Consider the following 56,291-nt stretch of genomic DNA (forward strand, 5'->3'; position numbering starts at 1 on the left):
GGAACTGCGCGGCCTGGTGATCGTCGGCGCGCTGCTCTCGATCACGCCCCTGGTGGTCGCCTTCCTCTTCCTCCAACGCTACTGGCGCAGCGGTATCGGCGCCGGAGCAGTCAAGTGATCCGCCTCAATCCCGTCCATCACAAAGGAAATGCTATGCGCGCATCCCTCCGGTCGGCCGGCGTGCTGCTGACCTCCGCCTTGCTGCTGGCCGCCTGCTCCTCCGGCGGCGGCGACGACTCCGGCACGGACACCGCCGCGGCGTCGTGCAAGCCGTCGTCGGGCCCGGTCACCCTCACCTACACCTCGTGGATCCCGAACCTCGAGGAGGTCGTCAAGGTGTGGAACGCCAAGAACCCCGACATCCAGGTGAAGGTGCAGACCGGCCCGAACGGCAACGGCGGCACCTACCAGAACTTCTTCAACCAGCTCAAGGCCGGCAACGCCCCCGACCTCGGGCACATCGAGTACGACGCGCTGCCCAGCTTCCGGGTCCAGGACGGCCTGGCCGACCTCGGCGGCTGTGACATCGTGGCCCGGGCCAAGGACCAGTTCGTGGACTGGACCTGGAACCAGGTGACCTTCGGCGAGCAGGGCAAGGTGTTCGGCATCCCGCAGGACTCCGGCCCGATGGCGATGTTCTACCGCGCCGACCTGTTCGACAAGGCCGGCATCGCGCCGCCGACCACGTGGGACGAGTACGCCGCGGCCGCCGAGAAGGTCAAGGCCGCCGGCGGCTACATCACCAACTTCTCGCAGAGCGACATCAACCAGTTCGCCGGGCTCGCCTGGCAGGCCGGCGGCCGCTGGTTCGCCAACGACGGCAACCAGTGGACGGTCTCGCTGGACGACCCGAACACCAAGAAGGTCGCCGACTACTGGCAGGGTCTGATCGACAAGAAGCTGGTCTCGGCGGTGCCGCCGTGGACCCCCGAGTGGGACAACGCCTACAACACCGACAAGGCCTGGACCTGGGTCTCCGCGGTCTGGGGCGCCAACTCCATCGCCACCGGCGCGCCGAAGACGGCGGGCAAGTGGAAGGTCGCCCCGATGCCGCAGTGGGCCGCCGGGGACAAGAAGGCCGGCAACTGGGGCGGCTCGTCCACCGCGGTCTTCAAGGGCTCCAAGCACCCGTACGAGGCGGCGCAGTTCGCGTTGTGGCTGAACACCTCCGAGGAGGCGCTGACCCTGCTCAACGAGAAGGCGCAGCTGTACCCGGCCACCAAGGCGGGCGCCTCGCTGCCGGCGTTGAAGAAGGGCGTCACGTTCTACGGCGACCAGCCGATCTACGACGTCTTCGCCGAGGCCTCCGGCCAGGTCACCCCGGACTTCACCTGGGGGCCGACGATGACCGCCACCTACGCCAACGCCTCCGACGGGTTCAAGGCCGCCGTCTCCGGCAAGGGCACCCTGAACGACGCGCTCACCGCCGCCCAGGCGTCCACGATCCAGACCCTCAAGTCGCAGGCGATCCCCGTCAAGGAGTGACCGGGCGATCAGCCGTCCGTCGGCCGCGGGCTGGACGCCCGCGGCCGGCCGCCTGCTTCCCGTCAGTACTTGAAGTGGCTGACCAGGGACTGCAGGTGGTGGGCCATGCCGCTGAGCTCGACGACCGCCTGCCGGGACTGCCCGATGCCCTCGGTGCTGACCTGGGTGGCGTCGGCCAGCCCGGTGATGTTCGCGGCGATGTCACCCGCCCCCGCGGCCGCGGCCGCGACACTGCGGCTCATCTCCTCGGTGGTCGCGGTCTGCTCCTCGACCGCGCTGGCGATCGTGGCCTGGTAGTCGTTGATCTCCGCGATGACCGAGCTGATCTCGCCGATCGCGGTCACCGCGCCGGTGGTGTCCGTCTGAATGGCCTGGACCCGGCGGGAGATGTCCTCGGTCGCCCGGGCGGTCTCCTGGGCGAGGTCCTTGACCTCGGAGGCGACCACGGCGAAGCCCTTGCCCATCTCACCGGCCCGGGCGGCCTCGATGGTGGCGTTCAGCGCGAGCAGGTTGGTCTGCTCGGCGATCGCGGTGATGACCTTGATGACGTTGCCGATCTCGGCCGAGGACTCGCCGAGCTTGCCGACCTGGGCGGTGGTGGCCTCGGCGACGGAGACGGCCTTGCCGGCCACCGCGGCCGCGGCCGTGGCGTTCTGCGCGATCTCGCGGATCGACTGGCCCATCTCCTGGGTGCCCTTGGCCACGCTCGACACGTTCTCGGAGACACCGGCCGCGGCCCGGGACACCGTGTGCGCCTGGCCGGCCGACAGCTCGGCCGAGTCGGCGATGGTGGTCGAGGTGGCGGACATCTCCTCGGCGGCCGCGGCGACCGAGTCGGCCGAACCGGCGACCGACGAGACCACCCGGCGCATGTTGGCCTGGGCCTGGTCCAGGGCCTGGGCCATCTGCCCGACCTCGTCCTTGCCGGTGACGTCCGCGCCGACGGTGAGGTCACCGTCGGCCATCGCCCGCAGCGCGGTCCGGACCCGCTGCAACGGCTGGGTGATCGACCGCACCACCACGTACGCGAGCAGGCAGACGACGAGGGCGGCCAGCGCCACGGCGATCCACAGGATGCGCTCGGCCCGTTCCCGGCTCGCGGCGGCGGACCGCTGCGAACGGTCGACGGTGTCGAGGAACAGCGCGCGCTCGTTGGCCAGCACGGCGCTGATCAGGTAGTTGTCCACGCCGATCTGCTCCCAGGACAGCCGGGCGGCGCCCTGGTCGACCCCGGCGCCGGCCACGAAGCGGGTCAGCGTGGCGGTGTAGTCGGCGGCGACCGTCTTGATGCGTTCCACGGCGGCGGCCAGCCCACCCGGCAGCGACACCGCCTCCAGCTTGGCCACGAGCGCGTTGGTGGCGTCGACCTGCTCCTTGAGCAGCGCGGCCTGGGCCTTGGCGTCCGCGCGGATGACCGACTGCAGGCCGTTGACCTTGAGCTCGCTGGCCGCCCGGTCGAGTTGCAGCACCAGGGCGCTGGCCGTGGTCAGCGTCTCCAGCCGGTCGGCGGTCCGCTCGGCGTTGCGGTTGTTGACCACCGTCACCGCGAGGCAGCCGGCCAGGGCCACCAGGCTCGCGGCGACCAGCACGGTGAGCTTGACCCGTACGGAAAGATCCAGGAACCACCGGGTGGCGGGGACGCTGGTCATCGACGACTCTCCTCGCGGGTGTTGCGGCATCAGGCGGTGACCTCGGCGGCGGTGTAGTAGCCGCTGTCGACCAGGACGCGCCGGTAGTTGGACTTGTCGACATTCACCGGCTGCAGCAGGAAGGTGGGAATGACCTTGACCCCGTTGTTGTACTGCTCGGTGTCGTTGACCTCGGGGCGCCCGCCGGTCAGCAGCGAGTTGGTCATCTGCACCGTCACCTTGGCCAGCTCCCGGGTGTCCTTGTAGACGGTCTCGGTCTGCTTGCCGGCGGCGATCAGCTTCACGGAGTCGAGCTCGGCGTCCTGCCCGGTGATGACGGGCACCTTCTTCGCGCCGCCGTAGCCCGCGGCCCCGAGCGCGTCGAGAATGCCCCGGCTGAGCCCGTCGTACGGCGAGAGCACGGCATCGACCCGCGCGGACCGGTAGTGCGCGGCGAGCAGCCGGGCCATCCGCTGCTTGGCGACCGCACCGTCCCAGCGCAGGGTGGCGACCTTGGCGAACGCGGTCTCGCCGCTGCGCACCACCAGCCGGCCCGAGTCGATCTGCGGCCGCAGCACACTCATGGCACCGTTGAAGAAGAACGTGGCGTTGTTGTCGTCCGCGGAGCCGGCGAACAGCTCGACGTTGAACGGCCCCTTGCCCTTGAGCCCGTCCAGGATCGCGGTGCCCTGCAGCACCCCGACCTTGAAGTTGTCGAAGGTCGCGTAGTAGCTGAGGTCGGCGCTGTCCCGGATCAGCCGGTCGTAGGCGATCACCGGGATCTTCGCGGCCGCGGCCCGCCCCAGCACACCCTTGAGTGCGGTGCCGTCGATGGCGCCGATGACCAGTGCCTTGGCGCCGCCCGCGACCATCGCCTCCAGCTGGGCGACCTGGGCCTTGACGTCGTCGTCGGCGTACTGCACATCGGGCCGGTAGCCGAGCAGCGTGAACTGGCGGGCGAGGTTGTCCCCGTCGGCGATCCACCGCTCACTCTTCTTGGTCGGCATGGCGATACCGACACTGCCCCGGTCCGGCGCGGCGGCGACGTCCTCGCCGTCGTCCCCAGCGCACCCGGAAACCGCCAGCATCAGCAGCACGGCGACGAACGCCCGTCTCCCCAGCATCAACCGGCCCTCTCGGTACGACGAATCTCCGCCCGACGCGAAACACGAGAAGCCTATGCCCGGCAATGCACCGATAAGTGGCGTTTTCCGAATACGCCGACGTGGCACCCATCGACACGGGTCGACACGTGGGGGCCTTGAACACCGAAGCGGGGGACAACGATCCCCTTCTGGAACCAGGGGCGGCGCTGGACCGGCTGGCGGCCCGGAAGGACCGGATCGACCGGCTGGCCACCGGCACCAGGGCGATGAGCGTGCAGCTCGACCGGCTCCGGGTCAGCGCCACCGACGACACCGGAACGGTCGAGGTGACCGTCGACGCCCAGGGCGCCCTGGTGGACTTGCGCCTGAGCCGGGGGATCCAGAAGCTGGAGCCGGAACGGGTCGCCGAAGCGATCATGACCACGATCCGCGAGGCCGAGGGCCGGATCGCCGGCCGGGCCCAGGAGACAGTCGCGGAAACCATCGGCACGGAATCGCCGGCCGCCCGGGCGATCGCCGCCCAGATCGGCGAACGGCTGAGCACGCCGTGACGGACGAGCTCACCGTCGACGCGGCCCAGCTCCGCCGGCACATCGCCCACCTCGAAGCGGTGCGCGCCCGGCTCGACGCGGTCAGGTCGGCCGGCGTCGCCATCGCCCAGGACGGCGCGGCCTACGGTCTGCTCTGCGCCTGGCTGCCGCCTGTGCTGCACGGGCGCCACCAGCGGCAGGACGGCCTGGTCGCGTACGTGGCGGAGAACCTCGCACTGGCCGCCGACGCGCTCGCCGCGATCGCTGCGGCCTACGAGGACACCGACGCGGGCGCCGCCGAGACGGTCCGCAAGGCCGGCGAACGGCCGGGACGATGAGCGACCATTCACTGGTCGCGGACGTGTCCTCGACCCGTCAGCCGTGGACCGGGATGTCGCTGGCGGACAACTTCGAAGGCCTGGTCGCCGCGATCCGCAGCGAGGGCTGGGTCGACGACCTGCTCGCCGGCGCGGCGTTCGGGACCGAGGTGGTGGCCACCGCGATCGACCCGTTCGGCGCGCTGCTCGCCAACGGCCTGGGCTGGGCGATGGAATACTTCGAGCCGCTGCGGCACCTGCTCGACCAGCTCGCCGGCATGCCCGAGGTGGTCGCCGCGCACGCCGCCACCTGGGACAACATCGCGGCCGAGCTGAGCGACACGGCGGCGGAGCTGAGCTCGTACCTCGAAGCCGACCTGCCCGACTGGAACGGCCGGGCCGCCACCGCGTACGCGGGCATGATGAGCCACAACGTGGCCGCCGCCGGCGGCCTGAGCTCGGTGGCCGCCGCGATGGCGGCGGCGACCGCGGCAGCGGGCAACCTGGTCCGCTTCACCCGCGACATCGTCCGCGACCTGATCGCCGACCTGGTGGCCCGGGTCATCGTGTGGGCGGCCGAAGCGATCTTCGTGGTGACCGTCCCGGTGATCGCCGCCCAGATCACCGCCGCGGTGGTCAAATGGGCCGGCCGCATCCTGAGCTACACGACGGCGCTGGTGACCAGCCTGACCAACCTGACCCGCCTGGTGCAGGGGTAGGCGGCGGGGCGTGGCGCGCGGCGGAAGGGGTGGGGACGGCGGTGACGGTCCGCCGCCCGGTGGTCGGCCGGGGCGTCCGCATGGGGGCGGAAGCGAGAGCATCGCCGCAGCCCAGGAGACGGTCTCGGCGGAGGCGCGGCTGGGCCGCCCGAGCGGCGGCGCCGGTGGCACCCGAACCGGCGATGATCCGGCCACGCCGGCATCGGCAAGCTCGGACACGCGGGCCGCGCAGTCCTTCGTCGACAACATCACCGGGGATCCGAGATCGGTGTCCGGGCGCTCCGCGCAGGACATCGCCGACCAGTTCAACACCGCCGGATACCCCGCGACCGTCGAGCAGAGCCACAAGAAGGGCACGTCCGGCCACGCCGTGCACGTACGCATCCAGGATCATCCCGAGATCACCAACATCCAGGTGCACCCGGGCGGCGGCCGGCACACGCCCGAAGGCTCGCCATACTGGAAGATCTCGACGAGTACGGCCGGCAAGACGTGGGTCATCCCCAGCGACTTCCGGGGCGCTGACGAGCTGGGCGGGAACGTGATTCGCTATGACGAATGACCTGATCAAGGTCGACCGGGTGCGCTCGGCGGCCGAGGCGGCGGCTCTCGAAGCGCTCGGTGCGGACCTTGTCGGCGTGTCCCTGACCGCGGATCCCCGGTTCTACGACGACCGCACGGTGACCGTCGAACAGGCCGCCGCCATCGGCCGCGCGTTGCAACGGGCCACCCTCGTCACGGCGATGGAGCTCGGCAAAGACCCCGACCGCGTCCTGCGCACCGTCGCCGAGACCCGCGCCGGCATGGTGCAGCCGATCATTGGAGCGATCCCCCCGCCCGAGGTCCGCGGCGCGCTGGCCGACGCCGGTGTCGGCATCGTGTACGGCGGCATCGAGATCGCCCACGACGACGACCCCGGCTGGGTCTTCAGTGCCTACGCCGGCGAGCCGGACCTCAACGCGGTCCTGTTCCACGCGGACGTGGTGCCTGAGTACCGCGACTCGTGGATGTTCCTGCGCGACCGGGCCCCGGAGTACGAGGAGGAGTTCCAGATCGCCGACCTCGACGAGCTGGGCCGCGAGCGACCGGTCGTCGTCGGGCTGGACTTCACCCCGGCCAACGTGCGGGAGATCGTCGCCGCGCTTCCCTCGGTGCGGGGGATCGCCTTGACCCTGGCCGAGCAGGGCCGGCGGAGCGACGCCCGGTTCCACCGCTATCACGACGCCATACGCGTCCTCAGCGCCTACCGGCCAGCTTCCGGTCCTCGGCTCACGGAATGAGTGCCGCGGATCAGGGACTGCGGCTGGTCCGTCAGGCCGCTGGCGGCCGGGTCCGAGAGCAGCAGCGCCCCGATCGTACTGATCGTGGCCGCTCGTCCCGTTGCTGCCTCGAACGCCCTCCCAAAAGCCACAATTGCCACCCGCCCCGCGTTTTCCGGACCGGCTTGACCCCTTAAACGGATTGTCTCGGCCATATCCGTGCCATCCAGGCCTAGCGGCAGAAGGTGTTCTTGTCGATGATGGCTACGTGACAGGCCGCCATCGACGACGTTTGCGACTCCGCGCGGGTACAGCCGTGCTCACCATCCTGGCTGTGGTGGCGGTGGTGGCCGGCGCGCGGATCGCCGTGGGCCAGTTCGGCGGCGGGGAGTGCAGCGGTCAGGTGCGGTTGTCCGTGTCCGCCGCGCCGGAGATCGCCGTCGCTGTGCAGCAGTCCGCGGCGAGCTGGGTCGCCGGCAAGGCTGACGTCGAGGGGACCTGTGTGGTCGTCGACGTCCGTGCCGCCGATCCGGCCGACGTCGCCGCCGTGCTCGGCGCCCAGCAGAAGGTCTCGCTCACCGGCGCCGGGGCGCCGCGGGCCGGGGTCACCCCGCCGGACGTCTGGATCGCCGACTCGCGCACGTGGTTGCAGCGGCTGCGCGCGGCCGCGCCGCGGTTCGCCTTCACCGAGGAGGGCTCGCTCGCGATGAGCCCGGTCGTCATGGCGATGCCGGAGCCGGTCGCCCAGGGCCTCGGCTGGCCGGACAAGAAGCTCAGCTACGCCGACCTGGTGGCGCAGATCACGACCAGCACCAACTTCCGGGCCGGCACGGTCGACCCGGCCCGTGACGCCGCCGCGCTGTCCGGCCTGCTCGTGCTGAGCAGCACCGCGACGACGCTGGACCAGCGCCGGCCGGGCACCTCCAACGGCCTGCTCCGCGCGCTGGCGACCGACACCTCGGTGCTGCGCGACGACCTGATGGCCCAGCTGCCCCAGGGCGACGACGAAGGATCGCTGGCCGGCGGGCTGGGGCTGGCCGCCATGTCCGAGAGTGACGTCGTCACGTACAACGCCGGTAAGCCGCCGGTGAGCCTGGCCGCGCTGTATCTCGATCCGGCCGCGGCGCCGCTGGACTATCCGTTCACGGTCCTGCCGGAGCTGGACCGGTCCCAGGCCGAGGCCGCGCACCAGCTCTACGAGACCTTGAGCAAGAGTTCCGGCTTCCGCGACGGGCTCGCCGCCGCCGGTCTGCGCCTGCCCGACGGCGGCACCCCGGGCGGTTTCGTCAGCCCCGACGGCGCGCCCAAGCGGATCGGCCCCTCCCCGGCGGCCGGCAGCGGCGAGGCGGCGGCGTCGACCACGGACGGTGCGGCCATCGACCGGGCGCTGGCCGGCTGGTCGGCCGTGGTGGCGCCGGCCCGGATCCTGGCCATCGTGGACGCCTCGGACAGCATGCGTACCCCGGTGCCCACCGCCCGCAACGCCAGCCGGATGCAGGTGACCCTGGCGGCCGCCCGCAGCGGCCTGGGCCTGTTCAGCGACGACTGGCAGGTCGGGCTCTGGTTGTTCGCCGCCGGGGTGGGTGCCGGCAACCACCGTGAGCTGGAGCCGATCGGGCCGCTGACCGACAACCGCGACGACGTCGCCGCGGCGCTCGGTGGCATCAAGCCCGCCGGCGGCGACGCCGGGCTCTACCGCACGATCCTCGACGGCTACCGCGAGGTGCAGAAGGGCTGGCAGGCGGGCCGGGTCAACTCGGTGCTGGTGATGACCGACGGCGCCGACGCGGGGCAGAAGGCCGGCGACATCAAGCTGGAGCAGCTGCTCACCCAGCTGGACGAGGCGAAGAGCACGGACAAGCCGGTCCAGGTCATCGTGGTCGGGGTCGGCGACGCGGTGGACGAGGCGCCGCTGGAGCGGATCACCCAGGTGACCGGCGGCGGGGTCTTCGTGGCCGAGGACCCGGCCCAGATCGGCGCGGTCTTCCTCCAGGCGCTCTCCCTGCGCACCGCCTCCACCCGCTGAGCCGACGACCCGCCGGGTCGACATTGCACGGACGCACCGGCCGGCCCGGTGCGGACGGGCGCTGCCGGACATCCGTACGCCGGCGGGGTTCACCCGGCGCGCGCGGGCCGTTAGGTTGGCCGGATGCGACGAACGAGATCGATCTTTGTCGGTGCCCTGCTCGCTCCCGTGGCCGCGCTGAGCCTCGTGCTGAGCACCGGTGGCGCCGCGACCGCGATCGCCAACGGCGAGCCCGTGCCGGACGGCAAGTACCGGTTCTCGGTCAAGCTGACCATGACCGGCATCCCCACCGCGACCGGTGGCCGCCGCAACAGCGCCTGCTCCGGTGCCCTCATCGCGCCGCAGTGGGTGATCACCGCCGGGCACTGCTTCCGGGACGCCAACAACGTGCGGGTCAACTACCCGGTCGCCGACCTGACCACCGCGACGGTGGGCCGCACGGATCTGACCGGCACCGGCGGGCATGAGCTGAAGGTCGTCGCGGTGATCCAGTCGCCGACCGCGGACGTCTCGCTGGCCCGGCTGGAGGAGCCGGTCCGCGACGTGCGGCCGCTGCGCGTCGGGCACCGGGCCCCGGAGATCGGCGCCGTCGTCCGGGTCACCGGCTACGGCTCCACCACGAGCACGAGCCCGGCGCCGGTGACCCGGCTCCGGACCGGGCAGATGACGGTGGTCTCGCTGAGCGATTCCGTGACCGGCCTGCAGGGGTACGCGCCCCAGCCCGACACCACGCCGTGCCCGTACGACTCCGGCGCCCCGTTCTTCGTGGAGCGCGGCAAGGCCCGCCCGGTGCTGGTCTCGGTGGTCAGCAACGGCCCGAGCTGCCCGCACACCTCGGTGGAGAACAGCGCCCGCACCGACAACATCGCCGGTTGGATCCGCGAGAGCATCCGTTCGGGCGGCGCCTCCTGACGATGTCCCGCGCGCCGGGGTGGATCGGGCGCCGGTGCCGCGGGGTTCTGCGATACCGTTTGGCGGTCGGCCGCCGCGTCGCCCGGGTCGGTGGCGACCCACGCGGCAGCCGTCAGCTCAGGGAGTCACGATGTCCGAGTCGAGTGCCGGTGCCGCAGCGAACGCCGGCGAGCCCGCCGAGCAGGAGCCCGAGGTGGAGGTCTTCGCCAACCGGGCCGAGCGCCGGGCCAAGGGCAAGAAGGGTTCCGGCGGCGGGGGCGAGGTCTTCAGCAAGGGTCAGCAGCCGGTCGGCCGCGGCTCGGTGCAGAGCCCCCGCCAGTACGGCAACCGTCGCAGCGGCTGATCCGGACTGTCACGCCACGGCGGTGACCGTGGCGTCCGCACCACCGCGCCAGAGCAGTCCGGCCTCGGTGAAGCCCGCCGTCCGCAGCGCCGTCAGGTGCCAGCCGGCCGGCGGGGTCCATTCCGAACTGCCGTGCGCCGCGGGATAGATCTTCTGCCGTTCGGCGTGCAGCGGCGCCAGCCGCGGGTCGGCGGCCACGCGCGCCCACCAGTCCCGCCACGACAGTGCCGCACCGGTCGCGTAGCGGGCCTCGCGTCGGCTGTCCGCCCTGGTGAGCAGCTGCTTCGTCAGCGCCGGCAGTCCCTCGTCGGGCATGTGGTCGGCGTTGGCGAAGATGCCGCCGGCCCGCAGCACGTCGTGCACCTCCGTGTAGAGCACGGTGAGCCGATCCGGCACGAGCCAGTGCAGCGCCGTCGCCGTGAGCACAGCGTCGTATTGCCGGTGCGGCAGTGCCTCGGTCCAGGACGGCTGATGGAGATCCGCGGCGATGATTCGCGCGCGGCCGTCGAGTGACGCCTCGGCCAGGGCCAGCAGCACCGGGTCCTGATCCACCACCGTGACCCGCGCCTGCGGGAAGCGCGCGAGGGTGCGCAAGGCGATCGTGCCCGTGCCGCCGGCCAGGTCGAGGACCTCGGGCCGGCCGTGCGGGGTGACCGCCTCCACGGCGTCGAGCATCGCCGTGATCCGGTGTTCCCGGTCCGGCAGGTACGCCTCCTGTTGCCGGTCCCAGCTCTCCTGCCACGCTTCCGCCACCCCGGCGAGGTAATGAGTCATGCCCGTCACGCTACTTACCGACGGACCCTCGGTCCAGACTTGTTGCCAAGAATGTGCAACAGTGCCGACGGCGGTAGCCGGGTCACCGCGACCCCGGCCAGGCACAGCGCGCCGCCGAGGAACGCCAGCGGGGCGGGTACCTCGCCGAGGACCAGCCAGGACAGCAGCACCGCGATGCCCGGGACCAGATAGGACGACGAGCTCAGCCCGCCCGCGCTCATCCGGTTGAGTGCGTACGCCCAGGTCGCGAAGGCGATCGCGGTGGGGAACAGGCCGAGATAGACGACGCCGAGCGTGGCGCTGCGCGGTGCGTCCCCGAGCTGGGCCAGCAGGTCTCCGGCGAAGGGCAGGCAGGCCACGGTGCCCGCCAGGCAGCCGAGCCAGGTCGCGGTGAACGGGTCCACGTCGCGCAGGGCCTGCTTCTGCAGCAGGACGCCGACCGCGTACAGGGCGGCGGCGCCGAGGGCCAGCAGGACGCCGATCGCGTCGTGCTGCCCGGTCGAGGTGGCGACGGCGATCGTGACCACGCCGGAGAAGGCGATCACCAGGCCGGTGACCAGGCCGCGGGGGAAGCCCTCCTTGAGGTAGACGCCGGCCAGCACCGCGATCAGGATCGGGCCGACGTTGACCACCAGGGCCGTCGTGCCGGCGTCGAGGTGGTGTTCCGCCGCGTTCAGCACCACCGCGTACAGGCCGAACCACAGCACGCCGTACCCGATGACCAGCAGCAGCGGACGCCCGCGGGGGAGACGCCGGGGCCGCATCGCGGCCACCAGGCTGAGCGCCGCCGAGCCGGCGGCGAGCCGGCCCAGCGCCATCGCGCCCGGGGTGTAATGGCCGCCGACGGAACGGATGACGATGAAGGCCGAGGCCCACAGGAGCATCGTGACGGCGGTGGCGAGCAGGGGCAGGCTGGGAGGGCGCATCACCCCAATCTGGCCGGGCCACCCGATTAAGCACAAGCAAGTGTTTCTACCGCACCGTTAAGCCCTGCTGTACGGTGACCACCATGCTGGACCTGCACCGACTGCGCATCTTCCGGGCCGTGGTGGCGAGCGGCTCGGTCAACGCCGCCGCGGCCAATCTCGGCTACACCCCGTCGGCGGTGAGTCAGCACGTCACCGCCCTGCAGCGGGAGACCGGCCTGGTCCTGCTGGCCCGCAGCGGCCGGGGGATCGAGCCCACCTCGGTCGGGCTCGCGCTGGCCGAGCAGATCGACGGGGCGCTGAGCCGGCTCGGCGACGTCGAGGCCTTCGTGGCCGATCTGCGCGACGGGCGCACCGGCTCGCTGTCCATGGCGTACTTCCCGTCGGTCGGTGCCGCCTGGCTGCCCGCCGTCGCCCGTACGCTGCTGCGGCGCTTCCCGGACATCCGGCTCGATCTGGAACTGCGCGACGACTTCGCCGCCGGTGCCGCCAAGCGCGTCGACATCCAGCTGCTGGTGGCCCCGCCGGACTTCACGGGCAGCCGGGACACCCGCGTGCACCACCTGCTGGACGACCCGTACGTGGTGGTCGTGCCGCCGGGTCACCCGCTGGCCGGGGCCGGCGCGGTGGAGCTGGCCCGGCTGTCCGGGGAGCGCTGGATCGACAACGATTTCGCCCGGGGCTGGTGCCGGGAGAACCTCATCGACGCCTGCCGGTCGGCCGGTTTCACCCCGCCGTTCCGGGTGGAGGCGCACGACTATCCGACCGCGCTGGCCTTCGTGGCGGCCGGCATCGGCGTCACGGTGCTACCGCGGCTCGGCGCCGCCGATCTGCCGGCCGGCCTGGTCGCGGTGCCGGTCACCGCCCCGGCGGTACGGCGCTCGATCCACGCTGTGGTGCAGACGTCGGTCGAGGCGACCCCGCCGGCGCAGTGCGTACTCGAGGAGTTACGCCGCTGCGCCCGCGCGGCGGCGGACTGACCTCATCTGCCGGAAACAGCCGGGACATCTTGACGCCACAGTTTGTTACCGTTCACACTGCGGCACGACATCGATCGATGTCATTGTCTGATCAGGGAGGTCCCATGCCCGAGATCCGCCGTCGCACATTGCGGCGCAGCCTGCTGGTGGGCGTGCTCGCGGGCGCTCTGGTGGCGCTGACGGGTGTCGCCAGCGCCGAAGCGGCCGACTATCCGAACCCGGGCGTCGTCACCGGCGACATCGGGGTGCACGACCCGTCGATCGTCAAGACGCCCGCAGGCGGCTATCTCGCCGCGTACACCGGGGACAACATCCAGCTGAAGACCTCTCCGGACCGGACCGCCTTCCGCAACGCGGGCGCTGTCTTCCCGAACGGGGCGAGCTGGACGACCACGTACACCGGGGGCAGCCGCAACCTCTGGGCGCCCGACATCTCGTACCGCAACGGCCGGTACTACCTGTACTACTCGGCCTCCACCTTCGGCTCGAACCGTTCGGCCATCTTCCTGGCGACCAGCACCACCGGCGCATCCGGGTCGTGGACGAACCAGGGTCTGGTGATCGAGTCGAACAGCGGTAACGACTACAACGCGATCGACCCCAACCTCACGGTGGACACCCAGGGCCGGTGGTGGCTGAACTTCGGCTCGTTCTGGTCCGGGATCAAGCAGGTCGCCCTGAACGCCTCGACAGGCAAGCGGTCGGACAGCACGATAAGGGCTCTGGCCGGCCGCGGCGGCGGTGCGATCGAGGCGCCGACCCTGGTGCGGCACGGTTCCTATTACTACCTCTGGGTGTCGTTCGACTTCTGCTGCCGGGGCGCGTCCAGCACGTACCGGATCATGGTCGGCCGGTCCGCCAGCGTCACCGGGCCCTTCGTGGACCGCAACGGCACCGCGATGACCGCCGGCGGCGGCACCCAGATGCTGGCCTCGCACGGCAGCATCCACGGACCGGGTCACCAGGCCGTCTTCACCGACACCGACAGTGACGTGCTGGTCTATCACTACTACGCGGACAACGGCGCGTCCCGGCTCGGCATCAACCTGATCGGTTACGACTCGGCCGGCTGGCCGTACGTGTACTGAGCCGAATGTCTGCAAACAACCTGCAAACACCTACGCCTTCACATTGACGTCCGTCTGTGTTGTTGTGGAATGGGTAAGCGCTTGCTTCGGGCAAAGCGGGCGCGGGAGCCGGTAACAGCCGCAGCAGCGTGACGCCCCGGCGATCCGGCCGGTGGCCCCGCTCGTGCCGGTCCGGACGGCACCTCATCTGTGTTCCTCACCCGCCGCGATCCATCGCGCGGCTCCTCACCGAGCGTCAAGGAGAAATCATGCGCAGCAACGTGCGCCGGCTCGTGCTCGGCTCCACCGCCGGCGCGGCCGCTCTCGCCCTCGTCACCGCCGGCATCACCATGACCGGCGCCGCCTCCGCCGCGGAGAACACCGCGGCCGCCGCCCCGCCCGGCACCCTGGCCGCCGTCACCGACCTGGTCGGCTGGGCCACCCAGAACGGCGGGACCACCGGCGGCGGCAGTGCCGCGACCACCACGGTGACCACCGCCTCGGCGCTGACCACGGCCGTCGGTTCCAGCTCGGCCGCGGTCATCCGCGTCTCCGGGACGATCTCCTGCTCCGGCATGCTGCGGGTGCGGTCGAACAAGACCATCATCGGCAACGCCGGCGCCACGATCGCGGGCTGCGGCCTCAACGTCAGCGGCGATCGCAATGTGATCATCCGCAACATCACGTTCCGGGACTGGAACGACGACGCGATCAACGTGCAGACCTCGGCCACCAACATCTGGGTCGACCACAACACCTTCACCAACGGCTACGACGGTGCGGTCGACATCAAGCGCGGCTCCGACTTCGTCACGGTGTCCTGGAACCGGGTCTACAACCACAACAAGTCGATGCTGCTGGGCCACAGCGACGACAACGCCGCGCAGGACACCGGCCACCTGCGGGTGACCTACCACCACAACTGGTTCGACGCGTCGACCCAGCGGCACCCGCGAGTGCGCTTCGGCAACCCGGTGCACGTCTACAACAACTACTACCGCAACAACAGCGGCTACGGCGTGGCCTCCACCGAGGGTGCCGGCGTGCTGGTCGAGAACAACTCGTTCGAGGGTGTCTCCGACCCGTTCCACCTGGGTGAGGGTGACTCCGGCCCGGGCACGCTGGTCGCCCGGGGCAACCTGCTCGTCTCCTCGGGCTCCGGCCGGACCGGCGGCAGCGTCAAGGCCATCCCGTACGGCTACACGGCCGACGCCGCCGGCAACGTGAAGTCCATCGTGACCGGCAACGCCGGCGCGGGTCGTATCTCGCTCTGACCCGGTGCGTGCCCGGCCTCCCGCTCCCGGGAGGCCGGGCACCCCGTGTCCACCCCCCGACAGGAGCTCCCATGATCCATCGCAAGCTGCTCGCCACCGGCCTGGCCGGGCTGGCCGCCCTGACCGGCACCCTGGCCGGCGTCACGAGTGCGCAGGCCGCACTCGCGATCACCGTGGCGGCCGACGGTTCCGGCACCGTGCGCACGGTGCAGGCCGCCGTCGACCTGGTCCCGGCCGGCAACTCGAGCACCGCCACGATCACCATCAAGAAAGGCACGTACGCCGGCCGGGTCGTGGTGCCGTCGAACAAGCCGAACATCGTCTTCACCGGCGCCACGGGTGTCGCCACCGACGTCGTCATCACGGCCAGCCGGCCGCAGAACACCGACGGGACCGAGGGCAGCGCCACGGTGCTGCTCGGGGCCAAGGACATCGAGATGCGCCACCTGACGGTCCGCAACGACTACAACGAGAGCGCCAACGGGGCCTCGCAGGCACTGGCGCTCTACGTCAAGGCCGACCGGGCCAAGTTCCGCAACATGCGGCTGATCGGTGATCAGGACACCCTGCTGGTGCACGGCACGGTGCGGGCGTACTTCTACAAAAGCTATGTCGAGGGGGACGTCGATTTCATCTACGGCAGCGGCACTTCGGTCTTCGACAACTGCGAGATCTTCTCGTCGACGCGCAATCAGTCGAACAACGGCTATGTGACCGCCTCGGCGACCCCGGGTGCGCGTACCTACGGCATATTGATCGTCAATTCCCGGCTGACGAGTGACGCGGCCGCCGGAACGGTGTATCTCGGCCGGCCCTGGCATCCCGGCGGCGACACCTCGGCCGATCCGCAGGTGTTGATCCGGAATTCGTCGCTGGGCGCGCACATCCGTACGGCTCAGCCGTGGACCGACATGAGCGGCTTCTCGTGGCGGGACGCGCGGCTGTCGGAATACCGCAACACCGGCGCCGGCGCGACGGTGAACAGCAACCGGCCGCAGCTCTCTGACGCGGCCGCGGCGAACTACACGGCCCAGAAGTACCTGGCCGGGACCGACGGGTGGAACCCCGTGGTCACCGGCTGAGGACTGCGGCCGGACCAGCACGAGAGCCCGCGGCGGAGGGAACGCCGGCGCGGGCTCTCGTCGTGCCGGAAATCAGGGAACAACCCAGGGGACAACGCGAAACGGGGGATGAGGAGGGCGCCTCATCCCCCGTCCAGTTTCGCTTTCGGACGGTTCTTGGTCGGTGCGGGAGCCGGGCCAGTGAATGGTCTTGCCGGGTCACCTCCAGGGAGAGGGAAGGAAGGGGGTTGGGAGCGCTCCCATTGACAACTGTAACTGCCTTGCGGGTCGGGTGGAAGGTCCTTAAGGAATTGCTCAGACTGTGGCGCGACAGGTTGCCGTCGGGACCGCACCGGACCCCGAGGCGATGAATCCGAACGTCGTACTCGCGCCGGCTGCCAATGCGCCGTTGTATCCGGCATTCGTGGCGGTCACCGTGCTGCCACTGGCCGAGACGGTGGCATTCCAACCCTGCTGGATCGTCTGGGCACCGGGGTACGCCAGCGTGACGGTCCAGCCCTTGACGGCTGCGGTGCCGGCGGTCACCTTGACCTCGCCCTGGTAGCCGCCCTGCCACGAGGAGCTCACGGCGTAGGTGGCCGAGCAGGCACCGGTCGCCGGCGGGGCCGGGGTGGTGGGCGCCGCCGTGGCCGACGGGGAGACGGGCGGGGTGCTGGCCGGCGGGGTGGCCGGCGGCGTGCTGGTGCCGCCGAAGGCCACGTCACTGCAGAAGTAGTACGACTGGTCCGCGTGGCTCGCCTGCCAGATGGTGTAGACCATGGCCCGCCCGGTGCGCCCGGACAACGCCACCGGCAGGTCGATCTGCACGCCGCCGGTGACCGCGTTCCACCGGGCGGCCGGGGTGTTGCCGATCTGGCTGACCAGCTCCAGGTCGGACCATTTCAGGGCGGTGGTGACCGGGTTGAAACCGGGCTTGGTGACATACACCCGGATGTAGTCGGCGCCGTGGCTGGCGCCGTCGAACAGCCGTACGTTGAAGGTGTTGCCGACCGAGGTGGGCGTCCAGTCACCGACGACGTCCAGCGAGTTGTAGCGGCCACCCTGGGTGTGCCCGCCACTGCACAGCTGGCCGTCGGGGATGGCGGCCTGGTGGTTGCCGGCGACGCCCTCGCGGAAGAGGCCGTTCCAGTTCCACATGGTGTTCGGGTCGGTCTGCCAGGCCTGCCAGCACATCGGGTCGGCGGTGGCCATCGCCGGGTCCTGGAACTTGCTGCCCCAGCGTTCGTAACAGCCGTAGTTGCGCGACGCCGGTCCGGTGACGTTGCCGTGCGCGGCGGCGGGCCCGGCCGGGAGGACGACCGCGGCCAGGGTGGCCACGACGATCCCGACGAGACCGCTGATCAGGATGCGGATTCGTAGCGAAGAGGACATGAGGGCTCAGCACTCCGTGAGAAAAAGGCCCGGGAAAAGGGCATGGGTCTTGAGGGGTACGGCGGGAACTGCCCACGGCTCCCGCCCGCCACCGGCCCGGTGGGGTGCGCGCCCAGCCTCGCCGACCGATCGGGAGGTGTCAATGCATCCATTCGCTGAAGAAAGTTGGCCGAACGCGGCAACCTTCCCGGCCTGGTCCGCCACTGTGCAGATGGGCGCGGCGTCCGCCGCCGTCCGGGGCTGTCGAATGGATGGGTGATGACTCGACCTAGTGCGCCGTACGCCGGCCGGCCGTCCCGGCGGACCCGGGACACGTCGGTGGTCGGGCGGCGACCCGTCGGCGGCCGGGTTCATCCGTGCCGGCCGCGACAGCTCCCGGTGCTGCGGCAGTGCAGCGTGCAGGTGGTCTCCGATCTGTGCGGGCCCGCGTCCCGGCTGGACCGGCCCTGGACCGCGGTGCAGGCCGCGATGATCGCCGCCGCGGCCACCGCCGACACGATGCGGGCCGTGCGCGCGATGCCGGGCTGGCCGATCGAGATCGGACCGCTGGCCTACGCCTTCGCGCCCCGGGCCGATCAGCCCGGCACCGGCGCGCTGCTCGTCTCGCCCCAGGTGCCCCAGCTCAGCGCCGCTCTGCTGACCGACGCGGCCGAGCTGCTGAGCGAGTTCGACGCGGTGCTCGGCCCCACCTCCGGCGCCGGCTGGTGGGCGTTCGGCCTGCGCGAGCCCGCCCACGGCGCCGCGCTGCGGACCATGCCCGGAGCGCTCAGCAGCGCGGGCGCTCTGACGGTCGCGGCCCTGCGCCTCGGTTTGCGCGTCGCCATGCTGCCCACCCTGCGCGAGCTGGGCACCGGCGCCGACGTGCCGGTGGTCGCCGGGCACTGCCCGGCCGGCAGCGAGTTCGCCGTGACGGTCGCCCATCTGAGCCGGGGACGCGGCTGAGCCGGCCGCAAGATCAGGTACGTTGCCGGTATGAGCGTGCGTTTCGGAGTGTTCGTCCCGCAGGGCTGGAAGATGGACCTGGTCGAGATCGCCGACCCGGTCGAGCAGTACGAGGCGATGACCGCGGTGGCCAGGGCGGCCGACGCCGGTCCGTGGGACTCGGTGTGGGTGTACGACCACTTCCACACCGTGCCGGAGCCGACCATCAACACGACGTTCGAGTGCTGGACGGTCACCTCGACGCTGGCCCGCGACACCAGCCGGATCAACATCGGCCAGATGGTCGGCTGCAACGGCTACCGCCAGCCCTCGCTCTACGCCAAGATCGCCTCCACCGTGGACGTGGCCAGCCACGGCCGGCTCTACGCCGGGCTCGGCGCCGGCTGGTACGAGCACGAGTGGAAGGCGTACGGCTACCAGTGGCGCGAGGTGCCGCAGCGGATGGGCGAGTTCCGTGAGGCCGTCGAGATCGTGCACAAGATGTGGACCGAGGAGCGGCCCGTCTTCACCGGCCGGCACTACTCGATCGACCAGCCGATCAACGAGCCCAAGGGCGTCCGCAAGCCGCACCCGTCGTTCTGGCTGGGCGGCGGCGGCGAGAAGGTCACCCTCAAGCTGGTCGCGCAGTACGCCGACGCCTGCAACGTGGGCGGCGGTGACCCGGAGCTCATCCGGCACAAGCTCGGCGTGCTGCGCGGGCACTGCGACGACCTGGGCCGCGACTACGACCGGATCATCAAGTCGACCGGCTTCGAGCTCAAGCTCGACGAGCCGGTGGCCGAGACGATCGGCCGGCTGGAGCGCATCGCCGAGGCCGGCGCCGACTACGTGATCGTCTACGTGCCCCGGGTGGCGTACGACCACGAGCCGATGCTGCGCTTCGCGAGCGAGGTCATCCCGCAGTTCAGCTGAGTACGCGTACGGATTTCCCGGGCGGCCGTGCCCGGAAAGACTGACGGCATGCGGAAGACACTGACGGTCCTGATACTCGCCACCACCCTGTCGGCCGGAGGCTGCACGTTCGCGGACGCGATCTGCGGCTCCGGCGACTATCCCGTCAAGGCCGTGGGCACGACCACCGGGCAGGACTGCGTGCCCGAGGGCCAGGAGCCGCCGGCGGGCTACGTGCGCTACCCGGAGGGCAAGGTGCCCGAGCACGTCGGTGACAAGTGGGACGAGTACTGGAGCAAGGTGGTGGTCGACGAGCAGGGCAACGTCGTCTCCGGCTGACGGCGTGCCCGCTCAGCGCACGGTGTCGGCCAGGAACTGTTCCCACGTGCGCAGGCCCACGGCCCGGTCCGGGGCGAGGTTGGCGCCGGCCCGGATCGCCCGGTACGCCCCGCCGACCCCCGGCACCGCCACGATGGGCCGCCGCCGGCCGGTCGCGCGCAGGTAGCCGCGGACCAGGTCGGCCATCGGGTGGATCCGCGGCCCGGCCAGGTCCGGCACCAGCCCGGCCGGCTCGCCCAGAGCCAGCTCGACGAGCCGGGCCGCCACCTCGCCGGCGTCCACCGGCTGGAAGCGGACGCCGGCCGGCACCGGGACCAGGGGGAGCCGGACCAGTTGCCGGGCCGCCAGCAGGGTCAGGTCGTGGAACTGGGTCGCCCGCAGCGTGGTCCAGGGCAGCCCCGAGCCGGCCACGACCTCCTCGGCCGCCCGCTTGGCCGCGAAGTAGCCGAACATCGCCCGGTCGGCGGCGCTGACCACCGGCACCCGCTCGGCCCCGACAACCGAGATGAACACCAGGTGCTGTGCGCCGGCTCGGCGCGCCGCGCGTACCAGGGTCCGGGCCTTGTGCTCGTCGCCCTTGGCGCTGCCCGCGCAGTGCAGGATCGTCGTGACCCCGTCCACGGCGGCGTCGACGCCCGCGCCGGTGGCCAGGTCGCCGGCGCGGTATTCGGTGGCCTCGGTGGTTTCCCGCGGGTGGCGGCTCAGCACCCGCACGGAGTGCCCGGCCTCGAGCAGCAGCGGCCGGACGAGGCGGCCCAGCGTGCCCGGTGCCGCCGGTGAGCAGAATGGGTGCGGACATGGTTTCTCCCCGATCGTCGGTCACATCTGCCGGCCCTCGCGGGTCTGACGGGATGACACCCGGCGCGGAAGGAATGTGACACGTGGACCAGGGCGCAGCGACGGCCGAGCTGTTCGAGACCCATCGGAGCCGGTTGCGCGCGGTGGCGTACCGGATGCTCGGGTCCCTCAGCGAGGCCGACGACGCGGTGCAGGACGTCTGGCTGCGCCTCGACCGGACCGGCGCCGCGGAGGTCGGCAACCTCGGGGCCTGGCTGACCACGGTCGTCGCCCGGATCTGCCTGAACAAGCTGCGCACCCGGGCCCAGCAGCGCGAGGAACCGCTCGACGGGCACCTCCACGTCAGCGACCCCGTCCTCGGCCGGGCCGACGTCGCCGACCCCGAGCACCAGGCGCTGCTGGCGGACGCGGTCGGGCTGGCGTTGCAGGTGGTGCTCGACACGCTGACCCCGGCCGAGCGGCTCGCGTACGTCCTGCACGACATGTTCGCGGTGCCGTTCGAGGACGTCGCCACCATCATCGACCGGTCCCCGGCGGCCACCCGTCAGCTCGCCAGCCGGGCCCGCCGCCGGCTGCGCGGTGAGGCCCCGGCGCCGGACCCTGACCTGGCCCGGCAGCGTCAGGTGGTGGACGCGTTCTTCGCCGCTTCCCGGGCCGGCGACTTCGAGGCGCTCGTCGCGGTCCTCGATCCGGACGTGGTGCTGCGGTCCGACTCCGGTCCCGCCCGTCCCCGGCTCAACGTGGTGCTGCGCGGCGCTTCGACCGTGGCCGGACAGGCCTTCACCGCCCGCAGGCTCGCGCCTTTCGTGCGCCCGGCCCTGGTCAACGGCGCGGCCGGGGTGGTGGTCGTGGTGAACGGTCGGCTGTTCTCGGTCATGGCCTTCACCGTGGTGGCCGGCCGGGTGGTGGCGATCGACGTCCTGGGTGATCCCGACCGGCTGGCCAATCTCGACCTGACCGCCCTCGACCTGCCACCGGAGCCGTCGTGAAGCCACCGGAAGCCACCGACCGCCTCGAGTTCCACCCGATGACCTCCGGCGACCTCGACGACGTGGCCGCCCTGCTCGGCGACCCGGTCGTCATGCGGTACTACCCACGGATCCGCGACCGCGACGGCGCCCGGGACTGGATCGCCTGGACCCGGCGCCTCTACGAGACCGTGGGGTTCGGCCTGTGGGTGGTCCGGCTGCGGGCCACCGGGGAGTTCGTCGGTGACTGCGGCCTGACGCCGCAGGAGATCGACGGCGTGACCGACGTCGAGGTCGGCTACCACGTGCGGGCCGAGCTGCAGGGCCACGGGTACGCGACCGAGGCGGCCGCCGCCTGCCACGCGTACGCCCGTGACGTGCTCGGGGTCAAGCGGCTGATCGCGATCATCCACCCCGACAACGTGCCGTCCCAGCGCGTCGCCGAGAAGATCGGCCTCGCCTTCGAGCGCGACACCCTCTCCCGTGACGGTGACCCGGTCCGCGTCTACGCGACAGAGTTCTGAGCCCGGCGGCGGTAGGCGCCCGGAGACATGCCCACCTCCCGTTTGAAGGCGGCGGCGAAGGCCACGTCCGAGCCGTAGCCGACCTGACCGGCGACGGCTGCCACGGTGGCCCGGTCGTCGCGCAGCAGTGTGCGGGCCCGTTGCATCCGCAGCGCCAGCAGGTAGCGCATGGCGGGCCGGCCCACCCGCTCGGTGAACCGGGCTGCGAAGGCCGCGCGGGACAGCCCGGCCGTGGCGGCCAGCGAGGGCAGGGTCCACGGGTGCGCGAGGTCATGGTGGATGGCTTCCAGGGCAGTCGCGACGCACGGGTCGCCCAGCCCGGCCAGCCACCCCGGCTCGCCGACGGTGCCGCTGTGGTGCCGCAGGGCCCGGATCAGCAGCGCGTCGGAGAGCCGGGCCATGACCAGTTCGCTGCCCGGCCCGCCGTCGAAGGCCTCCGCCTGCAACGCCTCCACGAGCGCCGCGACCCACGCCGGCGGGCGGCCGTCGGTGCCCGGCAGCTGGATGACCGCGGGCAGGCCACGCAGCGCGGGATGGTCCGGCTCGCCGATGATGAACGCGCCGCAGACCACGACGGTCCGCTCGCCCGTCCCGCCGAGGGTTAACCGTGGCTCCGGGGAGCGGACGGCCAGCTCGTAGCCCGGCACGGCCACGGCCGACGGCGCCGAGCGCAGTAGGTGGGAGTCCCCACGGGGCAGGATCACGACATCGCCGGCGGTCAGCTCCCGGACGCTGCCGTCCCGCAGCACCAGCTCGCACCGGCCCTCGGCGATGATGTGCACCCCGCGCAGGCCGGCCCGGTCGAAGTCCACGCTGAACGGGCGGCCGAGCTCCAGCCACCGGTAGGCGGCGCTGGCGAACCGCAGCTCCCGCAGCACCGAACTGAGCAGATCCATCGGCCCGGCCCCCTCGGACGAACACTGTGGTCCGGCGGACTTCCACTCATGGATTGTCCGGGAAGCGGCTCCTAGCGTCGAGCCATGACCACCACCGAAGGAGAACCGGCCCTGCGGGGCATCGCCGGACTCGACCGGATCACCCAGGTGAAACTGCCGGTCACGGACCTGGCCCGCAGCGTCGCCTGGTACTGCCGGCTGCTCGACCTGCGGCTGTTCGCCGAGTTCGTGGAGGACGGCGTGCTGCGCGGCGCCGGGCTGATCGACCCGCGGGAGCGCTTCTGCATCGCGCTGCGGGACCGGACCGTCTGCGCCGGCTCACCGCGCCTCGACGGCTTCGACGTCTTCGCGTTCACCCCGGCCTCGCGGGCGGTCCTCGACGAGATCATCACCCGGTGCGAGCGGCACGGCATCCGCCACGCGGAGCCGTACGACACCCCGGCGGGCACCATCCTGGATGTGCCCGACCCGGACGGCACGGTGCTGCGGTTCTACCACTTCACCGCCGGCACCACGGGCTTCACCGGGATCGAGTCCCGCGACGGGGCGATCGTCGGCTCCTACTCCCGGCCGCGGCTGCCGGCCGGCTGACAGCCGCGGCCCGCCGTCTCCCGGGGGAGCGGCGGGCCCGGGGCGCGGGTCAGCCCGCGACCGTCAACTCGGCGTCCTTGGTCGGCAGCACGTCGACCGGGGTGACCAGCCGGCGGTCTGCGCCGACCACCCGCAGCGGGCCGGTCAGCCGGACCGTGCCCCGGCACGGCAGGTCCTCGGCGGAGGTGCCCACCATGACCTCGATCTCGCCCGGCTCCACGATGCGCCGCAGGTCGCGGCCCGTGAACGCGGTCCGGTCGGCGTGCACCTGGAAGCGGACCAGGGCGTCGGTGTGCGGCTCCAGCGACACCCGGGCGAAGCCGATGAGCTGCTTGACCGGCCGGGTCACCTGGGCCACCGGGTCGTGCAGGTAGAGCTGGACGACCTCCTCGCCGGTGCGCTCGCCGGTGTTGCAGACCCGGACCGTCACGGTGAACTCCCCGTCGGTGGGCACCTCGCTCGCGCTGATCCGCAGGGCGTCCAGCTCGAAGGTCGTGTACGACGAGCCGTAGCCGAAGGGGAACAGCGGCGTCGGGTCGAGGTTGCTGATGTTGGTCCGGTCGGCGCCCAGCGGCGGCTGCAGGTAGGTGCCGGGCTGGCCGCCCGGGTGCCGGGGGATCTGCACCGGCAGCTTGCCGCCGGGCTGGATCCGGCCGCTGAGGATGCCGGCGATGGCCCCGCCCGCCTCCTGGCCCGGCATGAACGCCTGCACCAGGCCGGCGGCGCGACCGTGCACGTCGCCCAGCGCGTACGGGCGGCCCGAGACCACGACCACGACGACCGGCGTACCGGTCTCCAGCAGCTCGGCCAGCAGGTCGGCCTGCACGCCCGGCAGGCGCAGGTCCTCGGCGTCGCAGCCCTCGCCCGACGAGCCGTTGCCGAACAGGCCGGCGAGGTCACCGACGACGGCCACGCACAGGTCCGAGTCGCGGGCGGTGGCGACGGCGGCGGCGAAGCCGGAGCGGTCGGCGCCCTGCACCTGGCTGCCGCGCTCGTGGACGATCTCGGTGCCGGGCAGCTCGGCCCGCAGCGCGTCGACCACCGTCGGCACGTCGATGCCCAGGCCGAGCTCCGGGTGGCGGGGCAGCACGTGGTTGGGGAACGCGTAGCAGCCCATGAAGGTGCGCGGGTCGTCGGCGCAGGGCCCGACCACGGCGATCCGGGCCGGAGCCGCCCGGTTGCCGTCGAGCAGCGGCAGGGCGGTGCCGGCGTCCAGCAGGACGATCGAGCGCTCGGCCACCTCGCGGGCCAGCTCCCGGTTGGCCGGGGAGTCCAGGTCGGTGCCGGCCGCGCGGGCCACCGAGGCCTCGGGCGTCCAGCCCGGGTCGAGCAGGCCGAGCTCGACCTTGTGGGTCAGCAGGCGCCGGGCGGCCCGGTCCACCAGCTCCTCGGGCACCTCGCCGGAGCGCACCCGCTCGACCAGGGCGGCCCCGAAGCCGAGGGTGTCGGGCAGTTCGACGTCGATGCCCGCGGCGATGGCCTGCGCGCCGGCCTCGGCGGTGTCGGCGGCGACCTTGTGCATGGTGGCGAGGAACGGCACGGCCCAGTAGTCGGACACCACCGTGCCGGTGAAGCCCCACTCGTCGCGCAGCAGGTCGGTGAGCAGCCAGGAGTCCGCGGCGGCGGGTACGCCGTCCACGTCGGAGTACGAGTTCATCACCGAGCCGGCCCGGCCCACCCGGATCGCCGTCTCGAAGCTGGGCAGGATCACGTCCATCAGCTCGCGCCGGCCCATCGGCACCGGCCCGTGGTTGCGCGCCGCGCGCGCGGCCGAGTAGCCGGCGAAGTGCTTGAGGGTGGCGATGATCCCGGCGCTCTGCAGGCCCCGTACGTACCCGGCGCCGAGCATCGAGACCAGGTACGGGTCCTCGCCCATGGTCTCCTCGACGCGGCCCCAGCGGTAGTCGCGGACGACGTCGAGCACCGGGGACAGCCCCTGGTGCACCCCGACCGCGGCCATGTCCCGGCCGATCGCCGCGGCCATCCGCTCGACCAGGTCCGGGTCGAAGGTCGCGCCCCAGGCGATCGCGGCGGGGTAGACCGTCGCGCCGTAGGTGGTGAAGCCGGTCAGGCATTCCTCGTGCACCAGCGCGGGGATGCCGAGACGGCTGTCCTCGATCACGATGCGCTGCTGACGGACGACCTCGGCGGCACCTTCGGTCACGGTCAGCGGGATGCCGCCGTAGACGCGGGTGAGGTGACCCAGGCCGTGCTTGCTGGCCTCCTGCAGGGAAACGCTGCCGGAGGCGGCGAAGACGTCCTGCATCGGGGCTACGTTGAGATTGGTCCCGGTCTCGTCGGCGGGCTCCTCGTCGTGCTCCATGTCGTTGCTGACCCACCGGCTGCCCAGCTGCGCGACCTTCTCCTCGAGGGTCATGTGCGCCAGCAGCGAGCTGACCCGGTCAGCCACGCTACGGGTCTGGTCGTGCCAGTCGGGTGTCGTCACGATGGTTCTCCTTACGAACAGGACGGGGGTGCAGGCGTGCCGAAACTTTCGGACTGTCGACGAGACCTGACCGCGACCTTACCGTGACCTTCGACGGGGGGAGATCGGGCCTGACAGTGCTGCAGTGGGTCCACTCTCGCGCCTAAAGCACGAGTCTTTCAAGGGCCTTGACACGCCAATCATGAAATCCTACGTTAACGAAATCTCTCGGTAACTTGCGGTTGTCGATCGAAAGTTCCAGAACCTGGATCCGAGTTCGGCGGCCTCTCCCTCAGATGTTCGACTCGCCGCGAGCCTGCGGCTCACGAGTACGGAGACCAGCGTGGAACGCAGTCCGATATCCCGTCGCACCTTCCTCAGCCTGACCGCCGCTGCCGGCGCCGGTGCGGCCCTGGCCGCCTGCGGCAGTTCCGGTCCGGGCACCAGCGGTTCCGGGAAGAAGGCCGGCTCGGCCAGCTACTGGTTCCTCACCGGCCAGCCCGGCGAGGGCATCCGGCAGGCCGCCGCGGAGCGCTTCAACAAGGCCAACCCGGACACCCAGATCCAGTTCACCGCGTTCGAGAACGACGCCTACAAGCAGAAGATCAAGACGGCCATCGGCGCCGGCCAGGCGCCCACGCTGATCTGGGGCTGGGGCGGTGGCGGCCTGAAGAGCTACGTGGACGCCGGCCAGGTCGAGGACCTGACCCCGTGGTTCGAGCAGAACGCCGCGATCAAGGACAAGCTGTTCCCGTCCTCGTTCGGCCCGGCCACGGTCAACGGCAAGATCTACGCCATGCCCTGCGAGACCGTGGCGCCGATCATCCTGTTCTACAACAAGAAGGTCTTCAACGACGTCGGCGTGCAGCCGCCGAAGACCTGGGACGACGTCATGGCCCTGGTGCCGAAGTTCAACGAGAAGAAGATCGCGCCCTTCTCGCTGGCCGGCAAGTCCCGCTGGACCAACATGATGTGGCTGGAGTTCATGCTCGACCGCATCGGCGGCTCGCAGGTCTTCCAGAGCGTCTTCGAGGGCAAGAAGGACGCCTGGTCCGACCCGGCCGTGCTGGAGATGCTGACCAAGCTGCTGGACCTGGTGAAGGCCAACGGCTTCAACAAGGGCTTCTCCTCGGTCGACGCCGGCGCCAACGCCGACCAGGCCCTGCTCTACACCGGCAAGGCCGCCATGATGCTGCACGGCGCCTGGACCTACGGCAGCATGAAGAACGACGGCGGCGACTTCGTCCCCAAGGGCAACCTGGGCTGGATCCCGTTCCCGACCTTCACGGGCGGCAAGGGCGACCCGAGCGACACGGTCGGCAACCCGGGCCAGTACCTGGCCATCTCCAGCAAGGCCACCGCCGAGCAGAAGGACATCGCCAAGAAGTTCTTCACCAGCGGCGTGCTCGACGAGGCCGAGACCAAGGCGTGGATCAACGACGGCGGCTCGGTGCCGGTGGTCAAGGGCACGGAGGCCACCCTGGCCGCGTCCCCCGACGCCGAGTTCCTCAAGTTCGTCTACGACACCTCGGTCAACGCCAAGGTCTTCGCCCAGTCCTGGGACCAGGCGCTGAGCCCGACCGCGGCCGAGGCCCTGCTGGACAACATCGCCAAGCTGTTCCAGCAGCAGGTCACCCCGCAGCAGTGGATCGCCAACATGAACGGGGTCATCGGTAAATGACGGCCCTTGCTCCGCCCCCGGTGGCGGTACCTTCCTCCAAGACCGGCGGGCGGAGCAGGTCCGTCTCCTGGATGGTGTGGCCGGCGCTGCTGATGTTCACGGCGTTCGGTGTGGTGCCGCTGCTGGGCGTGCTCGCCCTCAGCTTCACCCAGTGGGACGGCATCGGGGCGATCAACCCCGCCGGCCTGGACAGCTGGCGCACGGTGCTGTCCGAGCCCGGCCTGCTGCACTCGATCTGGGTGACGTTCCTCGTGATGGCGCTGTCCTGGGTGTTCCAGACGCCGATGAGCCTGCTGATCGGCGTCTTCCTGGCTGCCCGCAAACGCTACCGCGGGTTCCTCGCCGTGCTGTACTTCATCCCGTTGCTGCTCAGCTCGGCGGCCATCGCGATCACCTTCAGCGCGCTGCTGAACCCGAACTTCGGGCTCGGCACGGGCCTGGGCGTCGAGTTGCTCAACCAGGACTGGCTGGGCCAGGGCAACCTCGCCCTGGGCGTGCTGGTCTTCGTCGTGTCCTGGCAGTTCATCCCGTTCCACTCGCTGATCTACCAGGGTGCCGTGCGGCAGATCCCGACCGCCATGTACGAGGCGGCCGAGATCGACGGCGCGGGCCGGGTGCGCAAGTTCTTCAGCATCACCCTGCCCCAGCTCAAGTACACGATCATCACCTCGTCGACGCTGATGGTGGTGGGGTCGCTGACGTTCTTCGACCTGATCTTCGTGCTCACCGCCGGCGGTCCCGGCGACGCCACCAACGTGCTCGCGCTCGAGATGTACCAGACCGGTTTCAAGGCCAACCTGATGGGCCCGGCCAGCGTCATCGCCGTGATCCTGGTGCTGTTCGGCCTCGGGCTGGCGCTGCTGCTGCGCAGGCTCGGTGGCGGTAGCGCGACGGACAGCCAACTGGAAGGTGCCTGATGGCCATCTCGACCCGGCACGCCCCGCCGCGACCAGGTGTGTCGGTGACCTCTCACGGCGGCGGCGCGCGGCGTCGCTCGCCCCTGCGGTTGAACTGGTTCGGCGGCGGCTTCGGCTGGCTCTGGCTGATCGTGGTGATGGTGCCGATCTACTGGATCGTCATCACCAGCTTCAAGACCCGGGCCAACTACTACGCGCAGAACCCGCTGGTGCCGCCGTCGGCGCCGACACTGGACAACTACCGTCTGGTGATCGAGGCCGACTTCACCCGGTACTTCATGAACAGCGTCATCGTGACGGCGGGGGCGGTACTGCCCGCGACGCTGATCTCGTTCATGGCGGCGTACGCGATCGTCCGGGGCAGCGCGGGCAGCCGCTTCCTGCGCTCGGTCAACGGCCTGTTCCTGATGGGCCTGGCCATCCCGCTGCAGGCGGTGGTGATCCCGATCTACCTGATCATCATCCGGCTGCAGATGTACGACACCCTGCTGGCCATCATCCTGCCGTCGATCGCCTTCGCCATCCCGTTGTCGGTGCTGGTGCTGGCCAACTTCATCCGGGACGTGCCCAAGGAGTTGTTCGAGTCCATGCGCCTGGACGGGGCGACGGAGTGGGGCACGCTGTGGCGGCTGGCCTTCCCGCTGGTCCGTCCGGCCCTGGTGACCGTGGTGATCTATCAGGGACTCGGCGTCTGGAACGGTTTCATCCTGCCGCTGATCCTCACCCAGAGCCCCGATCAGCGGACCCTGCCGCTGGGGCTGTGGAGCTTCCAGGGCCAGTACGGCGTCAACGTGCCGGCTGTGCTCGCCTCGGTCGTGCTGACCACGCTGCCGATCCTGATCTGCTACGCGATCGGCCGGCGGCAGTTGCTCAGCGGTTTGACCGCGGGCTTCGGGAAGTAGCCACGGGGGCGGTGCTGTCGCGCACCATGAGCTCCGTGGCGAGCTCGACCCGGGGAGCCTGAAGGGCCTCGCCGCGCGCCAGTCGCAGGACGGTGTGCGCGGCGAGCCCGCCCATCTCGGCCAGCGGCTGGCGCACGGTGGTCAGCGGCGGTGAGGACCAGCGGGCCTCGGGCAGGTCGTCGAAGCCGGTCACGCTCAGGTCCGCGGGCACCCGCAGGCCGCGGCGGCGGGCGGCTTCGTAGACACCCAGCGCCATCTGGTCACTGGTGGCGAACACGGCGGTCGGCGGCTCGGCGAGATCGAGCAGCCGGCCGCCGCCGGTGTATCCGGACTCGTGGCGGAAGTCGCCCTGCACGATCAGGGCCGGGTCGGTGCCGATGCCGGCCGCGGCCAGGGCGGCCCGGTAGCCGTCCAGCCGGGCGCGGCTGCAGGAGAGCCCGCGCGGGCCCGCGATGAGCCCGATCCGCCGATGGCCGAGGGAGAGCAGGTGCTCGGTGGCGCTGAGCCCACCGGCCCAGTTGGTCGCGCCGACCGTGGCCACCTCGGAGGCCGAGCCGCCGGCCGGGTCGACGACGACCACCGGGATGTGCAGCCGGCGCAGCTGGATCTGGACCGGCGCGGCGACCTGGGACAGCACGAAGACGACCCCGTCGCAGGTCCGCGTGCGCAGGTTGCGCAGCCACTGCCGGGTCGCCGTGTCGTCCTGGTGCACGGCCGAGACGACCGTGCCCGCGCCGGCCGCGTGCGCCACGTCGGCCACCCCGCGGATCAGCTCGACGGCCCACGGGCTGTCGAGCTCGTCGAAGACCACGTCGAGGACCTGAGCGCGGCCCGGCGCCCGGGAGTTGCGGCGCCGGTAGCCCCGGTCGCGCAGCAGCTGCTCGACGCGTTCCCGGGTGGCCGCCGAGACGTCGGCGCGGCCGTTGAGCACGCGGGAGACGGTCGGCACGGAGACCCCGGCCGCGTCCGCGATGGCGGAGATGGTCACCCGGCGCTCGTCCGCGCTCATCGCGCTCCTCCTCGCTTGCGGGCCGGTACCGGCGGGCCCGCCGGTACCGAGCAGGATCAGCGGCCGGCCGGCGCCAGGGTGTCGCGCAGCGCGGCGTACGCCGGGTTCTGGTGGTGCCGGACCGGGGTGTGCCCGCAGACTTTCTGTCGGTGGGCGCGGTAGGAGTCCTCGCCGGCCAGGGCCGCCCTGTCGACGGCGGCGCGAACGCGAACTCTCATCGTCTGTCCATTCTGGTCCGGCCGCGCGGACGGTCGAGAGGTTCCGAGAACTTCCGTTACGTGACCGGAACATATGCCGATCCTGCTCACCGGTCAACAGGTAACAACGTGGACAGATAGCGGTGAAGATCAATGAGCTGAGCGCGTGATCTGGGGCGCAGCGCCTTCTTGACGCGACTTCGACCGGGTTCTATGTTACGGACGTTCGGCTGCGCGGTTTCCGAAAGTTTCGGAACAACGGGCCCCGGAATCGATCGTGAGGATGTCATGTCTCATCGTCCGAAATGGTGGCGCCGACTGGCGGTGCCGATGTCCGCCCTGCTGCTGACCGGTGGCCTGGCCGGCCCGGCCGAGGCCGCCGGCCCGACTGCCGTGGTGGTCGACACGGCCCGGGGGCAGGGCGACGTCGTCAGCTTCACCTTCGACGACGGCCCCAATCCGCCCGACACCCTGCGCCTGCTCGACGTGCTGCGCCGGCGGCACGTACGCGCGGTGTTCTGCCTGTGGGGCGACCACGTCGTCGAGCATCCCGAGGTGGCGCGCCGGATCGCCGCCGCCGGGCACGTGCTGTGCAACCACTCCATGCACCACGACGACTTCGGCCCCTGGACCCCGGAACAGGTCAGGGCGGACCTGGTCGAGACCAGCGCGGCGATCCGCCGGGCGGTCCCGCACGCCCGCATCCCGTACTTCCGGGCCCCGTACGGCAGCTGGGGGCAGAGCCCGCAGGTCGCAGCCGAGCTGGGCATGCAGCCGCTGGGCTGGCGGATGGACATCGCCGACTGGGAGCCGCCGGGCACCGACGTGCTCGTGCAGCGGCTGCGTGAGCGGATCACCCCGGGCGCGGTGGTGCTCATGCACGACGGCGGCGGCGACCGCAGCCAGACGGTCGAGGCCGTCGACCGGATCATTCCCGAGCTGCGCGCCCAGGGCTGGCGCTTCACCCTGCCGCGGCGTCGTGGCTGACCGGGGAGGATCCGTGTCCACCAGACGAGAACTGCTGGCGCTCGCCTCGGGCGCCGCCGTGGCCGCGACCCTGCCCGGCGCCCCGGCGCAGGCGACCGGCCGGACCGGCGACACTCCACGCTGGACCGGCACCTGGGCCGCGGCGCCGACCACCGTCCCGCCCACCCCGCCGACCGTGCTGGAGAACCAGACCGTGCGCCACGTCGTGCACGTCAGCACCGGCGGCGACCGGCTGCGGATCCGGCTGACCAACGAGTTCGGCGAGCAGCCCCTGGTCGTCGGCGAGGTGCGGGTCGCCCGGCGCGCCGGGACCGGGGCGAGCACGGCCAACGAGCCCGGCACCGACCGGGCGGTCACCTTCGGCGGGCGCCCGGGGGCGACCGTCCCGGCGGGCGCGCCGCTGGTCAGCGACCCGGTGCACCTGCGGGTCCCGGCCGGCACCGAGCTGACCGTCAGCGTGTACCTGCCGCGGCGCACCCCGGTCACGACGCTGGCCGCCTTCGCGTACCAGGACAACGTGATCGCCGCCGGGAACGTCACCGCGGCCCGTACCGTCACCCCGACCGCCGTGGTCGGGCAGAACCTGTTCCTCTCCGGGGTCAGCGTCGCCTCGGGCGCCGGCGCGATCGTCACCCTCGGCGACTCCATCACCAACGGCGCCAACGCGGCGGCGAACCTCAACCACCGCTGGCCCGACCTGCTCGCCGCCCGGCTACGCGCCGCCCGCATCGACCGTGGCGTGGTCAACGTCGGCGTCTCCGGCAACCGGCTGTTGCACGACCCCAACCCGCCGGCCGGCAGCGACGCGGTGGCCTACGCCGCGTACTTCGCGCAGAGCGCGCTGCGCCGCTTCGACCGTGACGTGGTCGCCCAGCCCGGGGCGGAGTTCCTGATCGTGCTGCTCGGGGTCAACGACCTCGGCCACCCCGGCACCACCGCACCGGCGTCCGAGGTGGTCTCCGCGGCCGACCTCATCGCCGGGCACCGCCAGCTCATCGCCCGGGCCCACCAGGCCGGGCTGCGGGCCTACGGCGCCACCGTGCTGCCGTTCAAGGACGACACCCTCGGGTTCTACTCGGCGGAGAACGAGCGCAAGCGGGCCGCGCTGAACCACTGGATCCGCACCGGCGGCGACTACGACGCGGTCATCGACTTCGACGCCGCCGTCCGTGACCGCAGCGACCCGCTCCGGCTGGCCCCGGTCTACGACAGCGGCGATCACCTGCACCCCAACGACGCCGGGATGGCCGCGCTCGCCGCCGCCGTACCCCTGCGACTCTTCCGGTAGGGAAGGCGTACCCATGAGGCTCCTGCTCGCTCTCGCGGCCCTGGCCGCGCCCTTCTTCGTCGCCGGGCCGGCACCGGCCGCGGCGACATCGCGTGACGCGCTGGCCACGGGGCAGCGCGACTCGTACGTCTCCGCCCTGCCCGGCCGCGGCCGGTTCCCGCTGGTGGCCGGCGGCCGGGCCGCGCCGCTGGTGGTCAGCGCGGGTGACCACGCCGGGGTGATCCGGGTGGTCGACGACCTGAGCGCGGACATCGCCGCGGTGACCGGCGTGACGCCGGTGGTCGCCCACGACCGGGTGCCCGGCGGGCGCGACCCGGTGCTGGTCGGCACCATCGGCAAGAGCCCGCTCATCGACCGGCTGATCGCGGCGGGCAAGCTCGACGTGCGCGGCATCGCCGGCAAGTGGGAGACCACGGTCGAGCAGATCGTGGAGAATCCGCTGCCGGGCGTCCGGCGCGCGTTCGTGATCGCCGGCAGCGACCAGCGCGGCAGCATCTACGGCGCCTACGACCTGTCCAAGCGCATCGGCGTCTCGCCCTGGCGCTTCTTCGACGACGTCCCGGTCCGCCACCAGGACGCGGTGTACGTGCTGCCCGGGCGGCACACCCAGGGCACACCCGCGGTGAAGTACCGCGGCTTCTTCATCAACGACGAGAACCCGGCCACCGGCACCTGGGCCCCGCGCTACTTCGGGCCCGGCAAGGCGCCCGGCTTCCCGAACGGGCTCAACGCGGCCTACTACGCCAAGGTCTTCGAGACGATGCTGCGGCTGAAGGCCAACTACCTGTGGCCGGCCGTCTGGGGCCGCGCATTCGCCGAGGACGACCCGCAGAACCACGCCACCGCCTCGTTCTACGGCGTGGTGATGGGCACCTCGCACGAGGCGCCGATGATGCGTGGCATCGAGGAGTGGAACCGGCACCCCGCCGGGACGGGCGAGTGGAGCTTCCGCCGCAACCCCGACGCGATCAAGGCGTACTGGCGGGACGGGGCCGAGCGGATGGCCCGCGACAAGATCGAGGGTGTCATCACGCTCGGCATGCGCGGCAACGGCGACGTCGGCCTGCCCGACGGCGACGGCATCGACCTGATGAGCTCCATCATCGACACCCAGCGGCAGATCCTGCGCGACACCGGGCTGATCGGCGCTCCCCAGGTGCAGACCCTCTACAAGGAGGTGCAGCGCTACTGGGACCGCGGCTACCGGCCGCCGGACGACGTCACCGTGGTGTTCTGCGACGACAACTGGGGCAACATGCGCAAGCTGCCGGACGCCTCGCTGCCGGCCCGCAGCGGCGGCTACGGCATGTACTACCACTTCGACTACGTCGGTGGCGGCCGCAACTACAAGTGGGCCGACACGGTCAACCTGACCAACACCTGGGAGCAGCTCAACCTGTCGTACCGCTCGGGGGTCGACCGGCTCTGGATGGTCAACGTCGGCGACCTGAAGAACGAGGAGCAGCCCACCCAGTTCTTCCTCGACTACGCCTGGAACCCCGACGCGCTGCCGCTGCACAAGCTGGGGGAGTGGGAACGGCAGTACGCCGCCCAGAACTTCGGCCCGGCCCTGGCCGGCGACATCGCCGACGTGCTCAGCGACTACGGCCACCTGCAGTCGCGCCGCAAGCCCGAGCTGCTCAACCGGCGCATCACCATCGACCCGGTCACCCAGGTGATCACCTACGACGACGAGGGCAACCCGTTCAGCCTCACCGACTACCGGGAGATGGACCGGGTCACCGCCGAGTGGCAGGCGCTCGGCGCCCGGGCCGAGCGGATCAGGGCCCGGGTGCCCGCGGCCTGGCAGGACGCCTACTTCCAGCTGGTCTACTACCAGGTCAAGGCCACCGCCAACCTGTACGCGCTGCGCCGGGCCGAGTTCACCAACATCCGGTACGCCGGCCAGGGCCGCGCCGCCACCAACGACCTGGCCGACCTGGCCGAGGCCCGGTTCGCCGAGGACCAGGCGCTGAACGCGTACTACAACAACGAGCTGGCCGGCGGGAAGTGGAAGGACTGGCAGCTCCAGCCCAAGATCGGCTACGGCAACGTGGCCCGGTACGGCCCCAACGCGCCCTGGCAGCAGCCGGAGAAGGACAACGTGGCGCTGCCGGACGAGATCTACCCGTACCTGAAGCGCATCGAGGTGCCCGCGGCGGCCGCGATGGGTGTGGACCTCGACGGCGGGGACCCGGTCACGCTGCCCGCGTTCAGCCCGTACCAGGCGCAGCCCGCGCAGTACATCGAGGTCTACAACAAGGGCACGACGCCGTTCGCGTACCGGATCACCCCGGCCGTCCCGTGGGTGCACGTCACGCCCGCCGCCGGCCGGGTCGGCAAGCAGGTCCGGGCCACCGTACGGGTGGACTGGCGGCGCGCGCCCAAGGGCACCACCACCGTGCCGATCACGGTGACCGGCGCGAACGGTGCCCAGGTCGTCGTGCAGGCCCCGATCGACAACCGGGTGCGCCACCCGAAGGGCTTCGTCGAGGCGAACGGCTACGTCGCGATGGAGGCCGACCACTACACCCGCAAGGTGGGGGACTGGCGCCTGCTGCCCGGCATCGGCAAGACCGGCAACGGGCTGACCCCGCTCGGCGGCGAGGGTGCCCGCCTGGAGTACACGACCACTCTCAGGACGACCGGTCCGGTCAAGGTGACCGCCGTGCTGTCGCCGCGCAACAACGTCCGGCCGACCGACGGCCTCAAGTACGCGATCTCGCTGGACGACCAGGCGCCGCAGACGGTCAACATCACCAAGGCCACCGGCGCCGACGACACGACCATGAACCGCCAGTGGGAACGCAACACCTCCGACAACGTCAACCGCACCACCACGACGCACACGGTGGCCACGGCGGGCGTACACACCCTCAAGTTCTGGATGGTGGATCCGACCGTGATCGTGCAGCGCCTCGAGATCGACACCGGCGGCGTCAAGTACAGCTACCTGGGCCCGCCCGAGAGCAAGCGGGTGACCCGATGAACCGCCGGTCACTGCTGGGCCTCGGCGGCGCCGCGGCGGTCTCCGTGGCCACCGCCGTCCAGACCCGCACGCACCGTCCCCGCCGGGACTGGCTGCACACCTGGGTGTCGATGCCGCAGCTCACCGAGCCGGGCAACCTGCCGCCGGCGCCGTTCACCGGCACCGACTCGGTGCTCGTGGACACCACCCTGCGCCAGACCGTGCACACGTCGATCGCCGGGAGCTCCGTACGGTTGCGCTTCTCCAACGCCTTCGGCGGCGCGGTCCTGCCGATCACGGCCGTCTCGATCGCCCGGCCCGCCGGGGGCCGGCCGGGCTCGGCCGCGATCGAGCCGGGCACCCTGCGGCCGGTCACCTTCTCCGGGCGGACGTTCGCGTCCGTCCCGGTGGGCGCGCAGGTGGTCTCCGATCCCATCGATCTCGACGTGCCGGCCCGCTCCGAGCTGACCGTCACGGTGTATCTGGCGACCGGCCAGGCGAGCACCGCCGTGACCTCGCACCCCGGCTCGCGCACCACGTCGCACCTGCTGCGCGGCGACCACCACGACGACGTGGACCTGCCCGGCGCCACCCCGGTCGTGCACTGGTACTTCCTCAGCGGGGTCGAGGTGCTCGCCCCGGGCGACAGCACGGCGACCGTGGTGCTCGGCGACTCCCTGACCGACGGCCGGGGTTCCACCACCGACGGCAACGACCGGTGGCCCGACCAGCTCTCCGCCCGGCTGCGCGGCCCCCACGCGGTGCTCAACCAGGCGGCCGGCGGCAACCGGGTGCTGCAGGACGGGCTCGGGCCGAGCGCCCTGGCCCGGCTGGACCGCGACGTGCTCGCGCTGGGCGGGGTCGCCTCGCTGATCGTCTTCGAGGGCGTCAACGACATCGGTACGGCGGCAGCCACCCCCGAGGCGCAACAGCGGGTGGGCGACGACCTGCGGGCCGCGTACGACCAGATCGTCACCCGCGCCCACGCCCGGGACATCGAGGTGTACGGGGCCACGATCACCCCGTTCGGCGGCAACGAGGGCTACGACGATCCGGGTGGGTTGCGGGAGCAGACGCGTACCGGGGTCAACGAGTGGATCCGGCGCAGCGGGCGTTTCGACGGGGTCGTGGACTTCGACGCCGTGGTCCGCGATCCGGCCGCCCCGCGCAGGCTGCTGCCCGCCTACGACACCGGTGACCACCTGCACTTCAATCCGGCCGGTTACCGGGCATTGGCCGAGGCTGTCCCGTTGCGGTGGTTGCGATGACAAACATGACCAATGTGGCGGTGCTGCTGCCGCCACCGGAGGCGTTGCCGGCCCGGCTGTCCACGTACCGGGAGGTCTTCGCCGGTCCGGTGTTCGACCTGGCCTTCGCCGCGGCGGGCACTTTCGACCTGCTCGCCTCGGCGGACATCCTGGCCATCGCGCCGCCGGTGCGGCGGGGGCCGGACACGATCACCGCCGAGGAGGCCGCCGCCCTGCGCGAGGCGGTGCGCCGCAACTGCCGGATCCTGGCCATCGGTGAGGCCGTCTTCACCGTGGCGGCCGCCGGGCTGCTCGACGGCCGGGCGGTGTCCACCTGCCCGGCGCACGCCGAGGAGCTGCGGCGCCGCTATCCGCGGGTCCGGCTGGCGCCGGGCGTGCGGTACGTCGACGACGACCCGATCTTCACGGCCGCCGCCGGAGCCCCCGGCGTGGAGTTGTGCCTGCATCTGGTCCGCAAGTACCACGGCGCGGCCACCGCCGCCCGCATCGCCCGTTCCCTGCCGCGACACCGCGCGGCCGAATAACAATTACGCCGGTCTATTCCCTCGGGAGGCCGACCGGCTCAAGATGGGAGCGCTCCCAAAAGTGTCATCCCCCTCCCCGCACCGGAAGGCAGCCACCGTGTCCGACCGACCCGTCCCCCGCAGACCCCGCCTGCGTACGACCCTGACCCTGCTCGCGGCGAGCCTCACCGCCGGCGGCGTGGCGCTGGCCGTCGCGCCCTCGGCCGACGCCGCCACCACCCTCGGCGCCTCGGCCGCCGCCACCGGCCGCTACTTCGGCACCGCCGTCGCGGCCAACAAGCTCAGCGACAGCACCTACGTCGGGATCCTGAACCGGGAATTCAACGCGGTCACGCCCGAGAACGAGATGAAGATCGACGCGACCGAGCCGCAGCAGAACCAGTTCTCCTTCACCAACGCGGACCGGATCGTCAACCACGCCCTCGCCCAGGGCATGAAGGTCCGCGGGCACACCCTGGCCTGGTACTCGCAGCAGCCCGGCTGGATGCAGAGCATGGAGGGCAGCGCGCTGCGCTCCGCCATGATCAACCACATCACCCGGGTCGCCACGTACTACCGCGGCAAGGTCTTCACCTGGGACGTGGTGAACGAGGCGTTCGCGGACAGCGGCGGCGGCCGGCGCGACTCCAACCTGCAGCGCACCGGCAACGACTGGATCGAGGTCGCCTTCCGGACCGCGCGCGCGGCCGACCCGGACGCCAAGCTCTGCTACAACGACTACAACATCGACAACTGGACCTGGGCCAAGACCCAGGGCGTGTACAACATGGTCCGTGATTTCAAGGCGCGCGGCGTGCCGATCGACTGCGTGGGCCTCCAGTCGCACTTCAACAGCGGGTCGCCGTACCCGAGCAACTACCGCACCACGATGGAGAACTTCGCCGCGCTCGGCGTGGACGTGCAGATCACCGAGCTGGACATCGAGGGCTCGGGACAGACCCAGGCCACCACGTACGCCAACGTCGTCCGTGACTGCCTGGCCGTGCCCCGGTGCAACGGCATCACCGTCTGGGGCATCCGGGACAGCGACTCGTGGCGGGCCAGCGGCACCCCGCTGCTCTTCGACGGCAGCGGCAACAAGAAGGCGGCGTACACCTCGACGCTGGAGGCGCTCAACGCCGGCGGTACCACCAACCCGACCACGCCCCCGCCGACCACGCCCCCGACGTCGCCGCCGACCTCGCCCCCTGTCTCGCCGACGCCGCCGACCGGCACCACGCCGCCGCCGGCCGGGACGGGCTGCACGGCCGCCTACACCGTGAACGCGTGGACCGGCGGCTTCACCGCCACGGTCAAGGTCAGCGCGGGCTCCGCCGCGGTCACCGGCTGGGCGGCCACGCTCACCCTGCCGTCGGGCTCCGCGGTCACCAACGCCTGGAACGCGCAGGCCACCGGCAGCACCGGCGCGGTCCGCTTCGCCAACGTCTCCTACAACGGCCGGATCGCCGCCGGATCCAGCACCGAGTTCGGTTTCCAGGGCACCGGCACCCCGCCCACCGGCACCCCCACCTGCGCCGCGTCCTGATCGCGACGTCCGGCGCGGCGTGGACCACCCTTCCGCGCCGCGCCGGACCCATCCCCCGGAGCGAGGAACCATGAAACGACTGACCCAGGCCCTGCTGGCCCTCACCGCCGCGGTGAGCGCGATCGGCGCCTCCGTGCTGCTGCCGGCGTCCCCCGCGGCCGCCGCGTCCCTGCAGGAGGTCACCGGCTTCGGCGCCAACCCGACCAACCTGCGCATGCACCTGTACGTCCCCGACCGGCTCCCGCCGAACCCGGCCCTGCTCGTGGCCGTGCACTACTGCACCGGCTCCGGACCGGCGTTCTACTCGGGCACCTCGTTCGCCTCCCTGGCCGACCGGTACGGCTACATCGTGATCTACCCGTCGGCGACCCGCTCGGGCAACTGCTTCGACGTGTCCTCGCCGGCAGCGCTGCGCCACGACGGCAACAGCGACCCGGCCGGCATCGTCTCGATGGTCCGTTACGTGCAGCAGCGTTACAGCACCGACCCGGCCCGTACGGTCGTCACCGGTGCCTCCTCCGGCGCCATGATGACCAACGTGCTGCTGGGTGACTACCCGGACGTGTTCCGGGCCGGGGCGGCGTTCGCGGGCGTGCCGTTCGGCTGCTTCGCCACCACCGACGGCTCCAGCTGGAACAGCGCCTGCGCCAACGGCCAGGTCACCAAGACCCCGCAGGCGTGGGGCGACCTGGTCCGCAACGCGTACCCCGGATACACCGGCCCGCGGCCGCGGATGCAGGTGTGGCACGGCGTCAACGACGACACGTTGCGGTACCCGAACTTCACCGAAGAGATCAAGCAGTGGACCAACGTGCATGGTGTCTCGCAGACGCCGGTGCAGACCGACACGCCGCAGTCCGGCTGGACCCGTACCCGCTACGGCTCGGCCTCCGCGCAGCCGCCGGTCGAGGCGATCAGCGTCGCGAACACCGGGCACAACCTGCCGCAGGCCGGCATGGCCGAGCGTGCGGTGACGTTCCTCGGCCTGGACAGCACCTCCGTCCCGCCGACCTCGCCGCCGACCTCGCCCCCGACCTCGCCCCCTGTCTCGCCCACGCCGCCGAGCAGCACCCCGCCGTCCAGCCCGCCCCCGGGCACGGGCGGCTGCCGGGTCGGATACGTGGTCAACGCCTGGAACAGCGGCCTCACCGCGGCCATCACGATCACCAACTCCGGACCGGCCGTGACCAGCTGGACGCTCGGCTTCACCCTGCCGGCCGGCCAGACCATCACCTCCGGCTGGAACGCGACGTGGACGGGCTCCAGCGGAGCGGTCACCGCCCGCAACGTGTCCTACAACGGCAGCCTGGCCACGGGCGCGTCGACCAGCATCGGCCTGCAAGCCACGCACACCGGCGACAGCAGCCGCCCGACAGCGTTCACGCTGAACGGCACCGCCTGCACGGTCGCCTGATGAGACCGCCTGCTGCCCCGGACCGGGTGAGCCGGGGCAGCAGGTGCACTACTCAGGAGCCGGGAAGGGTCGCCTCGTCGGCCGGACCTGATCCGGCCGGGTCCCGCCGGCCGGTGGCGAGACGGCTCAGGTGCCAGCCGACGGCGTAGACCGCCAGCACGACGCAGACGGCCGCGACACCGTCCACGGCGAACTGCCGTACCGCGAGCTCCGCCATGTCCCTCCCGGTCCAGGTCGGCGGCACGACCTGCGGCGGAAGGTCGGGATAGTCCATCTTGTTGGCCGCCATGAGCTGCCGGACACCGTTCACCGCGCCGGCAGTGCCCAGCACCAGCGGCGCCACCAGCAACGCACCCCAGACCACCGGGCGTATCCGGGACCCGAGCCGCACGACCGGCGGGACCGGCTGCGCCGGCGTCGTCCGCCACCAGCGCCACGCCCAGACCAGGAGCACGGCCGAGCCGAGCACACCGCCGGCCAGGTCCACCTTCGTCGACTGGTCCTCACCCAGCACGCCGCCCAGGCGGTCCCACGCCACGTGGGTCGCTGCCCCGATCACCAGGGAAAGGGCGATCCACCACACCGCGGCCGGCCGCCACCCGATGGACCGTTCCGCCGGCTGCCACACACGCCCCGCGGCAGCCGGCGGCAGCAGCGCCACCACCGGCCGTTTGAGCAGCACGTGAAACACCAGGAGCAGAGCCAGGGCGATCACCGGGTCGAGCCAGAACACCGACGACGCGTGGTGGGTGCGGGTGAGCAGAGTGCCGCTGGGGTCGAGCCACGGCAGGGCCACGTAATAGGTCAGATCCGGCGCCATCGAGCCCGCGACCAGCGCGGACGCGACCAGGGGACGGCGGGGGAGAGCAAGGACCGCCGCAGGGTGAGCGAGCGTGAACGGCACCCGCGGAACCCTAGCGGCGCGCCGCCACCCGCCCGGCCCGGCCCGGTGTCTTCCACCACCGGGCCGGGCTCACGTCAGGCCCCGGTACGGGTCGCGATCGCCTGCAGGAAGATTTCGTTGATCTTCGCCGGGTCCTCCGCGATGAAGACGCCGCTGGACGGCCCGCTGGCGTCGGAGATCGCCTTCAGCTCGCCCCGGTCGACCTCCGGCCCGATCCCGATGATCACCATGCGCACGGGCTTGTCCGCGTCCCGCACCTTCCTCAGGTCGGAGACAAGCTGGTCGCGGGTCAGGCCGTCGGGGTTCTCGTTCACCCCGTCGGTGAAGAGGATGACCGAGTTGACCCGGCCCCGCTGCCACCCCTGCTGCACGGTCTTGTACGCCGCCAGCGCGGTGTCGTACAGCCCGGTGTCGCCCGTCTTCTTCGGCTTCAGGTCGTTGAGGGCGTCGTTGAGCTTGTTGCGCGCCGTCGACAGCGGGCTGATCGGCACCTTCGGCTGCCACGCCTGCTTGCCCACCAGCTCCGTGGAGAAGAACCACGTGCCGACGGACCACCGGTCGTCGAACAGCTGCAGACCCTGCGCCGCGGCCCGCTTGGTGACCTCGGCACGGGTCAGGCCACCGGCGGTGGGCACCTCGGTCAGCATCGAACCGGAGATGTCGAAGACGGCGAGGACCCGGCCCGGCTGGGTGATCGCGGCCCAGCTGCCCAGCACCTGGCTGATCGCCGTGGAGGCCTGGGCCGACGCGGCGGCGCCCTGACTGGCCTTGGCGCCGGGGGCGATCACCGGGGTGGCCACCGGCGGCGCGCCGGTCGGAGCGATGAAGCCCGCCCCCGCCCGGCCGTCGGGCCCGCGCAGGCCGGCGGCGGCCAGCGCGTCCCGGAACGTCGTCCCGCGCAGTTCCTCGTGCAGCGCCGCGGCGGCGGCAGCCTTCTGCGGGTCGACCTCCGGCATGACCGCGAACGGGTAGTTCAGCGCGGTCGGCGCCGGATCGAGGTAGAGGGCGGCGAGCTGGATGGGTGGCTTGCCCCCGTTGTACGCGACCACGTCCTCCTCGGACAGCGGTGCGGCGCTCAGGCCGGTGGTGACTTCTGCTGCCGTACGCGGGAACTTCTCCAGCAGGTCCTGCCGGATGCTCGAGGTGTTCGCCGCGAGCTTGCGCAGCGCGGCGACCTTGCGCTGGGCCCCCGAGATGTCGTTGCCCGCGGCCGCGCCCAGCGCGAGCAGGCCGGTGAGGCCGGCCGCGTCGCGGGTCGGGTCGACGATGCCGGGCAGCAGGCTCTTGCCGGCGGTCAGCTGGCCGAGCAGCTCCTGCCACTTGAGCTTCTTGGCCGGCCAGCCCAGCTTCTGCGCCATCGGCGCGGGCATGGCCAGCACCACGGGGCTCTCGGCGATCGGGGCATTGTCGGTGGGCAGGAAGCCGGGGGCCTCGCCGCCGACCCGCAGCAGCCAGGTCGAGGAGTCCGGGACCCACACGTCGGGCACGGTCGGCTTGCCGGGCGCCGCCTTCAAGCCGGAGAGACCGACGCCGTGCTTGGCCGCGATGGTGGCGGCCGCGGTGGCGGGATCGGTGGCGGCCACGGCGACCTTGATGCAGACGCCGCCGACCTGAGCCTTCTCACCCTGGGACCACTTGTCCGCGGTGGTCTGGATCGCGCCGGCGATCTCGGCCGCGGCGGTGACCGCGAGCTTCACCTCCCCGGTGCAGTCGCCGGCGGAGAGACGCTGGTAGCCCAGCCAGGATCCGGCACCGATGACGACGAGCGAGGCCGTGGCCGCGCTGACGACGATGCCGGTGATACTCAAGGTTCTTCGATGGCGTCCGGGCACGCGCTCCATGCTCCGCAAGCAAAGATCGGAATGCCATGGACGTTCGGACGGAATTCTCACATCAACTGCAAAATGCGGCCCACATCCACCCCAACCAACTGCTTTCCGTGTACGGCGTGACGACACTCAGTGAGGTTCAGCGTTTCTGTCGGACCTGTGCGATATCAAGACATCGTCTCCCGCACACAGGAAGCGAGCACCACATGTCGAGCACGGGACCGTCCGCCGGCCTCAGCACCGCCGACCGCGAGGTCGCCCCGGTCGTCGACGCGGCCCACGCCGCGGCGTTCGGCACCCGGGAGGAGTACCGTGCCGCGATCGAGCGGATGCGCTCCGCCGCGACGGCCTACTACGCCGGCGGCGACCTCGTCATGGACGACGCCACCTACGACGCGCTGCTGGCCCGCACGGCGGCGACCGAGCAGGCCGAGCCGGGCTGGGCCGAGAGCGACTCGCCGACCGTGACGGTGGGCGCCGGCGTGGCGGCCGGTGACGTGGAGCACAGCACCCCGATGCTCAGCCTCGACAACGTGTTCGACGCCGACGAGCTGCGCGCCTGGGCGGCCCGGCTGGAACGCGTCCTCGGCCGGCCCGCTCTCGGCTACACGGTCGAACCCAAGATCGACGGCATGGCGATCGCGGCCCGCTACGTCGACGGCCGGCTGCGCCAGGTCGCCACCCGCGGCGACGGCCGGGCCGGCAAGGACGTCACCACCCAGGCCCGGCTCGTGGCCGGCCTGCCCGCCGAGCTGCGCCGGCCGGTGACGGTCGAGGTCCGCGGCGAGGTCTTCATGACCGACGCCGACTTCGCCCGGGCCAACGAGCTGCGCACGGCCCACGGCGGCCAGGCGTTCGCCAACCCGCGCAGTGCGGCCGCCGGCACCCTGCGCGCCCAGGACCGGGCCTACGACGCGCCGCTGTCCTTCCTGGCGTACGCGGTGCACGACCTGCCCGGCGGCGAGGGCCTGACCCACAGCGCCGCGATGGCCGCCATCGCCGAGCTGGGCGTGGCCACCACGGCCGGCTCGCCCGCGGGCATGCCCCGCTGCGCCACGATCGACGAGCTGTCCGGGGCCATCGCCGCCATGGGCGCGGCCCGCGGCACGCTCGGCTTCGACATCGACGGCGCCGTGGTCAAGGCCGACGACCCGGCCGACCGCGACCTGGCCGGCTCGTCCAGCCGGGCACCCCGCTGGGCGATCGCGCACAAGTTCCCGGCCGACACCCGCACCAGCAAGCTCGCCGCGATCGAGGTGCAGGTGGGCCGCACCGGCCTGATCACCCCGGTCGCCGTCCTGGAGCCGGTCCAGGTCGGTGGCGTGGTGGTCACCTCGGCCACCCTGCACAACTTCGGCGACCTGGTCCGCCGCGACGTCCGCGTGGGCGACACGGTGTTCGTGCGCCGCGCGGGCGAGGTGATCCCCGAGATCACCGGGGCCAAGCTCGACGAACGCCCCGCGGACGCCGTGCCGTTCACCCCGCCGGAGGTCTGCCCCCGCTGCGGCGGCGAGATCGACCGCACCCAGAAACGCTGGCGCTGCACCCAGGGCCGCGCCTGCGGCGCGGGGGAGTCCCTGTCGTACTTCGCCGCCCGCGACTCCATGGACATCGAAGGCCTGGGCGACAAGGTCATCGCCGGCCTGGTGGCGGCGGGCCTGGTGACCGACCCCGCCGACCTGTACGACCTGACCCCGGAAGCACTGGCCGAGCTGGACCGCCTGGGCCGCACCTCGGCGACCAAGCTGGTGGCGGCGATCCAGGCCTCCAAGGCCCAGCCCCTGTCCCGCGTCCTGACCGGCCTCGGCGTCCGCATGACGGGCCGCTCGATGTCCCGCCGCCTGGCCCGCCACTTCGGCACCATGGAAGCCCTCCGCGCGGCCTCGGTGGAGCAGCTGCAGGAGGTGGAGGCGGTCGGCCCGGAACGCGCGGCCACGATCGCGGCGGAGCTGACCGACCTGGCCCCGGTCATCGACAAACTGACGGCCCGCGGCGTGACAATGACCGAGCCCGGCGTCCCGGGCCGCGACTCAGCGCCCGGACCCGAAGCCGTCGCTCTGCCGCTGCGCCGGGAGGACGGCAAGCCGATGACGGTGGTGGTCACCGGCTCGGTCCCGGGCCTGAGCCGCACCGAAGGCAACGAAGCCGTGGAAAGCCTGGGCGGCAAATCCTCCGGCTCGGTGTCGGCCCGGACGGACCTGGTCGTGGTGGGGACGGGCGCCGGCTCGAAAGCGGCGAAGGCGGAGGAGCTCGGGGTTCGGATCATGCCGGCGGAACGCTTCGCCGACCTGCTGGCCGCCCACAAGGCAGGCGACGAGCCGGTCCTCCAGACCTACCTCGACTGACCCTTGTGCGCGCCGCGTCCCTCTCCGCGCCGGCCGCGTCGCCGCTGCTCTGTGCGGGAGCGCCCTCTGCAGCGGTCAGTGCGGGCCGCGTCCGCCGGGGGTTTGTGCCGGCCGCGTCCGCGGGTGGTGGTCTGTCTCGGCCGCGTCCGGGGGTGGTCTGTGCGGCCGGGTTGATGGGTGGAATGCGCGGAGATGCCCACCGCGGATGGGAGACATCATCTGCGGGGATGCACTCTCCCACGCCTGCACGGGTCAGGCCGGTTAAGGGGTGGCCGGGCGGTGGTGCAGTGCCGACCACGGACGAGAGGGCTCGGGACTCAGGCGTCGCTCGGGCCGAGCGACCAGCCGGTCTGCTGCGCCCAGTCGTCGGCCCGGCGAATGATCCGCCAGCAGTGGTCGGCCTTCGCATCGGTGTAGGCGAGGCCGTCATGCGGATGCTCGGCGGCAAGCCGGCGCTTGACCTCCGCGTATTCCGCAGCATCGGCCGGGCGCACCCGCAGGTAGTCGCGGAACAACAGCGGGAACTGCTCCGAGAAGCTCCCGGCCCGCCGCACATGGATATGTGTCCGCGCCGCACCAGGCGACTCCCGGAAATACCGCTTCGTAAGCTCCGGATTGTCGGCACGATGCACGAAACCCAGACCCACCAGCGGATCCCGGAACGGACCGACCGGCTCCAGCCCGGCCACCGAGACCTGGACGTCAACAACCGGCTTCGCAGCCAGCCCAGGCACCGACGTGGACCCGACGTGGTCGATCCGCAGCGCGACATCCCCCAGCGCGCGCCGCAGTCGCCGCCCGAGCTCAGCAAAGTGCACTGCCCAACCGGGATCGTGATCGAGGATGCGGATCACCCGCGCACCTCGCGCCCTCTCACCGTTCATCGTCCGCATCGTAGGGCGGCCTTGGCTGCGCCGGCCGCCGCCAAATGTCCCGGCTCGCTACTCGGCAAGCCGTGGGCGCGCCTGGCTCGCCGGGGTCGATGGCCCCGAGCGCTTGGTGGACGTGCCGGCCTATGCATGTCCGCCGGGTTCGGCGAGCAGCCGGCCCGCGGTCGCTGCCTCGTGTGGTTGTCGGTCCGTCGAGCCCCAAATCTGCCCAGTCCGTTCGGCCGCCGGGCCTGCCCGGCCCCGACAGGACCGTCCAATTCGCCACTGGCGGCCCGCTGTTCGGTGCCCGCCTACCGCCCTCCTCTGCGATCCACCGCACTGCAGTCTGTCCTCGCCGCCTCGCCGCCTCGCCGCCTCGCCGCCTCGCCGCCTCGCCGCCTGCCGATCCGCCGACCCGCCGCTCGTCCGCCTTCCGCGGACCCGCCGCTCGTCCGCCTTCCGCGGACCCGCCGCTCGCTTGCCGTCCGCGCCGCTTCGCCGCCTCGTCGCCCGGCCATCGCCGTCCGCGCCGCCCCGCCGTCGGTCGCCCTCCACTCGCTCGCCGTCCGCCGTTCGCGCCGCCTCGACATCCGCGTCGCCTCGCCGCCTCGCCGTCCGCCGCCCGCTCGCCCGCCGCCCGCGCCGCCCCGCCACCCGCTGCCAGCCACCCACCCGCCGTCCACCCCAGCCGAAACCCGGCGAGCGCCCCACCCCCACCGCCGGTACCGTCACCGAAATCAGCCCCCGCAACATCCCCGGCCGATGTCGAGAAACCCACCGGCAGCTTCGTCCATCCGTGACCGCGCCCCTCAGGTGCGGCGCGAGGATAGGAACAGAGCATGACCAAGTACCTGCTCATCGTGGATTACCAGCCCGGCGTCATCGACAAGCCGATGGACGAGTGGCCGCCCGGCGACATCAAGGCGCACATGGACTACTACGGGGCGTTGCGGGCCGAGCTTCTGGCCAGCGGTGAGCTCGTCTTCCAGGAGGCGCTGACCGGTCCCGAACTCGCCAAGGTGGTCACCAGCGACGGCGTCGCGGCGCCGGTGGTCACCGATGGGCCGTTCGCCGAGGCGAAGGAGATGCTGGCCGGGTTTCAGCTTGTCGACGTCGAGAGTGAGGAGCGGGCCTTCGAGATCGCCGCGCGGATCTCTGCCGTTCCGGGGCCTGGTGGGGTGCCGCAGCAGCAGCCGATCGGCGTACGCCGGGTGCTCGGTCCCTCCGATTTCGCCCTGCTGACGCCCGATCTGTGACGTCGGCGCGAACCGTGGAGGACCTGCTGCGGGAGTTCGCGCCGCAGGTCCTCGGCGTTCTCGTGCGCCGCTTCGGGGATTTCGACGCCGCCGAGGATGCCGTGCAGGAGGCGTTGCTCGCCGCCGCGTTGCGCTGGCCCGTTGATGGCGTTCCGGACAATCCGCGGGGCTGGCTGATCCGGGCCGGCGCCAACAAGCTCGTTGATCAGCTCCGGAACGAGCTGGCCCGCCGGGAGCGGGAGCGGCGCGCTGCGTTCGAGGAGCCGCCCACCGGCGTACCGGATCGGGACGACACCCTGACTTTGCTCTTTTTGTGTTGTCATCCGGCGCTGACGCCGGCCTCCGCGATCGCGCTCACCCTGCGCGCGGGCGGCGGCCTGACCACCGCCGAGATCGCGCGTGCCTTCCTGGTGCCGGAGGCCACGATGGCCCAGCGGATCAGCCGGGCCAAGCAGCGGATCAAGGCCTCCGCGATCCCGTTCCGGCTGCCGGAGCCGGCCGACCGGCGGGCCCGGCTGCGGCCGGTCCTGCACGTGCTCTACCTGATCTTCAATGAGGGGTACGCCGGCAGCACCGGCCCCGACGTGCACCGCACCGAACTTTCCGCCGAGGCGATCCGGCTGACCCGTACGGTGCACCGGATGCTCCCGGACGACGGTGAGGTCGCCGGTCTGCTCGCGTTGATGCTGCTCACCGACGCCCGCCGTCCCGCCCGGACCGGCACCGGCGGTGAGCTGATCCCTCTGGAGGAGCAGGACCGCGGCCGCTGGGACCGGCAGCTCATCAAGGAGGGAACCGCGCTGCTCGACGCGGCGATGACCAGCGGTTCCGTCGGTGAGTACCAGTTGCAGGCGGCGATCGCGGCCCTGCACGACCGGGCCGCCCGGGTGCAGGACACCGACTGGCCGCAGATCCTCGCCCTGTACGGCCTGCTCGACCAGCTCACCGGCAACCCCATGGTCACGCTGAACCGGGCGGTCGCGGCGTCCATGGTGCACGGCCCGGCCGAGGGGCTGAGCCTGCTCGCCACTCTCGACGAACGGCTGCCCGCCCACTACCGGCTCGACGCGGTGCGGGCGCACCTGTACGAGCGGTCCGGTGACACCGCGGCGGCGATCGCGCACTATCGGACGGCCGCCGCCCGCACCACCAGCGCCCCGGAAAAGCGGTATCTGACCACCCGGGCGGCCCGCCTGAACGAATGGCGGGAAAACAACAAATGAACGGCAGTGGCCGGCATTCTGAGAATTGACCGTGTGCATTACCGTGGCGTCGTGTCCGCAATTGTCATGGCGACGAGAAAATTGTTCCGCCCCGAAACCCCCGTACGTCTGCGCTTGTGGACCGCCCTGGTGATCGGGGTCGCCGTGGCCCTGCTCGCCGCGTCCGGCCTGCTGTTGTCCCAGCTGCGCGGCCAGGTCCGGATCATCGGTGGTGCGGCGGCACCGCAGGCGGCCACGGCCGCGGATCTGTACTTCGCCCTCAGTGATCTCGACGCCCAGGTCGCCCGAATGGTGCTCGTCGGTGACGCCGCGGAATTGTCCGGCAGTCAGCTCGACGCGCTCGGCACCTATCAGCAGCGCAGCCGGCAGATCGACGAGGATCTGCAACGGTCGTTGACCACCGTGACCGGGACGGCCGACCGGGCCGTCGTGCTGGAGCTGATGCACGACCTCGCCGTGTACCGCCGGTGGGTGTGGCAGACCCTCACCGCGCAGTCGCAGGCACCGCCGCAGCCCCCGGGCCGGTTGCCGCCCGACGCGCTCGGCTACTACACCCAGGCGACCAACGTGCTGCACCTGCGGTTGCTGCCGGCCGCCGACCGGCTGCGCGATGCCGGCGAGTCCCGTCTCGACCAGGCCTACGCCGCCAAGGCCACGACCGAGGCGTGGACGGTCGGGCTGGCCGTCCTGCTCGGCGGGGGTCTGGTCGTGCTCTTCCTGATCCTCCAGGTGTTCCTGGCGCGACGGTTCCGCCGGCTGCTCAACCCGGCCCTGGCCCTGGCCACGGTCCTCACCCTGGGCCTGACCGCGGGCGTGTGCCTGGTCGTCGCCGGGCAGGGGCAGCGGCTCAGCGCCGCGCGCAACGATCACCTGACGCCGTACCTGGCACTCTCGCGGGCCCGGGCGCTGAGCTACGACGCCGCCGCCGACACCAGCCGCTATCTGCTCAGCGGCAACCTGGCCCTCTACCAGCAGGACTTCACCGGCAAGTCGGCCCAGCTGGTCGAGGTCGCCGGGCAGTTGGACGCCGACGGTCAGGTGCGGGACCGGTGGCTGGGCTATCAGCGGGACCATCAGCGGGTCGTGGCACTGGCCGGCTCCGGGCGTACCCGGGCGGCGGTCGACGTGGTCACCGGCATCCGCCGCGGCGACGCGGCCTTCGATTTCTCCTACTTCGACGCCGCGGTCGGCGCGGCGGCCACGGCCCGCAAGGCCGGTTTCGACACGGCGCTGCGGGACGGGGAACGGCGGCTGACCGGCTGGCCGCTGATCCCGCTGCCGGTGCTGGGGGTCGTGATGCTGCTCGTGCTGCTCGGGGTCCGCGCGCGGCTGGCGGAATACCGATGAGGGCGCCGCTGGGTCTCGTCGCCGCGCTGGTGCTGGCGGCCGGGGCCACGGCGTGTGCTCCGGTTGCCCAGGCGCCCGCGGCCGCCGACGCGATCCCGTGCGCGGCCGGATCGCTGCGCGCCCAGGGCTCGTCGGCGCAGACCAACGCGGTCAACACCTGGATCCGGAACTACCAGGTCGCCTGCTCCGGCGCCACGGTCGCGTACGCGAGCACCGGCTCCGGCGCCGGGGTCCGCGCGTTCCTGGCCGGCACCGGTGACTTCGCCGGCTCGGACTCGCCGCTCGCCGCCCGGCAGCAGACGGCCGCCGATGCCCGGTGCGCCCGCGGCCCGGCCGTGCACCTGCCCATGGTGATCGGGCCCATCGCACTGGCCCACAACGTCGCCGGGGTGGGCGACCTGCGGCTGGCCCCGGCCACCGTGGCCCGGATCTTCGCCGGGACGGTGACCACCTGGGACGACCCGGTGATCGCCGCGGACAATCCGGAAGCCGTCCTGCCGTCGACCGCGATCCGGACCGTGCACCGCTCGGACGGCTCCGGCACCACGGCCAACTTCACCGCGTTCCTGGCGGCGACCGCCCCGGCCGACTGGCGGTTCGGCGAGGACAGCACCTGGGCGGCCCCCGGTGGCAGCGCCCAGCGCGGCAGCAACGGTGTGGCGTCCACGGTCGCCCGCACGGACGGCGCCATCGGTTACGTCGAGGCGTCGTACGCCCGGTTCCACAACCTGGCCGTGGCGCGGGTCCGCAACGGTGCGGGGGAGTTCACCGCGCTGACCGACGAGGCCGCCGGGCGTACCGTGGCGGCCGCCGCCGTCACCGGGACCGGCTCCGACCTGCGGCTCGCCGTCGACTACCGGACCGCCGCCGCGGGGGCGTACCCGATCGTCCTGGTGACGTACGAGGTGGTCTGCCGGACCGGCACGCCTGCCCGCAGCCTGCCGCTGCTGCGCGGTTTCCTGACCTACACCGCCGGCCCGCAGGGCCAGGCCGCCGCCGCGCGGCTGGGTTACACGCCGCTGCCCGCGGCGCTGCAGGGCAAGGTGCTCGCCGCGGTGGCCGCGCTCAACTGACCGGTCGATCCGGGCGGACGTCGCCCGGATTTGCGCTGGAGCCATGTGTGCAGTGTGCGCACCGACACGCCCAGCCGCCGCGCGGTCGTGGTGGGGGAGAGGCTCTCGATGTCGGTCGCGGGTCCGCGCGGACCCGGCGTGGCCCCGCGCCGCCGGGTCCGCGAGCTCCAGGGCCGCCGCGAGCAGGCCGGCCGCGGGGTGGCCAGCCGAGCGGCCACGTCCGGGCCGCCGGGGTACGGGTGAGCGCGCCCGCGGCGGTGGCCGACATCGGCTGCTCCTACCCTGGTGCCGACGTCTGCGCTTCATGCAACTCCGGCTGCGCGCAGTGCGACACCGTTGCGACCGGCATCCGACAAGGTGACCGGATGAAACCGCAGCCCGCCTCACCGACGCCTCCGGCTTGTCGACCCGGCTCGCCCGGGCCGGTATGGCCTTCGTCGGCGCAACCCCGGACTGGCCGTGGCGGCCGGCAGACCCGGGCGCACACCCGGCCGACGGACGGCGGTCGATCTAGGCTGGCGGGATGGAATATCGCACACTCGGCAAGTCCGGTCTCCGCGTCTCCGTGCTGACCATGGGGACGATGACCTTCGGCGGTAAAGGCGGCTTCGCCAGCGTCGGCGCGACCGACGTGGCGGAGGCCCGCCGCCAGGTCGGCCAGTGCCTCGACGCCGGCGTCAACCTGATCGACACCGCCGACGTCTACTCCGGCGGGGTCGCCGAGGAGATCGTCGGTGAGGTGCTCGAGGGCCGCCGCGACGAGGTGCTGGTCGCGACCAAGGTCCGGATGCCGATGGGACCCGGCCCCAACGACGCGGGCCTGTCCCGCCACCACATCATCGCCGGCTGCGAGGCCAGCCTGCGCCGGCTGCGCACCGACCACATCGATCTCTACCAGGTGCACGAGTGGGACGGGCAGACCCCGCTGGAGGAGACCCTCGAGGCGCTGCAGCACCTGGTCACCTCGGGCAAGGTGCGGTACGTCGGCGCGTCCAACTACGCCGGCTGGCAGCTGATGAAAGCGCTCGGCACGGCGGACCGCACCGGGCTGCCGCGCTTCGTCAGTGAGCAGATCTACTACTCGCTGCAGGCCCGCGACGCCGAGTACGAGCTGATCCCGGCCGCCGTCGACCAGGGCCTGGGCGTGCTGGTGTGGAGCCCGCTCGCCGGTGGCCTGCTCTCCGGCAAGTACCGCCGGGGCGTGCAGGCGCCGGCCGGCTCCCGGCAGCTCACCGACTGGAACGAGCCGCCGGTGCACGACCAGGAGAAGCTCTACGACACCGTCGAGGTGCTGGTGCAGATCGGCACGGACCGTGGTGTGTCGGCGGCCCAGGTCGCGCTGGCGTACCTGCTGGGCCGGCCGGCGGTGACGTCGCTGGTGATCGGGGCGCGCACCGCGGCGCAGCTCGCCGACAACCTGGCCGCGGCCGAGCTCGTGCTCAGCGCCGAGGAGCGGGCCCGGCTGGACGCGGTGAGCGCGCCGACGTTGCTGTACCCGTACTGGCATCAGGCGAAGACGGCGAGTGACCGGCTGTCACCGGCGGACCTGACCCTGCTCGGGCCGCACCTGGGGGACTGAGCCGTCAGCCGCGGGCGCGCCGCACGATGGTCTCCTCGCGCAGCACCAGCGAGCTCACCCAGGCCTCGGCGAAGTGCAGCAGGCCGCGCGCGCCCGCCTGCTCGAAGATGCGCCGCAGCAGCTCGGTGCGGCGCGCCGGCGGCAGGTGCTCCCCGTCGGTCGTGCCGCGCACCCGGTTGACCAGCTGCTCGACGGCCAGGAAGAGGAACGGCCCGGCCACCGCCAGGGCCCGCCAGCGGAACTCGGCGCCCTCGTCGACGCCGCGCAGGATCAGCATCGCGGCGAGTTCGTCCGCCTCGTACTCGCGGCGGGAGTTGCGGGGGTCGTCGTCCGGCGGGGTGTGGCGGTGGCCGGCGAGCAGGTGTCCGTACTCGTGGCCCAGGGCGAACCGTTCCGCCGACCGGGCCATGAAGAAGCCGAACGCGTTCGGGGTCTCCGGCGCGGTGAGGTCCCGCCGCAGGTAGGCGGTCACCGCGTCGGCGAACGCCGCGTCGGCCTCCTCGCGCTGCTGACGCTGTTGCAGGGTCGCGGCCGCGTACCGGCTGGCGCCCTGCTCGTCGCGGGCCGGGGTGAGCTGCGACGCGACCAGGGTGGCGGCCACCCGGTCCAGCAACGGGCGCAGGCCGGTGTCGAGCAGGATCAGCGTGCCACCCTCCACGCTGTGCGTCCGCGCGTGCAGGGACCGGTGCGGGAACGCGCCGACGTGGGTGCCGCCCGGCACGTCGATCCGGCTGACCGCGAGGGTACGGCGGATCCCGGCGTCGACCGCGTCGAACGGGTTGTCCAGCTCATAGCCGCCGTCGCGGATCGCGGCCAGCACGTCCTCGCCGACGTGTGCGCGTTCCCGGGGGCCGAGGCCGTCGACGTAGGCGCGGACCGCCGCGCGGGGCAGGGTGCCGTCGGGCATCGCTCGGCCTCCTGTGCTCGTGAACCCGGCATGAAGTACCGCCGGGTAGCACAGGATATGGTCACGCGTCGATGGTCGTCGGCGGGGGACCTCCCCGGCTGATCATGCGAGGGCCCGCGGGTGTCCCGCGGGCCCCGACAGCTCAGAACCGCTTGAACACCGACAGGGCCGGCAGGGCGCGCCCGCTGTAGTCGAACAGCGCCTGGTTCTCCCACCCGTCGCCGGAGGCCGGGTCGGCCGGGTCCCAGCCCGCGCCCTCGGCCGCTGTCCACGTCGGCTCCCAGGAGAAGACGCCGAGCGCGTTCGGCACCCCGGCGACCACGGTCAGGATGTCGCGCAGCGCGTCGGACTGCCCGCGCGGCGTCGCCGGGTAGCCGCCGGTTTCGGCCAGGGCCGCGGTGAAGATGTTCGTCTCGTGGTCGTTCTCGGCGGTGGTGAAACCGTACGCGGTCTCGGCCACCATCACCGGCTTGCCGTAGCGGTCCGCCAGGTCCAGGAGGTTGGCCTGCAGCGCGCCGAGTGAGCCGTGCCAGTAGACGTAGTGCGACACCGCGATCACGTCGAACGGCACGTTGCGGGCGGTCGCCTGGTCGAACCACCAGCGGTGCCCGCCGTTGTTGCCGCCCTCGGCCAGGTGCAGCACGACCTTGGTGCCCGGGGACGCCGCCGTGACCGCGGTGCTGCCCGCCGTCAGCAGGGCGGCCAGGCCGTCCCAGTTGTCCCAGCGGCCGTCCGGCCACAGCAGGCCGCCGTTGATCTCGTTGCCCACCTGGGCCATCGCCGCCGGGGTGCCCTGCGCCCGCAGGTCGTGCAGCACCTCGTAGGTGTGGTCGTAGACGGCCTGCTCGAGGTCGGCGAAGCTGAGCGCCGCCCAGGCCGCCGGCTTGTTCTGCTTGCCCGGGTCGGCCCACGCGTCGGAGTAGTGGAAGTCGATGAGCAGCTGCTGTCCGGCCGCCTTGGCCCGCCGGGCCTGGGCCAGCACGTCGTCCTTGTCGTTGTAGCCGTCGGCCGGATCGACCCAGACCTTGAGCCGGATGTAGTTCACCCCGTTGGCCGCCAGCAGCGGGAACGGGTCGCGCCGCTGGCCGGAGGCGGTGCGGTACACCGCGCCGTGGTCCTCGTTCTTGGTCACGTGCGAGACGTCCGCGCCGGTGATCGCCAGCGGGGTGCCCGGCGCGGAGTCCGACGGCCCGAGAACGACGTCGTCGAAGTTCGTGTACTGCCCGGCGGCGGCGTCGGAGTGCAGCACGATCGTGCAGCGCCCGCCGGTCACCTTGACGGTGACGGCGAGCCGGACCCAGTCATTTCCGGTACGCGGAATCGCGGCCCGTTCCTCCGCCGAACCGCAACTGTTCAGCCCCACGTACGCCGAGGGCTGGTTGCCGCCCGAGCGCACCCGCAGGCTCAGCGTGTACGTGCCGCGCCGCAGCCCGGTGACCGGCTGGCTCGTGGTGACCCGGTAGGCCGTGTTCGCGTAGTGCGTCAGCTGATGACTGCCGGTGTGGCCGCCGGCCTCGACGAAGCTCGCGGCCCGGGAGCCGCTGGAGGACCAGCCGGTGATGCCGGCCTCGAAGCCCGGATTGCGGACGTCACCGGGAGCGGCGGCGTGCGCGGGGGAGGCTGCGACGACCAGCGCGGTGGCCGCGGTCAGGGCGAGGGATGTGCGAAGCATGGAAGCTCCAAGGGGGAGGACGGACTGTTATCGGTTGCCGCGCCGCAGGACGCGGAAGCTTCCGGCCGGGACCGGGAGGCCGTCGGCCACCACGTCCCCGGTGAGCAGTTCGACGCCGTCGCCGGGCACGACGACCTCGCTGCTGCCGTGGTTGATCGCGATCAGGTACGCGCCGGTGTCGGAGTGCCGCTCGACGACCTCCAGGGACGGGGGCAGGTCCGGCGCCGGGGGCAGGCCGGCCGCCTCGAACACCGAGGCCAGCAGAGCGGCGGTGCCCTCGGAGGTCAACCGGGTCGAGACGTAGAACGCCTGGCCTCTCCCGTACGCGTGCCGGGTGATCGCCGGCAGCCCGGCGGCCGGACCTTCGGCATAGGACGCGAGGGCCGTCGCACCGTGCAGTTCCAGCCGTTCCGCCCACGTGTCAGCGGTGCGGC

General features: G+C 72.0%; 53 protein-coding genes (2 of these 53 cut by a window edge). 37 read left to right on the forward strand and 16 right to left on the reverse strand.

Going from position 1 to position 56,291, the window contains the following annotated elements; translation table 11 throughout:
* Both ACWEOZ_RS26365 and ACWEOZ_RS26370 read left to right on the forward strand, forming a co-directional pair.
* Positions 1-118, forward strand: the final stretch of a protein-coding gene (locus tag ACWEOZ_RS26365; RefSeq protein WP_451913346.1) for a carbohydrate ABC transporter permease. The gene continues 743 nt to the left of window position 1, outside the view; only the last 118 of its 861 coding nucleotides appear in the window; the start codon falls outside the window, past its left edge; it ends in the stop codon at positions 116-118.
* Positions 119-153: 35 nt separating this feature from the next.
* Positions 154-1,485: an ABC transporter substrate-binding protein gene (locus tag ACWEOZ_RS26370; RefSeq protein ID WP_451913347.1), complete on the forward strand. Its 1,332-nt coding sequence runs from the start codon at positions 154-156 to the stop codon at positions 1,483-1,485.
* 62 nt (positions 1,486-1,547) lie between these two features.
* Here the strand turns inward: ACWEOZ_RS26370 and ACWEOZ_RS26375 are convergent, their stop codons facing one another.
* On the reverse strand, positions 1,548-3,134 hold the full coding sequence (locus ACWEOZ_RS26375; RefSeq protein ID WP_451913348.1) for a methyl-accepting chemotaxis protein: 1,587 nt from the start codon (positions 3,132-3,134) through the stop codon (positions 1,548-1,550).
* A 29-nt stretch (positions 3,135-3,163) separates the two neighbouring features.
* Complete coding sequence (chvE, locus tag ACWEOZ_RS26380; RefSeq protein ID WP_451913349.1) at positions 3,164-4,237, reverse strand: multiple monosaccharide ABC transporter substrate-binding protein; 1,074 nt, start codon at positions 4,235-4,237, stop codon at positions 3,164-3,166.
* Positions 4,238-4,374: 137 nt separating this feature from the next.
* On the opposite strand from chvE, the gene ACWEOZ_RS26385 reads away from it, so the two are divergent.
* The 8 genes from ACWEOZ_RS26385 (at position 4,375) to ACWEOZ_RS26420 (ending at position 10,325) form a co-directional block, all read left to right on the forward strand.
* A complete protein-coding gene (locus ACWEOZ_RS26385) occupies positions 4,375-4,770 on the forward strand; it encodes a YbaB/EbfC family nucleoid-associated protein (RefSeq protein ID WP_451913350.1) in 396 nt (131 codons plus the stop codon).
* Positions 4,767-5,087 (forward strand): type VII secretion target, encoded by a 321-nt coding sequence (locus ACWEOZ_RS26390; RefSeq protein WP_451913351.1) that lies wholly within the window; start codon positions 4,767-4,769, stop codon positions 5,085-5,087. The genes ACWEOZ_RS26385 and ACWEOZ_RS26390 overlap by 4 nt, the downstream gene beginning before the upstream one ends.
* Complete coding sequence (locus ACWEOZ_RS26395; protein WP_451913352.1) at positions 5,084-5,785, forward strand: WXG100 family type VII secretion target; 702 nt, start codon at positions 5,084-5,086, stop codon at positions 5,783-5,785. Before ACWEOZ_RS26390 ends, ACWEOZ_RS26395 begins: the two co-directional genes overlap by 4 nt.
* A gap of 10 nt (positions 5,786-5,795) precedes the next feature.
* Positions 5,796-6,347, forward strand: a complete 552-nt coding sequence (locus tag ACWEOZ_RS26400) for a hypothetical protein (RefSeq protein WP_451913353.1) — start codon at positions 5,796-5,798, stop codon at positions 6,345-6,347.
* Positions 6,337-7,065: a hypothetical protein gene (locus tag ACWEOZ_RS26405; protein WP_451913354.1), complete on the forward strand. Its 729-nt coding sequence runs from the start codon at positions 6,337-6,339 to the stop codon at positions 7,063-7,065. Before ACWEOZ_RS26400 ends, ACWEOZ_RS26405 begins: the two co-directional genes overlap by 11 nt.
* A gap of 295 nt (positions 7,066-7,360) precedes the next feature.
* A complete protein-coding gene (locus tag ACWEOZ_RS26410) occupies positions 7,361-9,070 on the forward strand; it encodes a VWA domain-containing protein (protein ID WP_451913355.1) in 1,710 nt (569 codons plus the stop codon).
* 123 nt (positions 9,071-9,193) lie between these two features.
* A complete protein-coding gene (locus ACWEOZ_RS26415) occupies positions 9,194-9,982 on the forward strand; it encodes a S1 family peptidase (protein ID WP_451913356.1) in 789 nt (262 codons plus the stop codon).
* Between the two features lie 130 nt (positions 9,983-10,112).
* Complete coding sequence (locus ACWEOZ_RS26420; protein ID WP_451913357.1) at positions 10,113-10,325, forward strand: hypothetical protein; 213 nt, start codon at positions 10,113-10,115, stop codon at positions 10,323-10,325.
* A 9-nt stretch (positions 10,326-10,334) separates the two neighbouring features.
* On the opposite strand, the gene ACWEOZ_RS26425 is transcribed toward ACWEOZ_RS26420, so the two are convergent.
* Both ACWEOZ_RS26425 and ACWEOZ_RS26430 read right to left on the reverse strand, forming a co-directional pair.
* Complete coding sequence (locus ACWEOZ_RS26425; RefSeq protein WP_451913358.1) at positions 10,335-11,099, reverse strand: class I SAM-dependent methyltransferase; 765 nt, start codon at positions 11,097-11,099, stop codon at positions 10,335-10,337.
* Between the two features lie 14 nt (positions 11,100-11,113).
* Positions 11,114-12,025, reverse strand: coding sequence for a DMT family transporter (locus ACWEOZ_RS26430; protein WP_451913359.1), 912 nt, complete (start codon positions 12,023-12,025; stop codon positions 11,114-11,116).
* Between the two features lie 83 nt (positions 12,026-12,108).
* Between ACWEOZ_RS26430 and ACWEOZ_RS26435 the strand changes: the two genes are divergently transcribed.
* The 4 genes from ACWEOZ_RS26435 to ACWEOZ_RS26450 all read left to right on the forward strand — a co-directional run bounded on the left by ACWEOZ_RS26435 (position 12,109) and on the right by ACWEOZ_RS26450 (position 16,428).
* Positions 12,109-13,005, forward strand: coding sequence for a LysR family transcriptional regulator (locus tag ACWEOZ_RS26435; protein WP_451913360.1), 897 nt, complete (start codon positions 12,109-12,111; stop codon positions 13,003-13,005).
* Positions 13,006-13,109: 104 nt separating this feature from the next.
* Positions 13,110-14,093 (forward strand): arabinan endo-1,5-alpha-L-arabinosidase, encoded by a 984-nt coding sequence (locus ACWEOZ_RS26440; protein ID WP_451913361.1) that lies wholly within the window; start codon positions 13,110-13,112, stop codon positions 14,091-14,093.
* A 248-nt stretch (positions 14,094-14,341) separates the two neighbouring features.
* Positions 14,342-15,346 (forward strand): pectate lyase family protein, encoded by a 1,005-nt coding sequence (locus ACWEOZ_RS26445; protein WP_451913362.1) that lies wholly within the window; start codon positions 14,342-14,344, stop codon positions 15,344-15,346.
* 71 nt (positions 15,347-15,417) lie between these two features.
* Positions 15,418-16,428 (forward strand): pectinesterase family protein, encoded by a 1,011-nt coding sequence (locus ACWEOZ_RS26450; RefSeq protein WP_451913363.1) that lies wholly within the window; start codon positions 15,418-15,420, stop codon positions 16,426-16,428.
* Between the two features lie 294 nt (positions 16,429-16,722).
* Here the strand turns inward: ACWEOZ_RS26450 and ACWEOZ_RS26455 are convergent, their stop codons facing one another.
* Complete coding sequence (locus ACWEOZ_RS26455) at positions 16,723-17,799, reverse strand: lytic polysaccharide monooxygenase auxiliary activity family 9 protein (protein WP_451913364.1); 1,077 nt, start codon at positions 17,797-17,799, stop codon at positions 16,723-16,725.
* Between the two features lie 258 nt (positions 17,800-18,057).
* Between ACWEOZ_RS26455 and ACWEOZ_RS26460 the strand changes: the two genes are divergently transcribed.
* Genes ACWEOZ_RS26460 through ACWEOZ_RS26470 form a run of 3 tightly spaced genes read left to right on the forward strand, consistent with a single transcriptional unit; the run spans position 18,058 to position 19,971 of the window.
* Positions 18,058-18,741, forward strand: a complete 684-nt coding sequence (locus ACWEOZ_RS26460) for a DUF2064 domain-containing protein (RefSeq protein ID WP_451913365.1) — start codon at positions 18,058-18,060, stop codon at positions 18,739-18,741.
* A 30-nt stretch (positions 18,742-18,771) separates the two neighbouring features.
* Positions 18,772-19,653 (forward strand): LLM class F420-dependent oxidoreductase, encoded by an 882-nt coding sequence (locus ACWEOZ_RS26465; RefSeq protein ID WP_451913366.1) that lies wholly within the window; start codon positions 18,772-18,774, stop codon positions 19,651-19,653.
* Between the two features lie 48 nt (positions 19,654-19,701).
* Positions 19,702-19,971: an SCO0607 family lipoprotein gene (locus ACWEOZ_RS26470; protein ID WP_451913367.1), complete on the forward strand. Its 270-nt coding sequence runs from the start codon at positions 19,702-19,704 to the stop codon at positions 19,969-19,971.
* A gap of 12 nt (positions 19,972-19,983) precedes the next feature.
* Here ACWEOZ_RS26470 and ACWEOZ_RS26475 read toward each other — a convergent pair whose 3' ends face one another.
* On the reverse strand, positions 19,984-20,685 hold the full coding sequence (locus tag ACWEOZ_RS26475) for an SDR family oxidoreductase (RefSeq protein WP_451913368.1): 702 nt from the start codon (positions 20,683-20,685) through the stop codon (positions 19,984-19,986).
* A gap of 167 nt (positions 20,686-20,852) precedes the next feature.
* On the opposite strand from ACWEOZ_RS26475, the gene ACWEOZ_RS26480 reads away from it, so the two are divergent.
* Together ACWEOZ_RS26480 and ACWEOZ_RS26485 are read left to right on the forward strand one after the other, a co-directional pair.
* A complete protein-coding gene (locus tag ACWEOZ_RS26480) occupies positions 20,853-21,758 on the forward strand; it encodes a sigma-70 family RNA polymerase sigma factor (protein ID WP_451913369.1) in 906 nt (301 codons plus the stop codon).
* The gene (locus ACWEOZ_RS26485) at positions 21,755-22,261 is read left to right on the forward strand and encodes a GNAT family N-acetyltransferase (RefSeq protein ID WP_451913370.1); all 507 of its coding nucleotides are present in this window, start codon (positions 21,755-21,757) and stop codon (positions 22,259-22,261) included. The genes ACWEOZ_RS26480 and ACWEOZ_RS26485 overlap by 4 nt, the downstream gene beginning before the upstream one ends.
* Here the strand turns inward: ACWEOZ_RS26485 and ACWEOZ_RS26490 are convergent.
* Positions 22,243-23,157 carry a cupin domain-containing protein gene (locus tag ACWEOZ_RS26490; RefSeq protein WP_451913371.1) on the reverse strand — a complete coding sequence of 305 codons (915 nt, stop codon included), beginning with the start codon at positions 23,155-23,157 and terminating at the stop codon, positions 22,243-22,245. The genes ACWEOZ_RS26485 and ACWEOZ_RS26490 overlap by 19 nt on opposite strands.
* 84 nt (positions 23,158-23,241) lie before the next feature.
* Between ACWEOZ_RS26490 and ACWEOZ_RS26495 the strand changes: the two genes are divergently transcribed.
* Positions 23,242-23,748 (forward strand): VOC family protein, encoded by a 507-nt coding sequence (locus ACWEOZ_RS26495; protein WP_451913372.1) that lies wholly within the window; start codon positions 23,242-23,244, stop codon positions 23,746-23,748.
* A gap of 49 nt (positions 23,749-23,797) precedes the next feature.
* Here the strand turns inward: ACWEOZ_RS26495 and ACWEOZ_RS26500 are convergent, their stop codons facing one another.
* Positions 23,798-26,194, reverse strand: coding sequence for a glycoside hydrolase family 3 N-terminal domain-containing protein (locus ACWEOZ_RS26500; protein ID WP_451913373.1), 2,397 nt, complete (start codon positions 26,192-26,194; stop codon positions 23,798-23,800).
* A gap of 322 nt (positions 26,195-26,516) precedes the next feature.
* On the opposite strand from ACWEOZ_RS26500, the gene ACWEOZ_RS26505 reads away from it, so the two are divergent.
* The 3 genes from ACWEOZ_RS26505 (at position 26,517) to ACWEOZ_RS26515 (ending at position 29,673) form a co-directional block, all read left to right on the forward strand.
* The gene (locus ACWEOZ_RS26505; protein ID WP_451913374.1) at positions 26,517-27,854 is read left to right on the forward strand and encodes an extracellular solute-binding protein; all 1,338 of its coding nucleotides are present in this window, start codon (positions 26,517-26,519) and stop codon (positions 27,852-27,854) included.
* A 71-nt stretch (positions 27,855-27,925) separates the two neighbouring features.
* Entirely contained in the window at positions 27,926-28,771 is an 846-nt protein-coding gene (locus ACWEOZ_RS26510) for a carbohydrate ABC transporter permease (protein ID WP_451913375.1), read from the forward strand.
* A gap of 44 nt (positions 28,772-28,815) precedes the next feature.
* The gene (locus tag ACWEOZ_RS26515; RefSeq protein ID WP_451913376.1) at positions 28,816-29,673 is read left to right on the forward strand and encodes a carbohydrate ABC transporter permease; all 858 of its coding nucleotides are present in this window, start codon (positions 28,816-28,818) and stop codon (positions 29,671-29,673) included.
* Here the strand turns inward: ACWEOZ_RS26515 and ACWEOZ_RS26520 are convergent.
* Positions 29,642-30,682, reverse strand: a complete 1,041-nt coding sequence (locus ACWEOZ_RS26520; protein ID WP_451913377.1) for a LacI family DNA-binding transcriptional regulator — start codon at positions 30,680-30,682, stop codon at positions 29,642-29,644. The genes ACWEOZ_RS26515 and ACWEOZ_RS26520 overlap by 32 nt on opposite strands.
* Before the next feature lie 56 nt (positions 30,683-30,738).
* Positions 30,739-30,900, reverse strand: a complete 162-nt coding sequence (locus tag ACWEOZ_RS26525; RefSeq protein WP_451913378.1) for a hypothetical protein — start codon at positions 30,898-30,900, stop codon at positions 30,739-30,741.
* Between the two features lie 267 nt (positions 30,901-31,167).
* Here ACWEOZ_RS26525 and ACWEOZ_RS26530 point away from each other — a divergent pair, with 267 nt between their 5' ends.
* The 7 genes from ACWEOZ_RS26530 (at position 31,168) to ACWEOZ_RS26560 (ending at position 40,853) form a co-directional block, all read left to right on the forward strand.
* Positions 31,168-31,866: a polysaccharide deacetylase family protein gene (locus ACWEOZ_RS26530; protein ID WP_451913379.1), complete on the forward strand. Its 699-nt coding sequence runs from the start codon at positions 31,168-31,170 to the stop codon at positions 31,864-31,866.
* Positions 31,867-31,879: 13 nt separating this feature from the next.
* A complete protein-coding gene (locus ACWEOZ_RS26535; protein ID WP_451913380.1) occupies positions 31,880-33,154 on the forward strand; it encodes a GDSL-type esterase/lipase family protein in 1,275 nt (424 codons plus the stop codon).
* 13 nt (positions 33,155-33,167) lie between these two features.
* The gene (locus ACWEOZ_RS26540; protein WP_451913381.1) at positions 33,168-36,143 is read left to right on the forward strand and encodes a glycosyl hydrolase 115 family protein; all 2,976 of its coding nucleotides are present in this window, start codon (positions 33,168-33,170) and stop codon (positions 36,141-36,143) included.
* Positions 36,140-37,390: an SGNH/GDSL hydrolase family protein gene (locus tag ACWEOZ_RS26545; protein WP_451913382.1), complete on the forward strand. Its 1,251-nt coding sequence runs from the start codon at positions 36,140-36,142 to the stop codon at positions 37,388-37,390. The genes ACWEOZ_RS26540 and ACWEOZ_RS26545 overlap by 4 nt, the downstream gene beginning before the upstream one ends.
* A gap of 5 nt (positions 37,391-37,395) precedes the next feature.
* Positions 37,396-37,914, forward strand: coding sequence for a hypothetical protein (locus tag ACWEOZ_RS26550; protein WP_451913383.1), 519 nt, complete (start codon positions 37,396-37,398; stop codon positions 37,912-37,914).
* A gap of 97 nt (positions 37,915-38,011) precedes the next feature.
* Positions 38,012-39,439, forward strand: a complete 1,428-nt coding sequence (locus tag ACWEOZ_RS26555) for an endo-1,4-beta-xylanase (protein ID WP_451913384.1) — start codon at positions 38,012-38,014, stop codon at positions 39,437-39,439.
* A gap of 70 nt (positions 39,440-39,509) precedes the next feature.
* A complete protein-coding gene (locus ACWEOZ_RS26560) occupies positions 39,510-40,853 on the forward strand; it encodes an extracellular catalytic domain type 1 short-chain-length polyhydroxyalkanoate depolymerase (protein ID WP_451913385.1) in 1,344 nt (447 codons plus the stop codon).
* 52 nt (positions 40,854-40,905) lie between these two features.
* Here ACWEOZ_RS26560 and ACWEOZ_RS26565 read toward each other — a convergent pair whose 3' ends face one another.
* Positions 40,906-41,757 (reverse strand): DUF4184 family protein, encoded by an 852-nt coding sequence (locus ACWEOZ_RS26565; protein ID WP_451913386.1) that lies wholly within the window; start codon positions 41,755-41,757, stop codon positions 40,906-40,908.
* 74 nt (positions 41,758-41,831) lie between these two features.
* Entirely contained in the window at positions 41,832-43,565 is a 1,734-nt protein-coding gene (locus tag ACWEOZ_RS26570) for a VWA domain-containing protein (protein ID WP_451913387.1), read from the reverse strand.
* A gap of 227 nt (positions 43,566-43,792) precedes the next feature.
* Between ACWEOZ_RS26570 and ligA the strand changes: the two genes are divergently transcribed.
* On the forward strand, positions 43,793-45,931 hold the full coding sequence (ligA, locus tag ACWEOZ_RS26575) for an NAD-dependent DNA ligase LigA (RefSeq protein ID WP_451913388.1): 2,139 nt from the start codon (positions 43,793-43,795) through the stop codon (positions 45,929-45,931).
* 317 nt (positions 45,932-46,248) lie between these two features.
* Here the strand turns inward: ligA and ACWEOZ_RS26580 are convergent, their stop codons facing one another.
* Positions 46,249-46,785, reverse strand: coding sequence for a GrpB family protein (locus tag ACWEOZ_RS26580; protein WP_451913389.1), 537 nt, complete (start codon positions 46,783-46,785; stop codon positions 46,249-46,251).
* Between the two features lie 854 nt (positions 46,786-47,639).
* Between ACWEOZ_RS26580 and ACWEOZ_RS26585 the strand changes: the two genes are divergently transcribed.
* The 6 genes from ACWEOZ_RS26585 to ACWEOZ_RS26610 all read left to right on the forward strand — a co-directional run bounded on the left by ACWEOZ_RS26585 (position 47,640) and on the right by ACWEOZ_RS26610 (position 53,278).
* On the forward strand, positions 47,640-48,056 hold the full coding sequence (locus ACWEOZ_RS26585; RefSeq protein WP_451913390.1) for a YciI family protein: 417 nt from the start codon (positions 47,640-47,642) through the stop codon (positions 48,054-48,056).
* Entirely contained in the window at positions 48,053-49,279 is a 1,227-nt protein-coding gene (locus tag ACWEOZ_RS26590; RefSeq protein ID WP_451913391.1) for an RNA polymerase sigma factor, read from the forward strand. Before ACWEOZ_RS26585 ends, ACWEOZ_RS26590 begins: the two co-directional genes overlap by 4 nt.
* A gap of 51 nt (positions 49,280-49,330) precedes the next feature.
* On the forward strand, positions 49,331-50,626 hold the full coding sequence (locus tag ACWEOZ_RS26595; protein WP_451913392.1) for a hypothetical protein: 1,296 nt from the start codon (positions 49,331-49,333) through the stop codon (positions 50,624-50,626).
* Entirely contained in the window at positions 50,623-51,699 is a 1,077-nt protein-coding gene (gene pstS / locus ACWEOZ_RS26600; protein WP_451913393.1) for a phosphate ABC transporter substrate-binding protein PstS, read from the forward strand. Before ACWEOZ_RS26595 ends, pstS begins: the two co-directional genes overlap by 4 nt.
* 54 nt (positions 51,700-51,753) lie before the next feature.
* Complete coding sequence (locus ACWEOZ_RS26605) at positions 51,754-51,942, forward strand: hypothetical protein (protein WP_451913394.1); 189 nt, start codon at positions 51,754-51,756, stop codon at positions 51,940-51,942.
* Positions 51,943-52,222: 280 nt separating this feature from the next.
* The gene (locus tag ACWEOZ_RS26610) at positions 52,223-53,278 is read left to right on the forward strand and encodes an aldo/keto reductase (protein WP_451913395.1); all 1,056 of its coding nucleotides are present in this window, start codon (positions 52,223-52,225) and stop codon (positions 53,276-53,278) included.
* Positions 53,279-53,282: 4 nt separating this feature from the next.
* On the opposite strand, the gene ACWEOZ_RS26615 is transcribed toward ACWEOZ_RS26610, so the two are convergent.
* The 3 genes from ACWEOZ_RS26615 to ACWEOZ_RS26625 form a co-directional block, all read right to left on the reverse strand.
* Positions 53,283-54,185 (reverse strand): ImmA/IrrE family metallo-endopeptidase, encoded by a 903-nt coding sequence (locus tag ACWEOZ_RS26615; RefSeq protein ID WP_451913396.1) that lies wholly within the window; start codon positions 54,183-54,185, stop codon positions 53,283-53,285.
* Positions 54,186-54,327: 142 nt separating this feature from the next.
* Positions 54,328-55,857, reverse strand: a complete 1,530-nt coding sequence (locus ACWEOZ_RS26620) for a glycosyl hydrolase 53 family protein (RefSeq protein WP_451913397.1) — start codon at positions 55,855-55,857, stop codon at positions 54,328-54,330.
* Between the two features lie 27 nt (positions 55,858-55,884).
* Positions 55,885-56,291: the final stretch of a beta-galactosidase gene (locus ACWEOZ_RS26625; RefSeq protein ID WP_451913398.1), read on the reverse strand. Its footprint extends 1,588 nt past the window's final position; only the last 407 of its 1,995 coding nucleotides appear in the window; the start codon falls outside the window, past its right edge; the stop codon is at positions 55,885-55,887.

Source organism: Actinoplanes sp. NPDC004185 (genome assembly GCF_053603475.1).

What these genes read in the sequence shown, in the direction of transcription:
- ACWEOZ_RS26545 (WP_451913382.1), top strand. Translation starts at nt 36,140, where the DNA reads ATGAACCGCCGGTCACTGCTGGGCCTCGGCGGCGCCGCGGCGGTCTCC.
- ACWEOZ_RS26585 (WP_451913390.1), top strand. Translation starts at nt 47,640, where the DNA reads ATGACCAAGTACCTGCTCATCGTGGATTACCAGCCCGGCGTCATCGAC.
- ACWEOZ_RS26510 (WP_451913375.1), top strand. Translation starts at nt 27,926, where the DNA reads ATGGTGTGGCCGGCGCTGCTGATGTTCACGGCGTTCGGTGTGGTGCCG.
- ACWEOZ_RS26425 (WP_451913358.1), bottom strand. Translation starts at nt 11,099, where the DNA reads ATGACTCATTACCTCGCCGGGGTGGCGGAAGCGTGGCAGGAGAGCTGG.
- ACWEOZ_RS26530 (WP_451913379.1), top strand. Translation starts at nt 31,168, where the DNA reads ATGTCTCATCGTCCGAAATGGTGGCGCCGACTGGCGGTGCCGATGTCC.
- ACWEOZ_RS26370 (WP_451913347.1), top strand. Translation starts at nt 154, where the DNA reads ATGCGCGCATCCCTCCGGTCGGCCGGCGTGCTGCTGACCTCCGCCTTG.
- ACWEOZ_RS26610 (WP_451913395.1), top strand. Translation starts at nt 52,223, where the DNA reads ATGGAATATCGCACACTCGGCAAGTCCGGTCTCCGCGTCTCCGTGCTG.
- ACWEOZ_RS26415 (WP_451913356.1), top strand. Translation starts at nt 9,194, where the DNA reads ATGCGACGAACGAGATCGATCTTTGTCGGTGCCCTGCTCGCTCCCGTG.
- ACWEOZ_RS26490 (WP_451913371.1), bottom strand. Translation starts at nt 23,157, where the DNA reads ATGGATCTGCTCAGTTCGGTGCTGCGGGAGCTGCGGTTCGCCAGCGCC.
- ACWEOZ_RS26560 (WP_451913385.1), top strand. Translation starts at nt 39,510, where the DNA reads ATGAAACGACTGACCCAGGCCCTGCTGGCCCTCACCGCCGCGGTGAGC.
- ACWEOZ_RS26420 (WP_451913357.1), top strand. Translation starts at nt 10,113, where the DNA reads ATGTCCGAGTCGAGTGCCGGTGCCGCAGCGAACGCCGGCGAGCCCGCC.
- ACWEOZ_RS26525 (WP_451913378.1), bottom strand. Translation starts at nt 30,900, where the DNA reads ATGAGAGTTCGCGTTCGCGCCGCCGTCGACAGGGCGGCCCTGGCCGGC.
- ACWEOZ_RS26430 (WP_451913359.1), bottom strand. Translation starts at nt 12,025, where the DNA reads ATGCGCCCTCCCAGCCTGCCCCTGCTCGCCACCGCCGTCACGATGCTC.
- pstS (WP_451913393.1), top strand. Translation starts at nt 50,623, where the DNA reads ATGAGGGCGCCGCTGGGTCTCGTCGCCGCGCTGGTGCTGGCGGCCGGG.
- ACWEOZ_RS26375 (WP_451913348.1), bottom strand. Translation starts at nt 3,134, where the DNA reads ATGACCAGCGTCCCCGCCACCCGGTGGTTCCTGGATCTTTCCGTACGG.
- ACWEOZ_RS26450 (WP_451913363.1), top strand. Translation starts at nt 15,418, where the DNA reads ATGATCCATCGCAAGCTGCTCGCCACCGGCCTGGCCGGGCTGGCCGCC.
- ligA (WP_451913388.1), top strand. Translation starts at nt 43,793, where the DNA reads ATGTCGAGCACGGGACCGTCCGCCGGCCTCAGCACCGCCGACCGCGAG.
- ACWEOZ_RS26395 (WP_451913352.1), top strand. Translation starts at nt 5,084, where the DNA reads ATGAGCGACCATTCACTGGTCGCGGACGTGTCCTCGACCCGTCAGCCG.
- ACWEOZ_RS26405 (WP_451913354.1), top strand. Translation starts at nt 6,337, where the DNA reads ATGACGAATGACCTGATCAAGGTCGACCGGGTGCGCTCGGCGGCCGAG.
- ACWEOZ_RS26520 (WP_451913377.1), bottom strand. Translation starts at nt 30,682, where the DNA reads ATGAGCGCGGACGAGCGCCGGGTGACCATCTCCGCCATCGCGGACGCG.
- ACWEOZ_RS26460 (WP_451913365.1), top strand. Translation starts at nt 18,058, where the DNA reads ATGACTCGACCTAGTGCGCCGTACGCCGGCCGGCCGTCCCGGCGGACC.
- ACWEOZ_RS26615 (WP_451913396.1), bottom strand. Translation starts at nt 54,185, where the DNA reads ATGCCCGACGGCACCCTGCCCCGCGCGGCGGTCCGCGCCTACGTCGAC.
- chvE (WP_451913349.1), bottom strand. Translation starts at nt 4,237, where the DNA reads ATGCTGGGGAGACGGGCGTTCGTCGCCGTGCTGCTGATGCTGGCGGTT.
- ACWEOZ_RS26540 (WP_451913381.1), top strand. Translation starts at nt 33,168, where the DNA reads ATGAGGCTCCTGCTCGCTCTCGCGGCCCTGGCCGCGCCCTTCTTCGTC.
- ACWEOZ_RS26550 (WP_451913383.1), top strand. Translation starts at nt 37,396, where the DNA reads ATGACCAATGTGGCGGTGCTGCTGCCGCCACCGGAGGCGTTGCCGGCC.
- ACWEOZ_RS26445 (WP_451913362.1), top strand. Translation starts at nt 14,342, where the DNA reads ATGCGCAGCAACGTGCGCCGGCTCGTGCTCGGCTCCACCGCCGGCGCG.
- ACWEOZ_RS26455 (WP_451913364.1), bottom strand. Translation starts at nt 17,799, where the DNA reads ATGTCCTCTTCGCTACGAATCCGCATCCTGATCAGCGGTCTCGTCGGG.
- ACWEOZ_RS26435 (WP_451913360.1), top strand. Translation starts at nt 12,109, where the DNA reads ATGCTGGACCTGCACCGACTGCGCATCTTCCGGGCCGTGGTGGCGAGC.
- ACWEOZ_RS26620 (WP_451913397.1), bottom strand. Translation starts at nt 55,857, where the DNA reads ATGCTTCGCACATCCCTCGCCCTGACCGCGGCCACCGCGCTGGTCGTC.
- ACWEOZ_RS26465 (WP_451913366.1), top strand. Translation starts at nt 18,772, where the DNA reads ATGAGCGTGCGTTTCGGAGTGTTCGTCCCGCAGGGCTGGAAGATGGAC.
- ACWEOZ_RS26495 (WP_451913372.1), top strand. Translation starts at nt 23,242, where the DNA reads ATGACCACCACCGAAGGAGAACCGGCCCTGCGGGGCATCGCCGGACTC.
- ACWEOZ_RS26440 (WP_451913361.1), top strand. Translation starts at nt 13,110, where the DNA reads ATGCCCGAGATCCGCCGTCGCACATTGCGGCGCAGCCTGCTGGTGGGC.
- ACWEOZ_RS26470 (WP_451913367.1), top strand. Translation starts at nt 19,702, where the DNA reads ATGCGGAAGACACTGACGGTCCTGATACTCGCCACCACCCTGTCGGCC.